This window comes from Actibacterium sp. D185-2, assembly GCF_054954595.1.
On sequence record NZ_JBPWNX010000015.1, the window covers coordinates 1 to 55,935 of the forward strand.

Below are 55,935 nucleotides of genomic sequence, written 5' to 3' on the forward strand. Positions count from 1 at the left end.
AAACACCTCGGCATAGGCAGATCAACAGCTTACAAGGCGATCAGAAATGCCACGCTGTAAGCCATGTTCAGGCTTCGTTCTTCCTTAGCGTGGTTCTACGAAGAAACCTTCCGATGGGGCCAGGATCGAAACCTTCCGGTCGGAAAGCCGAGGTTCGGTAAGATCGTCGCTTGACATCCGGGAGCTCCTAACTGAACGTTCGTTTGGATAGCTAGGGATGGCATGCGCCCCTGTCAAGTCAGCAAGCGGTTCGGCCCGCGAACACGAGTGGGCAAGAGAGCGGGGGGACAAGAGAAACCGCGCGATGTGTCGGCCGATTTGCGCCGCAGGGTCAAATTGCCGTTCCGCAGGATGCATGCCATGGGAAATGAGGAAGCAGTCTTCGTGAAAATCGCCATCTTCACCAATACGTTCAGCCCCCATGTCGGCGGCGTGGCGCGCAGCGTCAATAGCCTTGCGGATGGGTTGCGCGCGCGCGGGCATCAGGTCTTGGTGGTGGCGCCGAAGTTCCCGGATCATGAAGAATCGACCGACGACACCGTTCGTATTCCCGCCTATCAGCAATTTGCCGGCACCGATTTTTCGGTGCCCAGCCCCGTCAGCCTGTCACTGACGAGGCGGCTCGATGCGTTCGCGCCCGATATCGTTCATTCGCACCACCCGTTTCTTCTGGGCGGCACTGCGCTGCGCGTCGCCTCGGCACGCAATATCCCGATCGTCTACACCTATCACACGCGCTATGACCTTTATGGCCATTACGTGATCCAAGACTCAGATATCACCCGGCGCCTCGCGCTGGGTCTTTCGATCGGCTACTGCAACCTGTGCGACGCAGTGATCGCCCCGAGTAAAAGCATCGCCACCTTCGCTGCGCAGAACGGAGTGAAGACGATGACGGTGGTCATCCCCACCGGGGTGAATACCGTGCCGCTGGACGAAACCGACACCGCCGGACTGCGCGCGCGCTACGCGATCCCAGCCGATGCGTTTGTCGTTGGCCACGTCGGGCGGCTGGCGCAGGAAAAGAACCTCGGCTACCTGACAGATGCTCTGATCCGGTTTCTCCATGCCGCGCCCGACGCGCATGCGCTCATCACCGGCCATGGCGAGATGAGTGCGCCGATGGCCGCTGACTTTGCCGAGGCGGGCGTGGCGCGCCGGGTTCACATGACCGGGGTCCTCACCGGGGTCGACCTGTCCCGGGCTTACGCGAGCATGGACGTGTTCGCGTTCTCGTCGGTCTCGGAGACACAAGGGCTGGTGCTGATCGAGGCAATGGCCACCGGCGCGCCGGTGCTGGCGCTCGATGCGCCCGGCGCGCGCGACGTGGTCTTAGACCGCGAAAACGGCCGACTGCTGGCGGGCGATGCCTCGACCGAGACCTTCGCCGAAACACTGGGCTGGTTCGCCGCCCGCTCGCCGGACGAGGTCGGCGACATGCGGGTCCGGGCGAAAAGGACTGCGGCTGAATTCTCGCAGGAGGCCACGATCCAGAAAACCCTCGATCTCTACGCGGCACTGATCGAACGTCAGCCGATCCGCCCGTCGATCGAAGACAGCGCCTGGAACGCCGCCAAGCGCCGGCTTGCGGAACAATGGCGCACCGTCGGGCACATGGCATATGCGCTCACCGACGCGGTTCTGATGCCGGAGCGGCCAATCGATGAATAGGTGCCCCCCCGACTGCCGAAATCCTGCCGAAATCGCCGGGTCACGAAACCGGGTTCCGGGGCCGTCATGCCCTTGATCGCAAGTATCAACGCAATCCTGGCGCGTTTCTCGGGCAATGCCATTGCTTTTGTCTATCATCGCTGGAGCGCCTCGTGGTCGGTGGACAAGGCCGAAATCTCCCGACTGGAAGAGTTGTCGTCTGCGGGCGAAGGCGTGATCCTGGTGTTCTGGCACGGCAAATTCCTGCCGCTGTTCGCGTTGCTCGAAGGCCAGCACGCGGTTGTCTTCACCAGCGACGGGTTTCGCGGTGCTGTCATCGCCCAGATCTGCCAAAGGTTCGGGCATGTGCCCTCGATCCTCCCGCCGGGCGGGCAGGGTGCCGCCTACCGGCACATGATCCGGGAAACGCGGCACGGCAAGACTATCGCCTTTGCCACAGACGGACCGCTCGGACCGCATCGCCAGGCCAAGCCCGGCGCGGTTCGGATGGCGTCGCAACTTGGGTTCCTGATCTTGCCGGTTTCGGCCGAGAGCCAGCCCGCGCGCGTGATGGAAAAGCGCTGGGACAAGCGCGTATGGCCGCATTGGGGCGCTACCGTCACGCTTCGGACTGGAGACCCCATTCGCATACCCGCCGGTCTGAAAGGGGACGCGGTTCGCAAGTGGACGGCAATCGTGACACAAGCCATTGACGCAAATGAGCACCGCAAGTGACTGCCCGTGTTCAGAGGAAACGGCCGCTCCTGGAAGTTGCGCCCAGAGTATCCGTGTTGATCAAGCGGTGTTTTGGTGTCCATTTTCGATCTGCTTTGACCAGTGCATTTGCGGTTTCGATGAGTTTTCTCATGACGGCGACTATTGCAGATATCTAAACCGCCGTCAGCACAGCGAAAATAAATCGAGGTGCGCTTGCATTTGTCTGTTTCCTTTGAGAACGAAAGAGCCGACGGATTGATTTATCCGTCAGCTCACCACCTTGTTTTCCATCCAGACTGACTATCGAACTTCATCAGGAAGGGTCGAATTCGGTCTTTGCTTTTTCCCAAGCCTCGGTGAATGCAGAAAACGAGTTGGAAAAACCCGTTTTCACATCATCCCGCCCCAGTCGTTGCGAATTCTGACTTCAAGCTGACCAATGTCCGTGTCGATTTTTTCAAGAGATGCCTTGGAATATGCAACGAGTTCATCGCGTTTGTCGAAAGCATAGTCCTTGGTGACCTGAACCAGCGCTTTCGCTTCTGCCTTGACGGCTTCAAAACTGGTCTCGGCAAAAGCCGGAGCTGTGAATATTGCGACGGCGAGACTTGCAAGCAGCAGTGCACTTTTTGGATTGAACTTGATGGTCATTTTGTGTGCCTTTTTATTGGTCGAAGCGTGAATCAGCAGACGTCAAAGCCTGCCGATTTCATTCGTGCCTAAGCTTCTCACACGGCTCTGAAAGCTTTCTGCATTTCATCGATCGCCTTATCGTAAGCCTTGCGGGATTGTGAAAGCGCTTCCCGCATTGCGGACCAGGAAGTATGGCTGGCCACTTTGACGTTGCGAAGTTTTTGCTCTGCTTCGTGGAGATCGCGCTCAAGCTTCGCAGCAGCGGCTTCGACGTCTTTCGTCCGCTCGCCTAGAAACTCTTTTGCGGCTGCATTGTTCTTCTGAATCGTTTCGTCCCAGGCCTTGCGCTGCGCATCAATCCGGGCGCTAAACGCGGACTGGTATTCACCCACTCGTTCGGAAACCGTGTCAAAATAGTCATCGACACCATTTTCGAATTTGTTCCATTCACTTTCCATCTCCGCCTTGGCCGCAGACCATTCCTGTTCTGTCATCGCCAGGGCTCCCTCGGCCCGTGCCTGAAATGCATCACGCCGCTTTTTCATGTCTGCGATGATGTCCATGGCCTTCCGGCTTGCTGCATCTTTTTGGTGTTCGATTTTGGACTCGAACAGCGCAAGCGACGCATCCATTTCATTAAGGTGGCTTTTGGCCCACTCCACATAGGGGTGAATATGGCTCTGGTTTGTCATCGCAATCTCCTTTGATGAGCGTGTTTAAACCGACATTTCCCAAGTGGCCTGCCGTTTGACAGCAAGATCGCCAGAGTCTGCCCGCTGGACAAGCGCTTTTCGCGCCCGAGCGGCGTCGGCGGTCGCGCAGACGGCTGGAACTGGGTGGATCGGCCCGCGAATCCGCCGAATCCTTGCCTGGCGTCGGCGTCTTTTCGCGCAGCGGACAGACCTGCCCTGCCGCTTTCGTACAGTTTGGGCCTGGATCGCGGTCACGCGCATAGCGGCGGCGCTCGAAGGCGGTGGATGGCGGCAAGGAAGGCCAGTTCCGGGTCTTGTAGGCGGGGGGTGGGTCTGCTCATACCGCCCAGCTACCACACTGGATTCACGAGATGAATCCCTTACGGGATTTGTGCAACAGAGCCTTGCAGATATCTAAACCGCCGTCAGCACAGCGAAAATAAATCGAGGTGCCCGAAAGCTTGAACGAAGATCAAAAAGCTGCGTAACATTTGAACACAAACCACTCCAGTAGACTTGGGGCGATTCAATCCGGCCCAAAACAGTAATCGAGCACAACATGACGAACACCAGACCCATTCTCATGGCCGCGATTGTTATCGCTGGTGCTGTGTTCGGCTTCTTCTTCTGGCAGAGCAACCGTACGGATGTGGTTGCGGAAGGTTTCGCGCGCGGCAACGGGCGGATCGAAGCGGTCGAAATTGATGTGGCGTCTAGGCTTCCCGGGCGGATCGAGGCGATCCTGGTGCGCGAGGGCGCGCTGGTCGAGGCAGGACAGCCGCTGGTCACGCTTGACACACGTCAGCTGAAGGCCAACCGGCACCAGGCAGAGGCGGAACTGCGCCGTGCCGAGATCGCGGTCGAAAACGCCCGCCTGATGATCCGGCAGCGTCAGGCCGAAGTGCGCGCGGCCGAGGCGGTTCTGGCGCAGCGGCAATCGGCGCTGGATGCCGCGCAGCGCCAGTTTGCGCGGTCCGAGGCGCTGGCGGGAAGCAGTGTCGCGTCCGAACGGCAACTCGATATCGACCGGTCCAGCGCGCTTGGCGCCGAGGCTGCGGTCGCCTCGGCCGAGGCGATGCTTGCGGCGGCGCGGATCGGGGTGTCCGCAGCCGAAGCGGCGGTGATCGGGGCCGAGGCGGCGGTGGCGGCGGCAACGGCGGCGATCGAGGTGATCGACGTGCAGATCGAGGACAGCACGCTGACGGCGCCCCGGTCCGGGCGGGTGCAGTATATCGTTGCCCAGGCGGGCGAGGTCGTGGGTGCCGGCGGGCGCGTCGTCAACATGATTGATCTCAACGACGTGTACATGACCTTCTTCCTCCGGACCGCCGCGGCGGGGCGCGCCGGACTGGGAACCGAGGTGCGCCTGATCCTGGATGCCGCGCCGGACATGATCATTCCCGCCGAGGTCTCTTTCGTGTCGGACGTGGCGCAATTCACCCCGAAAACGGTCGAGACCGAGATCGAGCGCGAGAAGTTGATGTTCCGGGTCCGCGCCCGGATCGCGCCGGACCTGTTGGCGAAATACCTCGACTACATCAAGACCGGTCTGCCCGGCGTCGCCTGGGTGCGGCTGGATCCCGCGCTGCCATGGCCGGAGGCCGCTGAAGGCAAGGTGCTGGAATGACGGCTTCCGGACCTGTGGTGCGGGCAGAGGGGCTTTCGCTGCTCTACGGCAAGGTCCGGGCACTGGACGCGGTTTCGATCGACCTGCCTGCAGGCTGCATTGTTGGCCTGATCGGGCCGGATGGCGTGGGCAAGTCGAGCCTCCTGGCGCTTGTCGCGGGGGCGAGGAAGATGCAGGCGGGGCGGCTTGAAGTGCTGGGCGGCGACATGCGCCGCGCCGGGCACCGGGCCCGGATCTGCCCGTGGATCGCCTATATGCCGCAGGGTCTGGGGCGCAATCTTTATCCCACGCTTTCGGTACGGGAGAATGTTGACTTCTTCGGCAGGCTGTTCGGCGAAAGCCGGGACGAGCGCGACAGGCGCATCGCCGAGCTGCTGGAGGCCACCGATCTTGCGCCCTTTGCCGACCGCCCGGCGGCCAAGCTCTCGGGCGGTATGAAACAGAAGCTGGGCCTGTGCTGCGCGCTGATCCACGACCCTGACCTGCTGATCCTCGACGAGCCAACCACCGGCGTCGATCCGCTGTCGCGGCGCGAGTTCTGGGCCCTGATTGCGCGTATCCGGGCCGCGCGTCCGGGCATGAGCCTGATCGTCGCCAGCGCCTATATGGAGGAGGCGGCGGGTTTCGATCACCTGGTGGCGATGGACGACGGCCGGGTGCTTGCCACCGGCACCCCGGCCGAAATCCTGAGCCACACCGGTGCCGCAAACCTTGACGAGGCCTTCATCGCACTTCTCCCCGAAGACAGGCGCGCCCGGCACCACGCACTGATCGTCCCGCCGCGTGACCCCGCAGGTCACGATGGCTACGTCGTCGAGGCCGAGAACCTGACGGTCCGGTTCGGCGATTTTGCGGCGGTCAAGGACGTGAGCTTTCGCATCGGGAAAGGCGAGATATTCGGCTTTCTCGGGTCCAACGGCTGCGGCAAGACGACGACGATGAAGGCGCTGACCGGGCTGGTGGAACCTGCCGAGGGCACCACCCGGATCAACGGCCGAACGGTGGACGCGCGCGACATGGCCACGCGCAAGCGCATCGGCTACATGACGCAGTCCTTCTCGCTCTATTCCGAACTGACGGTGCGGCAGAACCTCGATCTTCACGCGCGGCTTTTCGACATGGCACCCGCCGAGATCGCGCCACGGATCGCCGAGCTTGCGCAACGGTTCGATCTTGAGGACGTGCTGGACAGCCTGCCGCTGCGACTGCCGCTTGGCATCCGTCAGCGGCTGTCGCTGGCGGTGGCGCTGATCCACCGCCCGGAGGTGCTGATCCTCGACGAGCCGACCTCGGGCGTCGATCCGGTGGCGCGCGACATCTTCTGGCAGGCGCTCGTGGACCTGTCACGAAAAGACGGTGTGACGATCTTCATCTCGACCCACTACATGTCCGAGGCCACGCGTTGCGACCGGATTTCGTTGATGCACGAGGGCCGCGTGCTGGTCAGCGACACGCCCGAAGCCATCCGAGAAGCCGCAGGCGCGGCGACGCTGGACGATGCCTTCATCCATCATCTGGAACGCGCGCAACGCGATGGCGGCAAGCCCGCGGCCCCGCATCGGGCGGTTCTCGGCGCCGGGGTTTCGGCCGCGCCACGGCGACGGCGCGGATGGTTCAGCCTTGCGCGGCTGCTGAGCTTTTCCTGGCGCGAGGCGCTGGAACTGCGCCGCGATCCGATCCGCCTGACGCTTGCCAGCGTCGGCAGCGTGATCCTGATGATCGTGCTGGGATACGGCATTTCGATGGATGTAGAGGACCTCAGTTTCGCGGTGCTCGACTTCGACCAGACCATCGCCAGCCAGTCCTATGTCAACGACCTTGCCGGGTCGCGCTATTTCGTCGAACAACCGCCGCTCATCGACCATGCCGACCTCGACCGGCGGATGCGCGGGGGCGAGATCAGCCTGGCGCTGGAGATCCCGCCGGGTTTTGCGGCAGATGTCGAACGCGGCCGCCCGGTGGAAGTCGGTGCCTGGTTCGATGGCACCATGCCGATGCGTGCGGATACGGTGCGCGGCTATGTCCAGGGAATGCACGTTCACTGGCTGACCGGACAACTGCGCCAGGTCTATGGCGAAGACGCCGTGGCCGGCAGCTACAGCCTGGAAATACGCTACCGCTACAACCCCGACGTGGAAAGCCTGGCGGCCATCGTGCCTGCGGTGATCCCGCTGTTGCTGATGCTGATCCCGGCGATGCTCGCCGTCCTCTCCGTCGCGCGCGAGAAAGAGACAGGCTCCATCGTGAACCTTTATGTCACTCCGGCACGGCGGCTGGAATTCCTGCTGGGCAAGCAGGTGCCCTATGTCGTGCTGGGCTTTCTCAACTTTCTTCTGCTGCTGGCGCTGGCGGTGTTCGTCTTCGGGGTGCCGGTCAAGGGCAGCCTGCTGACGCTTTCGGCGGGGGCGCTGGTCTATGTCACCCTCGCCACCGGGCTGGGGCTGCTGATCTCGGCCTTCACCCGCAGCCAGGTCACGGCGCTGTTCTTTACCGCGCTGGCGACGCTGATCCCTGCCGTGCAGTATGGCGGCATCATTGACCCGGTCTCCTCGATGGAAGGCATGGGCCGGATGATCGGCGAGGTGTTCCCGACCAGCCACTTCGTCACCATCTCGCGCGGGGTCTTTGCCAAAGCGCTGGATTTCGGCGATCTGGCCGGGTCGTTCCTACCGATGCTTCTGCTGGTGCCGGTGCTCGTGGCACTCGGGGCGGTCTTCGTGCGCAAGCAGGAGGCCTGAGCGATGCGCCCGAAGCATATTCTGCACCTTGCGGTGAAAGAGCTTCGCGGGCTCATGCGTGATCCGCTGCTGTTGCTGCTGGTCGCCTATGCCTTCACGCTGGACATCTATGTCAGCGCGACCGCGATACCCGAGACGCTGAACCGCGCCACGATCGGCATCGTGGACGAGGATGCCTCGCCCCTGTCGCGGCGGGTGGCGGATGCGTTCCTGCCGCCCTATTTCGTGACGCCCGACCAGATCGACATGGCCGAGATGGATGCGCGCATGGATGCCGGGATCGACACGTTCTCGCTGGTTTTCCCGTCGGATTTCCAGAGCGAACTGGTGGCGGGCGCTCGGCCCGAATTGCAGCTCAACGTCGATGCGACACGGGTCAGTCAGGCTTTTGCCGGCGCGGGCTACATCCAGGCGATCGTCAATCAGGAAATCACCGGCTGGGCCGGGCGTGACGCCGTGGTGCCGGTCGGTCTTACGCTGCGTGCCCGCTTCAACCCGGCGCTCGACCCACGCTGGTTTGGCGCGCTGACAGCGGTGATCAGCGCCGTGACCATGCTGTCGATCATCCTGTCGGGGGCAGCCCTGATCCGCGAGCGCGAGCATGGCACCGTCGAGCACCTGCTGGTGATGCCGGTCAGCGCCGCCGAGATCATGACCAGCAAGGTACTCAGCATGGGCGGCGTGGTGCTGGTGGCGACGGGGCTGTCGCTCACCTTCATGGTGCAGGGGGTTCTGGGGGTGCCGGTGGCCGGGTCGGTGACGCTGTTCCTTGCGGGCGCGGCGCTGCACCTCTTCGCCACCACCTCGCTGGGCATCCTTCTGGCGACGATCTCGGGCTCTATGCCGCAATTTGCCATGCTGCTGCTTCTGGTGCTGCTGCCGCTGGAAATCCTGTCGGGTGGGATAACCCCGCGCGAATCGATGCCCGAGGTGGTGCAATACGTCATGCTGGCCGCACCCAACACGCATTTCATCGCACTGGCCCAGGCGGTGTTGTTCCGTGGCGCGGGGCTTTCGGTGGTCTGGCCGCAACTGCTGGCGCTGGCGGTGATCGGATCGGCGATGTTCGCCTTCGCTCTGCGGCAGTTCCGCACCTTTCTGCGCTAAAACTGCGGCGGCGTATCAGCCTGCCAGCCGCGGTTGTTCAGGTGTCGCGGAAAAGCTCTGAATCTTCGACGACCTTTTGCGACAGAAGAAGGCTGCATCCCAGCACGTCTCCCAGCGCCGCAGCGACCGAGCGGCTCATCCAACGGGTCCAGAAGCCTTGCTTGTGATGCCCGACTACCACCAAATCAGCCGCGATTTCGGTCGCGACCTGCGTGATTGTCGCGACCGGCTCTCCAAACTCCATACGCACCTTGGGCGCGAGCCCCATGGCAGTAAGTCTCTGAAGGCCTTCGTCCAGGATAGCTTTGAAATCAGCTTGCTGATGCACAATCGTGCCAGCATCTGCGCCTGCGGCGAAAGCATAGCCGGCAGTTGTTTCGACCACTGCCAGCAGGGTCACACTGGCACCTGAAATCTGGGCGAGCCGCGCCCCCTCGCGCAGCGCCAAGCGCCCCTCACGGGAGCCATCGTAACATAGCAGGATGTTGGCATACATTCGGATGGGCTCCATGGCTGGAATGATACTTGCAATATAATTGCTCTTACACTAATTAGCTTTACAACCATTCGCAAGCTGATAAAAGCCCCGTCATGAAGAACGCCAATCCCAAGATCGACCCTATGGAGCCTTTCGCGCGCGCGCTGGCGACTGCGTCACGCAACTGGAAGCGGTATCTCGACCTTCAATTTCAGGATCTCGGCCTGTCTCAAGCAAGATGGAGTGTGTTGTTCGAGCTATCGCGCCATGAACACGCGACACAGATCGAACTGGCGCGCGTTCTGGCGATAGAGCCTGCGACGCTGGTCCGCCTGCTGGACGGGCTGGAAAAGGCAAAGCTGATCGAACGTCGGCCCTCGGCCGAGGACAGGCGGGCGAAGACCCTGCATCTGACAGAAGTCGCGTGGCCGCTCATCAGCCGAATGAAGGAAGTTTCAGCCGCCAGCCGAATGGTAATTCTCGAGGGAATTTCGCAGCAGGATCTGCTGATCGCGACACAAGTCCTGAGCCACATCGTGGCCAGATTGGAGATATTGAGCCATGGTCAAAATGGATGAGATAACGGCAGCAGCGGCCATTGGGACGGAAGCTGCCCCCGACAAGCAGGTGCCCCCCCCTCTGCCCAAGCGCAGCCGTACAAGATGGACCAGGCTGCTCGTGATCGGTGGTCTTCTAGTGGTTGCTGTCGGGTTGGCGGCTCCATGGCTGTCAGCACGTTTTACGCAAGTGCACATCAATGACGCCCGGATTGCCGCAAGGGTCGTCACTGTGTCCAGTGAGGTCGCCGGAAGGATCACCGGGTTTCCTGTGCTCGTCGGAGATACTGTTGGAAAAGGCGATCTGATCGGCTCGATCGAGCGCGAATCATCACAGCCGCAGCTTGATGCCGTCATATCGAAGCTTGCCGCAACCGACGCGCAGCTTTCCGAGCTTCAGGCGCGCAAGGTGTTGCTGGAAAAGCAGCTTTCGGCGCGGCGCGACGCGGCCCAAGCCGGCATCGCTGCGGCTGAAGCAAACCAAGAAGTGTCTCTTTCCGTTCTGAAAAATGCCCAAATTCACTACGAGAGGGCGGTCAAACTAGCCGAACAAAACGTCACGTCAAAGCAAACCCTCGACGATGCAAAGGTGGCACTGGACTCTGCGACACAGCAGGAACGCGCGGCCTTCGCAGCGACCGAGCGCGCGCGGGCAGACCTTGCCATCGTCGAGGCCGACCGGGAGCATATGAACGTACTCGAGTCGCAAATCGTGTCCCTCATGGCCGGACGGGCAGGAACAGAGGCCGACCGCAGCCTGAAGGAAATCGATCTCGCGCGCCGTACGATCACGGCCCAGTTCGACGGCATCATTGACGCAACTTTTGTCGATGTTGGCGAGTATGTCACGCCAGGGACGCGCATTGTGATGTATCACGCGCCGGACGACATCTGGATCGACGCCAATGTCAAAGAGACCGACTTTGGCCGAATTCGTGTCGGGTCGCAGGCGAGCATCACCGTCGATGCCTTTCCCGGTCGCACCTTCGAGGGAGAAGTGGTCGGGATGGGCGGTGCGGCGACCAGCCAGCTTGCGCTTCTGCCCAGCCCCAACCCTTCGGGCAATTTCACGAAAGTTACCCAGCGCCTGCCGGTCCGCGTGTCGATCGACGCCAGCGACATCGAACTGAGGCCCGGCATGATGGTCGAGGTGTATGTCGATGTCGCAGATTGACCAATACTTCGAGCGTCACGGCCCTGCCTACAAGTGGTGGGCGACCGGCACGATTATGGTTGCTACTATTTCGGTTGTGTTGTCCACAACGATCGTGAATGTCGCCATCCCGGCGGTCATGGGCGCTTTCGGCATCAGCGCAGTGCAGGCACAATGGATCTCGACCGGCTTTTTGGCGGCCATGACCGCCACGATGCTTCTGGCCGATTGGGCCGACCGCGCCTTCGGGATGCGGCTTACGATGAATGCAGCGATGGGCGTGTTCCTTGCCGGTTCGGTCCTTGGGGGCCTCGCGCCGAACGAGACCGTGCTGACGCTGGCCCGCGTGGTGCAGGGGGCGGCGGCGGGCATCGTCCAGCCGCTGGCCATGATCATGCTGTTCAAGGTCTTTCCGCCCGACAAACGCGGCGCGGCCATGGGGATCTACGGCGTCGGCGTCGTGCTGGCTCCGGCTCTGGGTCCCTGGATCGGCGGTGTCTTGATGGATGCCTTCGACTGGCGCTTCGTTTTCTACCTTGGTCTGCCCTTCGCCGGCGTCGCCATCCTGCTGTCGAACCTGTTTCTGCCCGGCCGTGAAGAAAGCGGGCCGATTCCGGCCTTCGACTTTGCAGGGGTGGCGATTTTGTCGATCTTTCTTGCCGTCCTGCTCAGCACGCTGTCGAACGCGCAGCGGATGGGATGGGATTCCAACATGATCCTGGCGGGGTTCGCGATTTCCGTTGCTTCTGCCATCGCCTTCATCGCCTGGGAAATGCACACCGACAAGCCCATGCTCGACATGCGGCTATTCGCGAATTTCGCCTTTTCCTCCGCCGCGCTGGTTTCCTTCATCATGGGGGCGGGGTTGTTCGGCTCCACCTACCTGCTTCCGGTCTTCGTTCAGCAGATCCAGGGGATGACGCCCACGCAGGCGGGTCTTCTTCTGATGCCTTCAGGCATCGTGATGCTGTTGGTGTTTCCAATCGCGGGGCGACTGTCCGACAAGATGCCTGCAGCGATCCTGATCGGAATGGGCATGGCGATCTTTGCCTGGTCCTCGTGGTTGACGACAAATGCAAATGTCAACACGGCCTTTTGGACTCTGGCCTGGTGGACGGTCCTGTCTCGGGTGGGGCTGGGTCTGGTGTTTCCCGCCATCTCGTCGGGATCGCTTAAGGTTCTCCCTCGACACCTTCTTGGTCAGGGTTCTGGAGCGTCAAACTTCATCCGTCAGCTTGGCGGTGCCTTCGGAGTGAACCTTCTGAGCGTGTTCATCGAGCGGCGCACGATCATGCACGCAGATGCCTTTGCCGCGACCCAGACCAGTGACAACTCCACGACGATGGAACTCTTGGGAGAGGTCGCTGGGCTCATGCACACCTCGGGGCTGCCTGATACTCAGATTATGCCCGCTGCGGCATCGTTCTTGGGGCAGGCCGTGGTGATCCAGGCCTCGAACGCAGCCTTCCAGGACGCTTTCCTTATCGTATGCGGCATATTCCTGATCGCATTGATCCCAACCTGGTTCATGTGGCGCGCCCCTGCATCTGGCACATGAAAGGGGACTAAAGAAGGCACCGTCCGACCAGGTTCCATGACCATGATCCAGTGTCTGCCTGTCACTGGCGTGTGTTGAGTATCCGCAAGACGATCGAGGTTGGCGGGCCGCTCATCCTAGCAGCCTCGATTGTGGTCATGGCGCGGACCAATGTTTCAGTCCCGACGCAGGGCCGGTCCTTACGCGCGATCCCCATCTGCCGTTCAATCCGCCGATGCCAGACCGCAGGCTCGCCAATATCCTACGTATCGCCCGACATGACAGCCGGGTTACTTTACTGCGACGGCTTCCGTCAGGAAGCGTGACGCGCGCCTGTGCTGGGCCGGACCCGGTCAGGCCAGCCCCGTGGCGCGCGAAGGGCAGGTCACGCACGGGTTTTCCGGTGGCCCGGCGCACGGCAATGGCCAGGGCGGGGCCGATTGGCGGGGTGCCGGGCTCGCCGATTCCGGTCGGGGCCTCGGTCGAGCGGACGATATGCACATCGACCTGAGGCATGTCGGTGATGCGCAGCGGGGTGTAGTCGTAGTAGTTCGACTGATCCACCTCGCCGTCGGTCATGGTGATCTCCTCGCGCAGGATCGCCGACAGGCCATAGCCAAGACCGCCCTGGACCTGGGCCTCGATGTTGGAGGGGTTGATCGGCACGCCGCAATCGACGCCACAGGTCACGCGTTCGACCTTGACGGTGCCATCCTCGCGCATCCGCACATCCGCCACCTCGGACACATAGGTGCCAAAGCTCTTGTGGACCGCGATGCCCCGCGTCAGCCCTTCGGGCACGGCACTGGCCTTCTCGACCGCCAGTTCCAACACTCCGCGCGCGCGGGTCGGTCAGGTGGCGCAGGTGGAACTCCACCGGATCGGCGCCGGCGGCCTCGGCCAGTTCGTCCATCATCGTCTCGACCACATAGGCGGTATGGGTATGCCCGACCGAGCGCCACCACAGCACCGGCACACCCACGCGCGGGTGATGCACATCGACCGTCCAGCCCGGAATGGCATAGGGAGAGCTCACGCCCAGACCCTCGACCGACGAGGAAGCGATGCCGTTCTTCACCATGAACTGCTCGAAAGCGGTGCCGATGGCAATGCCCTGACCGACGACGCGCTGCTGCCAGAAGGCGATGTTGCCCTCCGCATCCAACCCGGCGCGAACCCGGTGCATGTGCATAGGCCGATAGTAGCCGCCGCGCAGGTCGTCCTCGCGCGTCCAGACCAGCTTGATCGGGAGCGTCTGGCCATGCGCCGCCAGCCAGGCCTTCGCCACCATGGCGGCCTCGGCCACATAGTGGCTGTCATAGATCGCGCGCCGGCCGAAGGAGCCGCCGCCCCACAGGGTGTTGATCGTCACCATGGTCAGGTCGATCCCCAGCACCTGCGCACCGATCATCTGATCCAGCGTCTGGATCTGCGAGCTGGTCCAGAAACGCGCCGCCGCGCCGTCAAACAGCACGGTCACGTCGATCGGCTCCATCGGGGCATGGGCGAGACAGGGGAAGAAATAATCCGCCTCGATCACCTTTGCAGCCTCCGCGCCCGGGGCTTCAGCGCTGTGAAGCACGATCCCCGGCTGATCCAGCAGCGCGGTGTATTCGGCGCGCAGCGCCTCGGTGCCGCGATTCTCTGCCTTGGAGAAATCCCACTCCGCCGACAGCGCTTCGCGGGCCTGGATCGCCTGCCAAGTGGACGCGGCGATCACGGTGGCGCGGTCGGGCATGCGGATGATGTCGATCACGCCGGGCATCGCGAGGGCCGCGGCATCATCAAGCCCGGACAGCGTGCCGCCGAAACGCGGGCTGCGCAGGCTAACGGCGTAGGCCATGTCCTTCAGCCGCACATCCATGCCATACATGCCGACAGCACCTTCGGTCTTGCGCAGCACATCGACGCGCGGGAAAGATTTGCCGATATGCACCCATTGGTCCGGCGTCTTGAGTGTCACGCTGTCTGGCACCGCCTGGGCGGCGGCGGCCGCAGTCATTTCGCCGAAGCTGGCGCTGGGTTCACCGGCGCTGATCCGTCCTCCCGCGATGCTGACCGCGGCCGGATCGACGCCCCAGGTCTCGGTCGCGGCGGCGACCAGCATGGCCCGAGCGGTGGCCCCGGCCTCGCGATACTGCTGCCACGAGTTCGCCATGGCTGTGGAACCGCCGGTGCCCTGCAGGCCCATCAGCGTGTTGGCATAAAGCGCGGTATTGGCGGGCGCGAACTCTGTCTGCGTCACCTGCGCGGCATCGGCGTCGAGTTCCTCGGCCACAAGCTTGGCAAGGCCGGTGGCCGTGCCCTGTTGCGCGACAACTTCGTCCGCCGCGCGATCTCCCGAATGGACAGATGCTCACGCAATGCCCAACGCCGAATAATACTCAAAAATGCCATGCCGATCACTCCAATGTCCCCTGCTGCCAGCAGCCATGGGGAAGGTGTCACATGGGTCAGTTCTCGATGAAAATTACGCCACTACCCGGGTCACTTCTGGGTGGAAATCAACAATCCTGTAGATGAGACCCCAAAAAAGGCGGTCTGACGGTTTTCCTGGACGGCGCCCACATTCGCTGTCGGCCGGAGTATCAGCAGACCCACCTTGGCACGCAGATGCCGTCGGGGGGCGGTCACATCATCAACCGCCAGGCTACCGCCATCATCCCGATCCGCAAGAACGGGCGCCCATGGAAAGAGGATTGCCCGGCGGCGATTGCCAGAAGCGAAACCCTGCGCACCACCCGGCACTACGGCCGGGCCTTCTGGAAACGCTGGGCCGGATATCACGTCCGAAGCCGGATCGAGACGAAGATGCCCTCGCCGGTTCACTCGAACCGGTGGCGCTTCACCGGCTCGACCTGAAAGCCTTCGGCGAGCGCATCGCTGCGAGGCACCCCGATAGTCAAACCGCCGAAATCCAGATCCACGTCGCACTCATGAACCGCTTTTCGGCCCTCGGCACGGCCGAGATCGTTCGCGTGGGCTGATGATGAAGGGAAAATGGGCTATATTTACTCAATGGTGACTTATGCAGCAACATCGCCCGTTTCAAACGCCCCTTCGTATTGCCACCGTTGCGCAATTTCACCTAAGGAATCGAGCACTTGGCGAAGATCGTCACCTCGCTTAGCCAGACCATAGGTAACCGCGGGTGGGATCGTTTGGGTCTGATCGCGCCAGATCACTCCGGCCGCCTGCAACATTCGCAGCCGTTCCGTCAGCACCCGGGTTGAGATTCCCGGCACTGCCCGCTTCAGCGCCCCGAAACGTTGCGGCCCGCCGTCGCTAAGGACCCAGAGAATATAGGTTGTCCACGGACCCATCAGCAGGCGCAGAATGGAGTCCATGGGACATGCGGGCGGTGTTTTCTGTTTCATTGTGAGGTCCTCCAAATGTAGTTACTTTTCCGTGCCTACTTTTTCTTTTAAACCAAAGCGCTTAAAGATACTAGAGTGAAAGGCAAAACCTGGCAAGGGTGAGCCATACGAGGGATGCCCGGACAATTTTTACAGACAGGGGACGTCTAACTGGGCAGGCAATCTGTGAAAATCGGCTGATGGGCGGCAACCTTCGTCCGTAGTCAAACGAAAGGATACTGTACATGACCCGGATGCCGACGATGTTCATTCCGCACGGTGGAGGCCCATGTTTCTTCATGGACTGGAACCCGCCAGAAACCTGGAACCGGCAGCGCGAGTTCCTTGCGGATTTACCGGCATCACTGCCGGAAACCCCCAAGGCATTGCTGGTGATTTCGGGCCATTGGGAAGAGCCGCAGTTCACCGTGCAGAGAAACCCGGGCCCACCGCTGTTGTTCGATTATAACGGGTTTCCACCCCACACCTACGAACTGACCTGGCCCGCGCCCGGCGCTCCGGCGCTATCCGACAGGGTGCAGGCGCTGCTCGAGGCGGCCGGGTTTCCCTGCCCCGTTGATGAGGCGCGCGGTTACGATCACGGCGTGTTCATTCCGCTTAAGGTGGCCTTTCCGCAGGCCGACATTCCCTGTGTACAGTTGAGCCTGCGAAGTGATCTTGACCCGGCTGCGCATATTGCGGTCGGGCGGGCATTGGCACCGTTGCGAGATGAAGGTGTTCTGATCATTGGTTCGGGCAACACCTATCATAACATGCAAAAAATGATGCGCGCGATGCGGGGTGGCGCCGCCGATGTCGTGAACGGGCAGGAATTTGACCGCTGGCTGAGCGATGCGGCCACCCGCACCGATCCGGTAGAGCGTGATCGAATGCTGGCACAATGGGCCGCCGCTCCCGGTGCCCGCGATGCAAACCCGCGCGAGGAACATCTGATTCCGCTGCATGTGGTCGCGGGGGCAGCCCTTGCCGACAAAGGCATGAAAACGTTGGAGGATCACGTGCTAGGCGCAGTCGAAAGCGCGTTTACTTTCGGCTGAGTCCCATCTGACGCTTGAACATCCAGATCCAACCCGAAAAATCAAGGAAAACCCAATGACAACCATTCAAAACGGCCCTTTCATCGTCACCGGTGCATCCGGCCAACTTGGCCGACAGGTCATCGACAATCTGATTGCGGCCGGTGCCGGTCCGATCATCGCCGTTTCGCGTTCGCCGGAAAAGCTGGCCGATCTGGCTGACAAGGGAGTCGAGGCCCGCAAGGGTGATTTCAATGACCCCGCATCGCTGAGCGCGGCTTTTGCCGGTGGCAAGCGTCTGCTGATCATTTCGACCGACGATCTGGAACCAGGCAAGCGACTGGAAGCGCATAAGAACGCCGTCGCAGCCGCGACGAAGGAAGGGATCACACATATCGTCTATACCTCGCTGACGAACCCGGTTGAGGAAAGCCCGATCACGTTCTCAAAGGATCACCGCGACACCGAAGCGCTGATTGCGGAAACCGGTGCCAGCTATACCATCCTGCGCAACAACCTTTACACCGATCTGGTGCTGATGGGTGGTGGCAAAAGCATTGGTATGGGGCAACATTTCGCCGCTGCTGCCGTGGGGAAAACCGGCTATGTCACCCGCACCGATTGCGCCCGCGCCGCCGCAGCGGCCCTGATGCAGGAAACCGGTTCAAGTGTTCTGGACATCACCGGCCCTGCGGCGGTTTCCCAAGGTGACATCGCGGCCATCCTGTCGGAAATCTCGGGCAAGGATATCCCCTATATCCCGATCTCAACCGACGATCTGGTTCAGGCCATGATCGGCGCTGGCTTGCCAGAGTTCATGGCAAAGGTTTTTGCGTCCTTCGACGAGGCTATGGCCAAGGACTATCTGAATGTTGCAACGGGTGATCTGGAAAAACTGACCGGACAGGCCGGCCAGTCGGCGCGTGACTTCTTGATTGCCAACAAGGCGGCTCTGTTGACCCCACCGGCGCATTAAGGAAACCATCATGAAGCTTTACAGCGCAAATTTCTCGCCAAACGCCCTTCGGGTGCGGGCGGTTGCCCTGGAACTGGGGATCGACCTTGAGATCATCGAGGTCAACATACGTGGCGGCGACAACCGCAGCGATGAATTCCTGGCACTGAACCCCAACGCCAAGGTCCCAGTGCTGGTGGACGGCGATTTTGTGGTCTGGGAATCGCGCGCCATCAATTCGTATCTGGCAAGCAAGAAACCCGAGCGCGGTCTTTATCCCGACGACCCAAAGGCCCGCGCAACGGTGGATCAGTGGCTTTACTGGCAGACGATACACCTTGGCCCGGCGATGCAGAAGCTGTCGTTCGAGCGGTTCCTGAAGGGGAAGTTCGGCATGGGAGAGCCGGATCAAAGCGTTATCGACAGCGAGTTGAAAAACGTCGATCAGTTTCTGGCCGTGCTGGAAATCGGCCTCGAGGGCAAGGACTGGATCGCGGGCGATCTGAGCGTCGCGGATTTCGCGCTGGCCTCGACATTCATGTATCGTGTGCAGTCTGAGATCTCGCTTGACGATCTTCCGAATGTCGCGGCCTGGATCGAACGACTTGAGGCGCGCGCCTCGTGGAAGGATGCGTTTGCACCGGTTCTGGCCCTGTTTGGCGGCTAGACATCACAAATGTATCTGTGGGGGCGAGCCAATCGCCCCCGCCCTAAAGAAGGCCACATCGTGCAAATTGGAATATACACATTCGCTGAATCGGGCGCTGAATCGGGCGCAGGGTCCGGAGCAGATCAGGATCGCGGCATCAGCCCTTCGCAAAGGCTGCGCAATCTGGTTGAGGAAATCGTGCTGGCCGATCAGGTCGGGTTGGATTGGTTCGGCGTCGGCGAACATCACCGCCCCGATTATGCGGTTTCAAATCCCGCGATGTCGCTGGCAGCGGCGGCTATACAAACCAAAAATATCCGCCTTTCCAGCGCCGTTACCGTGCTGAGTTCCGATGATCCGATCCGCGTCTTTCAACAGTTTTCGATGCTGGACAACCTGACCCAGGGGCGCGCCGAGATCATGGTCGGGCGCGGTGCCTTTGTTGAATCCTTTCCGCTGTTTGGACATGTGTTGGATGATTACGACGGCCTTTTTGCCGAAAAACTCCAGCTATTGATGGCGGTGAACGATGCCGAACACATAAGTTGGCCCCGCACAAAACATTTGCCTGCGGTCGATCATCAGGGCGTCTATCCACGTCCTTATCGGGGCAAGCTGCCGATCTGGCTGGGCGTGGGAGGCACCCCGCAATCTGCGGTGCGGGCCGGAAAACTTGGCCTGCCCCTCGCGCTTGGCATAATAGGTGGGGAACCAGTACGGTTTGCGCCTTTGTTCGATCTTTACCGTGCTGCCGCCAGCAAGGCAGGGCACGACCCGGCCAGCCTTGAAACCTCACTGAATGTGCATGGGTTTGTGGCCGAAACCAGTCAAGCCGCCCGCGATATTTACAGTGGCCCGCATAACGAGGTCATGACCCGACTTGGCGCAGAACGTGGATGGCCCCCGGCAACCCGTGAACAGTTTGATACCATGTGCGGCCCCAGCGGCGCGTTGTTCGTGGGCGGACCCGCAGAGCTGACCGACAAGATCCTCGCCCATCATGAAATTTTCGGCTTTACCCGGATTACCATTCAGATGGCGATCGGGCGGCTCGACCACAAATCCTTGATGAACGCGATCGAGATTCTGGGAACTCGCGTCGCTCCGGATGTCCGCAAGGCTCTGGGGTCCTAACCATATAAGCCAGAAAGGGGGAGGGGGCAAAACATGGTGGTCAAGCGGCCCGCTTTGAGACGCCTAGCCTTCCGTCAAGCACGGCGGCCCGAATGACGGCAACCCGATGCGCGCCCGCATGATGCCACTTTAAGGGAGCACCCCAAACGTTGAATTTCTGGCGATCATGCAGGTCATACGATGAAAATGCAAAATTGCCTTAAGCGGGATAATTCTTGCTTCCGCAACATCCCCCAATCCTTGGCGTTGTCGCTATTCGTCCGAGTTCTTGCCTAGCAAAGAGCGGAACGGCGCAAGACACCTGTACCATCGAAAAGGACAGGTTTGCACCGAGAACGCTGCAGAACCGATTTAAGGGCAACGCGACACCCGGGTCTTGCCATCATTGCCGATGGTCGCCGCCATCTCGGTCAGTTCCGCGATCATCAGCGCCGACAGGACATTGCGCTTTTCGGGCGTGTTCAGCGTGACCGCGACAACGCCGCGCGCGTCTGTTCGCAGGTCAAGGGTTTTCCAGCTCATTGCGCGCTCCTCAGGCTTTGGGCAAATCGAGACATTTCGGCCAAAGCGTCGGCATCAATGTCAGTCACAAAGCCACAATCATGAAGCAGGGCAACCACCGCCTCGGTTGCGACATTGCCCTTGGCACCCGGCGCGTAAGGGCAACCCCCAAGGCCGCCAACCGAGGCGTCGAATATGCGCAGACCATGATCGAGACAGAGTGCGATGTTGCTCAGCGCCTGCCCTTTGGTGTCATGGAAATGCCCGGCCAAGCGGGATGCCGGCACATGCGCGAGGACCGCCTCCAGCATCTTTCCGGTCGAGGCGGGCGTGGCCGAGCCCAGCGTGTCGCCGAGGCCTATCTGGTAGCAGCCAAGGTCGACAAGAGCTTTGGCGACGCGCGCCACGGCTTCCGGCGCCACCGGCCCGTCACAGGGGCAGTCCGTCACGCAGGAAACATAGCCCCGCACCGGCAGTTTGGCAGCCTGCGCGGCCATCAGCAGCGGCCGGAAACGCTCAATGCTTTCGGCGATCGAGCAGTTGATATTCTTCTGCGAAAACCCTTCCGAGGCCGAGGCGAAGACCGCCACTTCGCTGGCTCGGGCCGCAACTGCCCGCTCGAAACCTTGCAAATTCGGCGTCAGTGCCGCATAGGAAACCCCCGGCCTGCGGTGGATGCCCGCCAGCACTTCCGACGCATCGGCCATTTGCGGCACCCATTTCGGGCTGACGAAGCTTGCCACCTCGATATGGCTGAAGCCGCAGGCCGACAACCCGTCGATCAGGCGACATGTGCGAGGACATCGGCCCCAACCGGGCGTGGCGCTTGGCTCGTCTGGCTGGCATAAGGGCCCAGATTGGTTACAAAAAACGGCCCGGCTCTTATGGTGGCAGTCCGGCTGTCGTTGCGAACAATACCCTGAACCGGGAGTTTGATGTGGATGCCCCGGATCAGTTCTGGGTCACCGACATCACCTACATTCGGACCCATGAGGGATTCCTGTATCTGGCGGTCGTGATCGATCTGTTTTCCCGCCGAGTCATCGGTTGGTCCATGCAAGGGCGCACCTACACCGATTTGCCGCTGCAAGCACTGTTGATGGCCGTCTGGCGGCGCAAACCAAAGGCCAAGGTCCATGTCCATTCCGACCAAGGCTCACAGTTCACCGGCTATGAGTGGCAGGAGTTTCTCGAGCAGCACAATCTGGTCCCCAGCATGAGCCACCGCGGCAACTGCTGGGACAATGCGGTCGTCGAGAGCTTCTTCAACCTGCTCAAACGTGAACGCATCCGGCGAAAGAAATACAAAACCCGCGAAGAAGCCCGGCGCGACGTGTTCGATTACATCGAGTTCTTCTGTAAGCGGTGCCCCGATCACACCTTGGCGGTATAATTCCATGGCAGCAGGTCGTCGATTTGGCTTTGTTTATGCCCGTTGACGATGGCCTGGAGAGTTTGCGTCAGATAGGCGTGCGGCTCGACTGCGTTGAGTTTGCAGGTCTCGACCAGTGACGCGATGGTTGCCCAGTTTGCGGCACCGGCGTCATGGCCTGCGAAGAGGGCATTCTTTCGGTTCAGGGCCATCGCCCGTTCATTCTGCCCATGTCGGGGAGGAGCTGGAGGTTCAATACCGCTGGCACCCTTACTTTGGCCAGAAGGTTTGCGTTCGCCGCGTTGAGCGGCGGGCGACGGGCCAGTTCCTCCAGGTATCGGGTCCAACGGACGTCGTCGTGACGATCGCCGGTTGGATGGTTGATCCGGTGTTTTGTGCTGGCATGACCATAGGGTCGCCGCAGGTCGATCTGGCGGCACTGGTCGATTTGAGCGAACTGGTCACGCCTGCCACCAGGTCCTCACACTCCCAAAGCGAACAGGGAATCGCTCGGGTGGAGGAAGGCAATGAGGCATCGCGGCATGTCGGCACTGGTTCACGGCCGGCAATTGAACATGGAGTTCGAATCCCACCGGCTGGAGGGTCTGGACGACACAGAGCGGCGCAAGGCGGTGTCGACGCTGGCGCAAATTCTGATGCAAGCCGCAGGGCTCATGGTGGAGGAGCTCAGTGATGACCGGCACTGAGCTGATCCCGGCAACGCTCCTCAAGCGCAAGGCCGTCGTCTATGTGCGCCAGTCGACGCAATCGCAGGTCATGACGAACCTGGAGAGCCAGCGACGGCAGTATGATCTGGTCGATGTCGCACGCCAGCGCGGGTTCATCGACATCGAGGTCATCGACGACGACCTTGGTCGATCGGCGAGCGGAACCGTGGCGCGCCCGGGCTTTGATCGCCTGGTTGCCGGGTTGTGTGCGGGCAAGGTCGGCGCCGTCCTGTGCCAGGACGCGTCGCGGCTCGCGCGCAATGGTAGGGACTGGCACCATCTGCTGGAGCTGTGCGGACTTGTCGAAGCCCGGGTCATCGACCACGACGGCATCTACAATCCTTGCCTGCCCAATGATCGGCTGCTCCTGGGCATGAAGGGCAGCATCAGCGAGTTCGAGTTGGGCGTGCTCAGAACGCGGATGCTTGATGCCGCCAGGTCGAAGGCACGCCGGGGCGAACTGCGCCTGTCGGTGCCATTTGGTTATATCTGGCATCGCGAAGCGGGTCTGGGGTTCGACCCTGATCTACGGTTGCAGCAAGTGATCCGGCTCATCTTTGCCCGCTTCCGCGAACTTGGCAGCGCCCGCCAGGTGCTGCTATCGATGAAGGGGGATCAGATCCACTTCCCGCGACCTTCGGATGAGGGCCGCATGACCAGCTTCACCTGGCTGCCGATCCGCTACCGCAACGTCATCGCAGTCCTCAAGAATCCTTTCTACGCAGGCGTTTACGTCTATGGGAAGAGTGAGAAGCGCACCTCCATCGTTGATGGGCGCGCACGTCGGAGTTACGGGCACGGCAAGCCGGCAGGGACCTGGGAGGTCTTCATCAAGGATCACCACGAGGGCTACATCAGCTGGGAGGACTACGAGCGCAACCAGAAGCAGTTGGCCCTCAACAACCATGGCCGCGCCGGCGGCACAAAGTCAGGCCGGGGTGGCAAGGCACTGCTCTCGGGGGTCATGACGTGCGGGCGGTGCGGGCGGCGACTGAGCGTCGCCTACACAGGCAATCCGCAAAGTCGGCCCGTCTATCGCTGCGACAAGCCCAACCTGATGATGGGCCTGCCCCGGTGCATGACCTTTGGAGGCCCAAGGGTCGATGCGGCGGTTGCAGGCGAGTTGCTGCGCGCGGTAGAACCGCTGGCGATCGAGGCCGCTTTCGAGGCAGAGCGGATGCACCGGGAACGGCAAGAAGATCAACGTCAGATACTCGATCTGGAACTGCGGCAGGCCCGCTACGAGGCCACTCTTGCCGAACGCCGCTACGCTGCCTGTGATCCCGACAATCGTCTGATCGCGGCACAGTTGGAGATGAACTGGGAGACAGCGCTGCGCCGCGTGCGAGACCTGGAAGCGCGCCAGTCTGGCGAAGGTCCATCGACCATTGAGGCCGACCCGCGCAACTTCGCCAATCTGGCGGACAATCTGTCAGCGGCCTGGAATGCGCCCGATGTGACGATGCGAGCGCGTCAGCAACTGCTCCGCACGCTGATTGCCGATATAGTGGTCGATGTCGATGATGCCGTGCGCGAGGTTGTCCTCACGATTCATTGGCGGGGCGGCCACCATTCGGAACTGAGAGTGCGCAAGCCCCGAACCGGCGAACATGGTTGTGCGACGACCGAGGACGCGTTGGCGGTGATGCGGAGCATGGCAGGACGCTGGTCGGACGAACATATCGCTGCGTCGCTCAATCGGATGGGCATGCCCACCGGACAAGGCAAGACCTGGACAGCGCACCGTGTTGCTTCGGTCAGGCGTGTGCGCGGCATCCACGCCTACCGGTCCGCAGAGAAGGATGGTGCCTGGCTGACCATGACTGAAGCTGCGAAGGCCTTGGGCGTTACAAACCACTTGATACGCCGCCTCATCAAAACGGGTGTGCTGCCTGCCGAGCAGGTTGTTCGTGGCGCGCCCTACCAAATCCGTGCCGACGACCTCAGCTCGACGGAGGTTCAATCTGCGATAGCCCGAACCAGTCGCCCGCGTCGCCTCACCGAGACGGACACACTTCCAATGTTTACAGACACTTGATGAAGGAGTGCACAATGACTCGGCCGTCGTGATCGCCCGGTATGCCAAGCGCGACCTTTTGCGTTTCTTTCGGGCCGATGCCGCCTATGCCAACCCCGCGATCTATCAGCGTCTGGAGGAAGCGGGTTACTTCTACGCCATCCGATTGCCCGCCAACACTGTCCTGCGCGAGAAGATCGCGCATCGGCTGACGTGGCCCGTAGGGCGGCCTTCGCTGACCAAGGTCAAACGCTTCTACGAGGACGTCCAGTATCAGGCGGCCTCCTGGGACAAGCCACGCCGCGTGATCGCCAAGATCGAATGGCATCCGGGCGAACTGTTCCCCAAGGCCGGCTTCATCGTCACCAACCTGCCGATGGAGCCGGATTGGGTGGTGCGGTTCTACAACCAGCGCGGCACCGCCGAGCAGCACATCAAGGAAGGCAAGTATGCCTTCAACTGGACGCGGCTGTCATGCAGGCGGTTCCGCGATAACGAGGTACGGCTGCAACTGCACGCGCTGGCCTACAACCTGGCCACCTTCCTGCGCTGCGTCGAGTTGCCCGAGGCCATGGCCGATTGGTCACTGACCAGCCTGCAACTGAAGCTGATCAAGATAGGGGCGCGCGTCGTGCGTCACGCCCGCGCCATCACCTTCCAGCTGGCCGAGGTGGCCGTCACCGGCCCGATGGTGCGCGCCATCCTCGCCGCCATCCGCCGTCTTCGAGCGTCACCGTCATGCGCGTGACCACAATCCTTTCCCAAACGCCACGAAAAAGGCTCGACGGGTCCGTACCCCACGCTGAAAAACGCCGCCGCCAGGCAAGGACGCTGCGGATTCGCGGCCCGATCCGCCCAGTTCCAGCCGTCTGCGCGACCGCAGACGCCGCTCGGGGCGAAGAACGCTTGTCCAGCGGGCAGTTTCAGGCGATTGTGACGTTAGAGGGCAACCCACTTGGGGAATGTCGGTGAAAATGCGGTGCGGGGACTTCTGCAATCGCAGGGTTATTCAGGGTTGCCACTACTCTTCGAGCGCCCTGCCGATACACTGCGTTGGTACCTTTGGCACGGGAAAGTGATGACCGCCGCGACAATCCTCAACGTTCTTCAGATCGATTGCGATCGTCTGCACGCCGAAACCCGAGAATTACGAGAAGCGGCCAAGCGCGTCAGAGCTCGGTGCCAGGACCTCTATTCCTACCTTGCGAACAACTTCGACGCGCTCGTCGACTACGGCCATCGACACCGGAATGGCCTCGCAGTTTCGTCGTCCCGGGCAGAAGGCTGTGTTGATGACATCGGCAACACCCGCATGGGCAAGCGACGGCGCATGAGATGGTCACCGCGGGGCGCGCATCGGGTTGCCGTCACTCGGGGCGCCGTGCTTGACGGAAGGCTAGGCGTCTCAAAGCGGGCCGCTTGACCTCCAGCTTTTGCCCACTCCCAAAGACAGCAACTATTGACTCTTTCCCGAGCCATTTGAATCGCACTCACGGCTTGAATTTGGTCCGCATCTTCGCTAATAATCTAACAGGTGTTAGATTATTAGCGAAGAGATCATATGACCTCCCCACTTCATCAGCTGAAAATCATCGAGCTCGGTCATGTTATTGCTGGACCACTCTCGACCGCGCTGCTTTCTGATTTTGGGGCAGACGTCATAAAGATTGAGGCACCCAACCGAACGGACATGATGCGCGACCTCGGGCCCAAGGCCGAGGACGGGGTGGGCGTCTGGTGGAAGACGCTGGGCCGCAACAAGAAGATTCTGAGCCTCGACTGGAAGTCGGGCGAAGGCCGGGACATCCTGCGCAGACTGGTTGAAAGCGCCGACGTACTTGTTGAAAATTTCCGGCCAGGCGTGCTTGAACGTGCGGGTGTCGGGCCTGAAACCCTGCATGAGTGGAACCCGGATTTAGTTATTCTGCGTGTTTCGGGTTACGGTCAGGACGGTCCGATGCGGGACGTGCCCGCTTTCGGGCGCGCGGCAGAGGCGATGAGTGGTCTCGCCCATCTGACTGGTTTTGCGGACGGGCCACCGATGCACCCCGGATTTCCAACGGCCGACAGCACGACAGGGTTGATGGGTGCTTTGGGGATCATGATCGCGCTGTTTGCCCGGGAAAAAGGGATTGCGCGTGGTCAGGTCGTCGATCTTGCAGTGTTCGAGGCGCTGCTTCGACTGATGGACTATCCCGTGCCCGCATTGACGGGCGCGAACCTCTCGCCGCGGCGCAACGGGCTGCGCCAGCCGATGGATTTTGCTCCGGGGGGCATGTTCCGAACCTCTGATGGGGTGTGGGTGACCGTTTCGGCGGGCAGCGCAGAAACAGCGCAACGCCTGTTGCGGGCGGTCGGCGGAGATGCGCTGGCCGATGATCCGCGGTTCGCTACACTCGGCGAGATGTCGCACCATATGGCCGTGGTCTTCGACGCCATAAACGATTTCGTCACGCAACACACGCTTGCGGAAGTCGAGGCGGAGTTTACCCGCCATGATGCGGTTGCCTCTCGTGTGCTGAGCGTCGAGGAGATCATGACGAATGAGCAGATACGTCATCGCGGCGACATCGTATCGGTTGAGGGCGAGCAAACGCAGGTGATCGGACCTATCCCGCATCTCAGCGCCACCCCTGGTGAGTTGCGCTGGCTAGGGCGGCCGCCGGGCGCGGACAGCCGAAGCATTCTGCGCAATCTTGGATATGACGATGACCGGATCACTACCCTGTGTGAGGCAGGGTTTGTAGGTGTGGATGAGAGCGAGACACAATGACATTTCGAATGACGGATGAACAAAGGGAAATTCGAGATCAGATCCTGCGGATATGTGCGCAGTTCGATGACGACTACTGGCTGGACCGGGATCGGAACGGGGGTTTCCCGCATGATTTGCACAGGGCGATGGCAGATGGTGGCTGGCTTGGTATTGCCATGCCGGAAGACGTCGGCGGTGCTGGTCTGGGGATCACCGAAGCGACCATCATGATGCAGGCGATTGCCGAATCGGGGGCTGGCGCCAGCGGGGCCTCGGCCATCCACATGAACATTTTCGGGCTCAACCCGGTGGTGAAGTTCGGAACCGATGAACAGCGCGCGCGCATGCTGCCCCCCCTGATCGCCGGTGATCAAAAAGCTTGTTTCGCCGTGACCGAGCCGACGACCGGGCTGGATACCACCAAGCTGAAAACCATGGCGGTGCGGCAGGGAGACAGGTATGTCGTGCACGGGCAGAAGGTCTGGATTTCGACCGCGCAGGTGGCGGACAAAATGCTGCTTTTGGCCAGGACAACGCGGCTTGAGGATGTGATCAACCCGACCGAAGGGCTGAGCCTGTTCTATACCGATCTCAACCGCGATTTCGTTGATGTGCGAGAGATCGAAAAGATGGGGCGCAAGGCGGTCGATTCGAACGAGGTTTTCATAGACGGGCTGCCTATACCGGCTGAAGACCTGATCGGAGAAGAGGGCAAGGGTTTCCGGCAAATCCTGCATGGGCTGAACCCGGAACGCATCCTAGTGGCCGGCGAATGTATCGGCATCGCCCGCAATGCTCTGGCACGCGCAGCGCAATATGCCAAAGAGCGGGTGGTTTTTGACCGGCCGATCGGTCAGAATCAGGGCGTTCAGCATCCGCTGGCTCAGGCTTGGGCGCGGGTGGAATCGGCCAATCTCATGGTGATGCACGCCGCTGCCCTTTACGATGCGGGAGAGCCTTGCGGCATCGAAGCGAACGCAGCCAAGCTTTTGGCCGCCGACGCCGCGGTCGAGGCAACCGAGGCCGCACAGATCACCTTTGGCGGATTCGGATACGCCAAGGAATATCACGTGGAGCGGCTGGTCCGGGAGGCACTGTTGTTCCGTATCGTACCGGTGACGCCACAGATGCTTTTGTCGTTCATAGCGGAAAAAGCGCTTGGACTTCCAAAGTCTTACTGACCGCGAGTCACGTTCTGGGACAGCGCACATTCTCTGCTTGATTTTTTTCTAACGGCCGTTAGAATATTTAAAAATAACCCAAACGGGGAAACGGCGATAAAGGGAGGAGGCGTCATGAGTGAGACGCAGTTCGGGTCTTCGCGAGAAGACCTGACAAGGCGCACGACCGTTTACGCACATGATTTGTTCGTGGGCAAAAACGTCGTTGTAACCGGCGCAGGTGGCGGATTGGGGCTGGCAATTGCGGTTCTGTTCGCCAAGCTGGGCGCCAATCTGGCGATCAATGGACGCAACGAGGAAAAGCTGGCCTCGGCCAAAGAGTACCTCGAGAGCTTTGGCGGCAGGGTTTTCGCCAAGGCCATGACCATCCGTGACCCTGAACAGGTCGAGGATTTTGTCGCCAGGACAAATCAGGAATTCGGCTCCATAGACGTTTTGGTGAACAATGCAGGGGGCCAGTTTCCGCAGCCCGCGCTGGATTTTACCCCGAAAGGTTGGAACGCCGTTATAGACACCAACCTCAACGGAACCTGGTGGATGATGCAATGCACCGCGCGCCACTGGGTTGCGAGCAAGAAGCCGGGTTCCATCGTGAACATCGTGGCCGATATCTGGCGCGGCATGCCCGGCATCGCGCATACCTGTGCCGCGCGGGCAGGGGTGATATACTTGTCAAAATCGGTCGCGGTAGAGTGGGCGCCGCATGGGATTCGCGTGAATTGCGTGGCGCCGGGTTGCTGTGAAAGCAACGGTTTCGGGAATTATCCTGCAGAGGGGGCCGCAACCTTTCAGGACTCCAATCCGATGCGGCACGCCGGGGACGAATGGGATGTCGCTGAAGGCGTTGTCTATATGGCAGCCAATTCCGGTAAATTTGTAACCGGCGAAGTTCTGAACATCGACGGTGGGCAACAATTGTGGGGAGATCCATGGCCAACGGGGCGACCGGACTACTTCCGGATTTCCTGATGAAAGCCATGAACCTTAGTGGGGACAATAGGATCTACATGACGACGAAAAACAAAATTTCAGCTGGCGCCGATGACGGGGCGATACTCGAGTGCAGCGGGATCGAACGCCGGTTTGGCGGCATCGTCGCTGTTACGGGGGTGGATCTCGTTATTCAACGGGGAGAAATTTTTGGGCTTGTCGGTCCGAATGGGAGTGGCAAGACAACACTGACGAACGCTATCACCGGGTTTTACCCGCCAAATGTGGGGACTGTACGGCTCGCCGGGAGAGACATCACGGGCATGGCTCCTCACAAGGTGGCCAAGCTCGGGGTTGCCCGAACGTTCCAGAACCTTGCCCTGTTCAACGGGATGAGTGTTCTCGACAACATCTTGCTCGGGCGGCACATCCACATGAAACCGGGCGTCCTGCGCACGGCGCTCTATTGGTGGGCCGCACGACATGAAGAAATCGAGAACCGCAAGATCGTCGAGGAGGTGATCGAGTTTCTGCAGCTTGAAGGCATCCGGCATGAATTGGTCGACGGTCTTCCGATCGGGCTGAAAAAGCGGGTCGAGCTTGCACGGGCACTTGTGGCAGAGCCGCAGATGTTGATCCTTGATGAGCCGATGGCGGGCATGAATCAGGAAGAGAAGGGGTATATGTCCCGCTTCATTCTGGATGCCCGTGCCGAACGTGGCGTCAGCGTTCTCCTGATCGAGCACCATATGGATGTCATAACCGGCATTTGTGATCGAATGTTGGCGTTGAATTATGGCGAAATGATCGCCAGCGGCATTCCGAAGGACGTTGTAAAAGACCCGCGGGTCGTCAAGGCATATATCGGAGGGTCGCATGACTGATTTGACGAAGGAAAAGTCTTCGGGCGGCGACACGATTGGTGCACTTCTGGCGCGGAACGCGTCGCGCCACGGAAAGGATATCGCGCTTCGCGAAAAGAAACGCGGGATCTGGGAAGAAACCACTTGGGCGGAATACGCCGAAGAGGTGCTTGCCTGCGCGGCCGGACTTGAAAAGATCGGCGTAGGGCCGGGCAAGGCTGTACTTATCCTGGGCGACAACCGTGCACGGCTATATGGCGGCATGCTGGCTGTTTCGTTGCTTGGTGCCTATGCAATGCCGGCTTATCCCGGCGCGACACTCGAAGAACTTCGGCACTTTCTTGGCGAAGTCGAAATTGTCGCGGCCATCGCCGAAGATCAGGAGCAGGTAGACAAGATCCTGGAACTGAAGGGCGCGGGCGCCGAGGGTATCGACCACATCATTTATGATGAAGCGCGCGGCCTCGGATTCTATGAGGTTGAAGGGCTGATGTCCTGGGATCACCTGATCGAAGTCGGTCAGCACGATCTTAATGAAACCCCGGGCCTGCGCGAAGATCTCTTTGGTCGGGCAAAGCCCGGCGATCCGGCCATTTTCATGCATTCGTCAGGGACCACGGGAAAGCCGAAAGGTATCGTTCTGAGTCAAAAGAACGTTCTTGCTGCGGCCAGGAATGGGCATGCAGCGGGTGTATTCGAGGAAAACGAGGAAATCCTCGCCTATCTGCCGATGGCCTGGGTGGGCGACTTCGCCATTACCGTCGCGGCGGCGCTGCTCTGTCGGTTCACCGTGAACGTGCCTGAACGTCAGGAAACCGTCGTTCGCGACATGCGCGAAATCGCTCCGACATTTTATCTGGCGGCACCGAGAAGCTGGGATCAAATGCTGACGACTATCCAGGTGGGCATGGAGAACTCGACCCCGGTCAAGAAATGGCTTTACCATTTCTTCATGGACCGGGCGATCGCCGCCGAGACACGCAAGCTGAATGGTAAAAGCGGCGGTCTACTAGAGCCTTTGGGCCGACTTTTGGGTGAGGTGATGGTTTTTGGTCCGATCAAGGATCAATTTGGCATGAGCCGCCTGAGGAGTGCGTTTACCGGTGGCGAGGCGATTGGCGAAGATACCTTCGTGTTCTACCGCGCCCTCGGGATCAAGCTGCGCCAGTTTTACGGCCAGACCGAGAACAGCGCGATCACCGCGATGCAAGCCCCCAACGAAGTGCGCCTGCATACCGTCGGCAAGCCCGTGCCGGGTGTCGAGGCGAAGATTGACGAGAGCGGTGAAATCCTCTTGCGCGCGGAAAGCGTGTTTGAAGGGTACTTCAACAAACCCGAAGCGACCGCCGAAGCCCTGACGGACGGGTGGCTGCGTACTGGCGATGCCGGTTACCTGGAGAAAGATGGCCAACTGGTTGTTCTGGGACGTGTCTCCGAGGTCATGCATACGGCCGGAGGCGAGCGCTATGTGCCAAACTACATCGAGAACCGGTTGAAGTTCAGCCCCTATATCAAGGATGCAGCTGTTATCGGCGCCGGTCTGGACGAATTGACGGCCATGGTCTGCATGGATTTCGAGGCAGTGGGACACTGGGCCGAAGTGAACGGAGTTCCTTATGTGTCCTATTCCGATCTGTCTCAACGCGACGAGGTCGCCGCGCTGCTGCGCCCTGCTTTCGAAAGGGTAAACAAGGTCGTCACCGAGCCGCTTCGCCTGAAGCGCTTTGTCAGCCTTCCAAAGGAATTCGACCCGGACGATGGTGAGATAACGCGGACCCGAAAACTGCGACGCAAGGTCGTGCAGGAGCGCTATGCCGACGTAATCGCGGCGCTCTACGACGGTACAAAAGAGGTCCATGTAAGCGCGCAGGTGACTTACGAGACCGGGGAAGTAGGGAAGGTCGAAAGAAGCCTTCCCGTCAGGGAGGTATAAATGGATTGGGTCTTTCTATCCGAGCTTGCGATCAACGGAGCCCTGACGGGTCTGTTGTATTCGCTGTTCGCCATCGGCCTCGTGCTGATCTACAAGGCGTCCTCTGTGCCCAATCTGGCGCAGGGCGGGCTGACGATGGTGGGAGCCTATGTGGTTCTTGCCTTGTCGCACGATGCGGGTTTGCCATTGTGGCTGGCCATTCCGCTTGCCGCAGTTATCATGTTCGGCTTGGGTTTTGGCATCGAGCGGGTGGCGCTTCGGCGTCTCGCCGGCCGACCGGTCATCATGATCCTGATGTTGACACTTGGCCTCGACATCTTTCTGCGGGGCACAACGCTTGCGATCTGGGGTGGGACATCGCGTTCGATGGAACTGGGTGTCAGCTATGAACCGTTGTTCCTGGGTGACCTCTTCATCAGCCGCATCCATCTGGTCGGAGCCGGCGTTGCGCTTGCCCTCTTTGTCGCTTTCATGTTGTTCTTTCGAACCCGGACCGGGATCAAATTGCGTGCGATCGCGGATGATTACATGGCATCATGGTCTGTCGGAATTTCGGTCGAGCGCGGTGTCGGGCTGTCCTGGGCCCTTGCGTCTGTGGTGGCCGTGGCGACAGGTGTCATCTGGGGCGAGATTCAGGGTGTCGATCAGGCACTGTCGCTTCTGCTTCTCAAAGGTTTGACTGTCGCAGTTCTGGGCGGTCTCGACAGCATTCTGGGCGCGATCGTTGCTGGCATCATTCTGGGCGTGATCGAAAATGTCGGCGCGGAATTTCTTGATCCGCTTGTCGGAGGCGGCAGCCGCGAACTCATCGTCGCCGCCGTGCTCATTCTGACGGTCATGATCCGTCCGCATGGACTGTTTGGCCGTCACGACATCGAAAGGGTGTAAGAGATGCTTTATAGACTTTCCGGAGTCCACCATGCGAACTATGTTTCGGATAGCCGTATCTTCAAGGTACCTGCTGACCGTAACCTGACCGCATTTATTTTTCTGTTGGGTCTTGCTGCGCCGTTCATCATACCGTCGCTCTACCTGAACAGTTACATGTTGCCTTGGCTGATCTGGACGGCCGCCGCGCTTGGGCTGAACCTGGTGACAGGTTGGGCTGGCCAGCTTCACCTGGGCTATGCTGCCGTAATGGCGGTCGGAGCGTATTCGGCGATTCACGCCGCGCGCTTCGGGGTGCCATGGGAATTCGCCCTGATAATCGGCGGGTTGACGTCATCTGTGATCGGCAGCCTGTTCGCCTTTGCCGCATTGCGGGTCAAGGGTCTCTATCTCGCACTCACGACTCTTGCGATGCAATTCGTGATGGACTGGGTTCTGACCCACTCGCCGATGATTTCAGGTGGCTCGCACGCGTCGCTTCAAGCGCCCACGCTGGCGCTGCTCGGGCAGGAGATTACTTCTGATACCGGGTATTACTATGTCGTCTTCGGATGGTGTGTGCTGGTGACGATCTTCATGCTCAACCTCAAGCGCACCGCGCTTGGCCGTGCCTTGGTCGCCGTGCGGGAAAAAGACTTTGCCGCAGCGATCTTGGGTGTGAACAGTTTCTATTACAAGATCCTGGCCTTCGCGACCTCGTCTTTCATTGCGGGTGTCAGTGGTGCCTTGCTTGTCGCCACCTTCTACTTTCTTGCAGCGCCAGAGCAGTTCTCAGTCTCCGTTTCAATCCAGGTTCTTGCTATGGTGATCGTTGGCGGTCTTGGCAGTATTATCGGATCCTATTTCGGTGTTGCCTTGATCCTTCTTGTTCCCGGTCTGGTGAACGGTCTCGTCGTCGCGATGAGCAACGGGCTTGGAATGCAGGTCAACGTGGAAACCCTCGCTCACATCCCAAATGCGGTCTATGGCGCGCTGATCGTCATAATCCTTCTGATCGAACCGCTTGGTTTGGGAAAACTCTACGGCAACATCAGAGACTACCTGATGGTCTGGCCCTTCGATCAGTTTAAGAAATAGGGAAATGCCGATGCAAGAAAAAGTTGAAGCCGCGCCCATTCTGTCAATGAACAGTGTCGAGGTACTGTACGACAATGTAATGCTGGCGATCAAAGGCGTTTCGATCCAGGTGCCGACGGGCGAGATGATCGCGCTCCTGGGCTCGAACGGAGCGGGAAAAAGCACAACGCTAAAAGCGATCAGCGGTCTTTTGAAGGCAGAGCGCGGACGCATCAGCCGAGGTGAAATAGCGTTCCAGGGAACAGACATAACCGAAGTGCTTGCGCAAAACCGCGTCGGGATGGGTATCTGTCACGTCATCGAAGGACGGCGCGTTTTCGAACACTTGACCCCCGACGAAAACCTGACCGCCGCTGCGCCGCGCGGAATGTCCCGATCGGCGCTGAATGCAGAAAAAGAAAAGATCTACGACTATTTCCCGCGGCTTGCAGAACGCCGTAATTCGCAGGCGGGGTATCTGTCGGGCGGCGAACAGCAAATGCTTGCCATTGGCCGAGCTCTTGTGACCCAGCCGAGTCTGCTGATGCTCGACGAGCCGAGTCTTGGGCTTGCCCCGTTCCTCGTCGAGGAGATCTTCGGCATCCTGCAAAAGATCAATCGGGAAGAGGGCATGTCGGTCCTGCTGGTGGAGCAGAACGCACTGGCCGCTCTGGAGATTGTTTCGCAAGGGTACCTTATCGAGAACGGCCGCGTTGTCATGCACGGGACAGCCGAGGCGCTCAAATCCAACTCCGACATTCAGGAATTCTATCTGGGCGGCGGTGAAGGTACCAACTTTCACAATGTCAAGCATTACAGCCGCCGCAAGCGCTGGCTGAGTTAAGTCTCTAGACGCAGATTGTTCAGAGAGGACAAGATGAAGAAACTAACCAAGGCATTGACTGTATTTTCCATGTTGGGGAGTTGGATGGCCGGAACCCAGGCTCTGGCGGAGCCATTCAAGGTCGGGGTTTGCTATGATCTCAGCAAGGCCTATACCTTCGCCACGCCGCAGGTGTCGCAGGCGGCGTTGGATTTGGCGAAGCTGATCAACATGCAGGGCGGGATCGGTGGCGAGCCGGTCGAAGTTATCGTTCGCGACCACGGAAACGAGCCGCAGCGCGGCATTGAGTGTTATTCAAAGCTGAGCCGCGAAGGCGTCTTCGTCTTTGACACGCTTTCCACGCCTGTGTCTCTGGCAGTCCTGCCACGGGCCATGGAAGATGAGAACATTCTGATGCAGTCACTTGTCGGTCGCGGCGATGCCGTAGACGGCACGGTCTTTGACTGGGTCTATCCGATCGGGCCGACTTATTGGGGACAGGCAGCCAACGACGTCGCCTATATCAAGCAATTGCATGACGGCGACATGTCGGATGTGAAGGTGGGCTTTGTCTATTTCGATTACCCGTTCGGGCAGGAGCCGATCGAGATTCTGAAAACCTTGGCCGAGAAGGAGGGTTTCGAGCTCCAACTCTACCCTGTGCCGCTGCCGGGCAGCGATCAGGCCAGTGTGTGGTCCAATGTACGCCGTGAAAACCCCGACCATGTGATCGTCTGGATGCTCGGAGGCGCGCATGTCGTCGCCTCAAAAGAGATGAAGCGAAATGGCATCCCGATGGAGAAGTACATTTCGGTCAACTGGCTGAACGAAGTGGATATTGCCAATATCGGCAACGAAGCAGCTATCGGTATCAAGCGCGGCACCAATGTCGTGGGTGGACAGGACGTTGCCTTGCGCCAAGAAATCATGACCGAGCTCTACGACAAGGGGCAAGGCTCCGGCCCGCTAGAGAAGACACAGGACGTTTTCTATAACACCGGACTGGCCATGTACTCCATCGTGTTTGAGGCCGCGCGCAAAGCGGTCGAAAGCGAAGGTCTTCCGATCACCGCAAAGTCCTACAAGGCGGGACTGGAGTCGCTTGAAGGCTACGACGCGAACGGATTGATGGCACCTATTACCGTGACTGCCAAGGATCATGGCGGCGGTGGCAAGACACGCATCGAGATGTGGGACGGTAAGGCCTGGGTGCCGCAAACCGACTGGATATCTGAATATACTGATGTCGTATGGGAAGTGGTGAAGAAAAGCTCTTCGACATACCAACAGTAAGAAACGACCAGGAGTTGGGGAAAAAAACCGTTTACGGCTGCGGCTCGCCCCAAAGACTGATCAAGCCGTTCGACTATCAACCATGGGAGGAATACACCGTGAAACTTACGAAACAACTCAAGACTGTGGCGCTCGCCGCAGCTTTGGCGGCAGGCGGGACAGTCGCGTCCGCGCAAGACAAGGAACCGATCCGGTTCGGACTCTGTTTCGACCTCAGTAAATCTTACACTTTCGTCTCTCCGCAAGTGGCCCAGGCCGCGCAGGACCTTGCGATGTATACCAACGACAACGGTGGAATCGACGGGCATCCGGTCGAGATCATCATTAGCGACCATGGCAACGAACCGCAGCGCGGCGTGGAATGCTATGAGCAGCTCAAGCGCGAGGGTGTCTTCAACTTCTACTTCCTGTCCACGCCGGTCACCAACGCGGTTCTGCCGCGTGCCATGAAAGACGGCAACATCCTGATGCAATCCGCCGTCGGCCGTGGTGACGCGGTGGACGGAGAGGTGTTCGACTGGGTGTTCCCGGTTGGTCCGACCTACTGGCAGCAGGCGGCGAACGATGTGGCCTTCATCAAGTCGCAGATGGGCGGCGACCTGAGCAAGGCGAAGATCGGGTTCATCTATCTGGACTATCCCTTCGGGCAGGAACCGATCGAGATTCTCAAGACCCTTGCCGAGAAGGAAGGCTTCCAATTGGAACTCTATCCCGTCGCACTGCCCGGTTCGGACCAGTCCGGCGCATGGAGCAAGATCCGCCGCGACAAGCCTGACTATGTGATCAGCTGGCTTCTGTCCGGCGGCCATGTGCTCGCGTCCAAGGAGATGCGCCGCAACCGCTTTCCGATCGACCGCTACCTGACGGTCAACTGGCTGAACGAGGTCGATATCGCCAACATCGGCCCGCAAGAGGCGAAAGGCATCCTGCGCGGGACCAACGTTGCCGGTGGGCAGGAACTGCCGCTGGTCAAGACGATGCTGGACACCTACTACGCCAACGGCAAGGGCAGCGGCCCGGAATCCCTTGCGCGCGACGTGTACTACAACCTCGGCATCGCCATCTACTCGGTGACGTTCGAGGCTGCCCGGCAGGCGGTCAAGAAGGACGGCTGGCCGCTGACGCCCGAATCCATGAAAGCGGGCTATGAGTCGCTCGAAAACTTCGATGCAGATGGCCTGATGGCCCCCGTGAGCGTGACATCCGCGGATCACGGCGGCAGCGGCAAGACGCGCGTCGAACAGTGGGACGGGTCAAACTGGGTTCCGTTGACCGACTGGAGCGCCGACTATCTTGACGTTGTCTGGGAAGTCATCAAGGAAAGCTCCGCGACGTTCACTGCCGAATAAGTCGGTCGAACAAGCATGAACTTCCCCGCGGCAAACCTGTCGCGGGGAAGCTTCGCCCCAGGATTATCCAATGAGAACGAAGCAGGTATCATGAGCCCCATTGATGTGAAAATCGAAGACGGCATCGCGACCGTCTCAATCAACCGGCCCGAGCGAAAGAATGCGCTTTCCGTGGCCGCGACAAACGGGCTGACCGATGCCTGGGAACAGGTCGAGACGGATGAAAGCGTTCGTGTGACCATTCTGACTTCGGCCGATTGCGGTGTGTTCTGCGCCGGGCTGGATTTGAAGGAAGCCACGCAGATTGCGCGCGATGAAGGGGTCGATATCCTGACCAAGATGCGCGATCCGTTTCACGAAACCATGCGCGCCTGCAAGAAGCCGATCATCGCGGCGATGACGGGGTCGCTGATGGCGGGCGGCATGATGCTGACGCTGAATTGCGATTTGCGGGTCGGACTCAAGGGAACCAAGGTTGGCATTACCGAGGTGAAGATCGGTCGCGGATCGCCTTGGGCTTCGCCGGCACTGACCATGCTACCGCAGCCCATCCTTATGGAAATCCTGCTGACCGGAGACCTGATGCCGATCGAGCGGCTCCACGAATACGGGTTCACCAACTATATCGAGGACACCCCCGATGCCGTTCGCGCACGGGCATTCGACCTTGCCAAACGCATAGCCAGCGGGGCCCCGCTTTCGGTGATCGCCGCCAAGGGCGGCGTTCGCGCGACCATGGACCTGGGCTGTGCGGGTGGCCTCGAAAAAGGCAAGCGCCTGCACCAGGTTGTATATGCCAGCAACGACGCGATTGAGGGCCCCAGGGCATTCGCCGAAAAACGAGCGCCGGTCTGGACGGGTACATGATGGAGATTGGAATGACTGACCTTATTCATCTTGACCGGGAAGGGCCTGTCGGCATCCTGCGTTTTCTCCAGCCAACAAAGCGCAACCCCTACAGCTTGGCATTCGTCGAGCAACTGGTGACGCTCTTGCGCGAGGCCGACCAGGATGATGCAATCCGCGTCGTCGTCATGACCGGCGGCGATCATTTCAGCAGCGGCGGCGATCTCGTCGGGTTTCAGGCTGAGATCGCCAAAGGAGCCAGGGCGACATCCGAAATGATCGACCGCGTTCATGATGGCGGGCGCGCGGCCTATCTTTTTCGCAAGCCTCTGATTTCTGCTGTATGCGGAGTAGCATTTGGTGCCGGCCTCAGCCTGGCCCTGTCGGCGGATATCGTCGTAGCGGCCGAAGATGCCCGGCTGTGCGAGGTTTTTGCCCGCATCGGCGGTTGTCCCGACACCGGGTCGAGCTGGCTGCTTCAGCAACGTGCCGGCGCGGGCGTGGCGCGGATGCTTGTTCTCACAGGTCGTGAAATAGACGGGCGCACCGCCAAGGAACTGCGCGTCGTGGAAGAATGCGTACCCGCCGACCAGGTCGAGCAACGCGCTCTGGAAATTGCCCGCGAGATCGCCCCACACCCGATGTTCGGTGTCCAGACAACCAAGCGCGTGATGCGCGCCACGGCGGAGTGCAGCTATCTGGAGGCTCTGGACATCGAACGTGATTGCCAAAGTGTTCTGCTGTGCGCGCATGACTTTCCCGAGGCCATGAAGGCGTTTTCGGAGAAACGCAAACCCCAATTCACGGACCGATAGGTCGGTGGAAACCATATCGAAAAACCAAAGGAGACCGTAGATGAAGGTGCTTGTGCCTGTAAAACGCGTGATCGACTACAACGTGAAGGTCCGCGTCAAGGCGGATGGAAGCGGTGTCGATCTCGCCAATGTCAAAATGTCGATGAACCCGTTCGACGAAATCGCGGTCGAAGAGGCGATCCGCCTCAAAGAGGCCGGCAAGGTCGAAGAAGTCGTCGTCGTGTCGATCGGCGTCAAGCAGGCGCAGGAAACCCTGCGCACCGCCTTGGCCATGGGCGCCGACCGTGCCATTCTGGTTAACGCCGCTGATGACGTCCACACCGACATCGAACCGCTGGCCGTCGCCAAGATCCTCAAGGCCGTCATCGCCGAGGAGAACCCCGGTCTGGTGATCGCGGGCAAACAGGCCATCGACAACGACATGAACGCCACCGGCCAGATGCTTTCCGCGCTGCTGGGTTGGTCTCAGGCGGCTTTTGCCTCCAAGCTGGAGATCGAAGGCGATCATGCGCTCGTCACCCGCGAGGTGGACGGCGGTCTGCAGACGATCAAGGTGAAACTTCCCACCATCGTCACCGCCGACCTGCGCCTGAACGAGCCGCGCTATGCGTCCTTGCCCAACATCATGAAGGCAAAGAAAAAACCGCTCGAGGAAAAGACTGCCGCCGATTACGGCGTCGATGTCACCCCGCGTCTGACTGTGGTCAAGACCACTGAACCCGCACCGCGCGCGACAGGCATCAAGGTGGCCTCGGTGGACGAGCTTGTAGCAAAACTCAAAGAAGCAGGGGCTGTGTAATGGCTGTTCTTCTGATTGCTGAAGTGACCGATGGCGCGCTGGCGCTGGACGCCACCGCCAAGGCAGTGACCGCGGCCAAACAACTGGGCGATGTGATCGTGCTCTGCACCGGCGCTTCGGCCAAAGCGGCGGCGGATGAGGCCGCCAAGATCGGGGGCGTGTCGAAGGTGCTGGTCGCCGAGGATGCGCTTTACGGCCACCGCCTTGCCGAACCCGTGGCCGCCCTGATCGTCAGCCTCGCCTCGGGCTATTCGCATATCGTGGCACCGTCCACGACCGATGCGAAAAACATCATGCCGCGCGTAGCGGCCTTGCTGGATGTGATGATCCTATCCGACGTGGTTGGCGTGGTCGATGCCGACACGTTCGAACGTCCGATCTATGCGGGCAACGCGATCCAAACGGTGAAATCCACCGACAGCGTCAAGGTCATGACCATCCGGACCTCGACCTTTGACCTTGCGCCCACGGGTGGTTCGGCCCCGGTCGAAGTTATCGCCACCGGCGACGACCCCGGCCTGTCCGAATGGGTCGAAGATAGGGTGGCCGCCTCTGACCGCCCCGAACTGACCAGCGCAGGCGTGGTCGTGTCGGGCGGGCGCGGCGTTGGTTCGGAAACCGACTTCGCCCTGATCGAGAAACTGGCCGACAAGCTGGGCGCCGCCGTCGGCGCATCCCGCGCGGCTGTGGACTCGGGCTTTGCGCCGAACGATTGGCAGGTGGGCCAGACTGGCAAGGTCGTCGCCCCGGATCTGTACATCGCCATTGGCATCTCGGGCGCCATCCAACACCTAGCTGGCATGAAGGACAGCAAGATCATCGTCGCGATCAACAAGGACGAAGAAGCACCGATCTTCCAAGTTGCTGACTTCGGCCTGGTCGCCGACCTGTTCGTGGCCGTCCCGGCCCTGATTGACGCGCTGTAAATCGCGGCACATCGAATGCGAGAAAGCCCGTCATCCGGCGGGCTTTTTTTGTATGCACATCTTGTTCCTAAGTAGGCCTGCGGTGAGGTAAGCGTCCGGTCTGACCGCACTGCCGCGGGTTGAGAGTGTGGGATAGTGTCCATGATCGATAGTGGGCACTTTGGTGATGGCGTGGCGCGGCGGACGAAGCGGCTTTGGACGGATGAAGAGAAGCGGTCGATCTGTTTCCAGACGACGGCACCGGGTGTTTCGGTTGCCCAGGTTGCGCAGCGCTATGCGGTGAATGCCAATCTGATCTTCACTTGGTTGCGTGACGGGCGCTAGGTCGCATCGATCATCACCGTCTTCAGAACGGCGGCCTCGGAGGCCAGCCCTTCCATCATCCGAGCAAAGATGCCCTTGTCCCCCCACCGCTTCCATCGGTTGTAGAGCGTCTTCGGCGAGCCATACTCCTTGGGCGCATCGCACCACCGCAAGCCATTGCGATTGATGAAGATAATGCCACTCAACACGCGGCGGTCATCTACGCGCGGCACACCATGGCTCTTCGGAAAAAACGGCCGAAGCCGGGCCATCTGTGCTTCCGTCAGCCAGAAAAGATTGCTCATTGATCGGTCTCCTTGCGGAGCCTGAATCATGCCGCGCGCGCAAGATCAATGGGTCCTGACCCTAGCAACGTAACGCAGCGTTCGCCTTGAGACTGGGCCATTGCCGAAAAAGTAACAGATGTTAGATTTATGGCAATACCAACCTTAAGGATGGACTCCAATTTGTCTCTGATCACGAATAGTTCGGCCTGGGCTTCGGAAGAACACAAGATGTTCGCGAATAGCACACGCAAGCTTTTTGATGCCGAAATGGCTCCAAACATTGAAAAATGGGCGGAGCAGGGCATTGTCGACCGAGACTTCTGGAAAACAGTCGGTCAACAGGGTGTCATGGGCGGCTCGATTTCCGAAGAATATGGCGGGTTCGGTGGCGGCATCGGGTTCGATGCGATTACCGTTTATGAGCAGGGACGCACCGGTGATACGGGTTGGGGCTATGGCATCCAGTCCATCGTAATCCACTATATCTACGCCTATGGCAGCGAAGAACAAAAGAAAAAGTGGTTGCCGAAGCTAGTCAGCGGCGACAGTGTCGCGGCCATCGCGATGACCGAGCCGGGAACGGGCTCTGACCTCCAGAACGTCCAGACCCATGCGGAAAAGGATGGCAACCATTACAAGATCAACGGCTCGAAGATCTTTATCACCAACGGACATACAGCCGATCTGGTAGTCGTCGTGGCAAAGACCGACCGCAGCGCTGGCGCCAAGGGCGTTTCGCTGATCGTTCTGGAAACCGAGGACGCCGTAGGGTTTCGTAGGGGACGGAACCTGAAGAAGTTGGGCATGAAGGGATCGGATACGGCCGAGCTGTTCTTCGAGGATGTGCGCGTGCCGACGGCGAACCTGCTTGGCCCAGAAGAGGGGCAGGGTTTCTACCAGTTGATGAAGCAGCTGCCATGGGAGCGGCTGATGATCGGCGTTACCGCGCTTGGGTTCATTGACTTTGCCATCGCTGAAACTGTGAAATATGTTCAGGACCGCAAAGCATTCGGCAAGCGGATCATGGATTTCCAGAACACACGCTTCAAATTGGCGGAATGCAAGACCAAGGCCGAATTGCTGCGCTCCTTCGTCAATGACGGGCTCGCGCGCCTCGAAACCGGCGAACTTGATGCGGCCACGGCCTCGATGGCGAAATGGTGGGGCAGCCAGATGCAAAACGAGGTCATGCATGAATGCCTTCAACTACACGGCGGTTATGGCTTCATGATGGAATACCCGATCGCGCGCCTTTATGCCGACAGCCGGGTCCAGATGATCTATGGCGGCACCAACGAAATAATGAAGGAACTGATCGCACGTTCGCTGGATGTTTGATCCGTCCGGTGCAGGGGGTTATTTTTCACCCGGCCCGAATATCTCTTCGTCGTGCTCCCCCAGCCGTGGGGCAGGGCGGTGGTCATGTCGCGCCGGTGTCGCCGAGAACCGGATCGGCGGGCGTGTCGTCCAGATGGCACCTTCGCTCGGGTGATCCATCTGCTGAAAAAACCCGGTCGCAACAAGGTGGGGGTCGTTCGGCAAATCCCACAGGTTATTCACCGGCATGGCGGGGATGTCAGCGTCCTCCATTAGGGCAAGCCAGTCATCCGTTGTCCGGGTCAACGCAATCTGCGCCACCATGTCGTAGACCGCGCCGATGTTGCGGCTGCGCGCATCCATGTCAGTGACCCAAACGTGGTCGATCATCTCATCGAGTCCGACCGCCTTGAAGAACCGCGCCCACTGCACGTTGGTGTAGGGCAGAATTGTGAGATAGCCGTCCGCCGTCCGAACCGGGCGCCTGTGCGGAACCAGCATCCTTGCATAGCCGAAATCCTTCGGGCTTTCTTCGAAGGTGGCGCCATCCAAATGTTCGACCATTAGAAACGATGCCAGGGTCTCGAACATCGGGACTTCGACATGCTGGGCTTCACCCGTGTGCTCGCGGTGGAACAGGGCCGCCATGACGGCATAGGCGGCTGTCACGCCACCAAGCTTGTCGGCGAGGATCGTCGGAGCATAAGCAGGCGGAGCCTTGGGGTCGCGCAATGTTGCCAAGCTGGCCAGGCCCGAAACCGACTGGACGGAATCGTCAAACGCGGGCTTGGCGGCATAGGGCCCGTCCTGCCCGAACCCAGTGACAGATACCGTGATCAGGTTTGGGTTTTCGTGGCGCAGGGTTTGGGGATCAAGCGACAGGCGCGCAAGCGCCGCGGGCCGAATGCTTGAAATCATTACATCGGCATCGGAGAGCAGTTTGCGCAGCCGGTCGCGGCCGGATTGCGTTTTCAGGTCGAGCACAACGCTGCGCTTGTTGCGGTTGGTCCCCAGAAAGGCGGCCCCCATCAGCTTGTTGCGGGACGGCTGGACCTGGCGCAAAAGATCTCCCTCGGGGCCTTCCACCTTGATCACATCGGCCCCCAGATCGCCCAGCATTTGCGTGGCCAAAGGACCGAAGACCACAGAAGTAAGATCGACAATCTTCACGCCATCAAGGATCGCGGGTTTCTGCGCAGCGGTCATTTATGCGCGTATCCTGTTCTATGACGAGGGTCGAACTCGGCGCGGATGGCTTTGCCGTCCGCGTCAAAAGCAGGGCAAGGGCCAAGTGTCGTCTCTCCGGCGCTGCGCCGGATCGGGGGCGCAGGGACGTTGATTTCGCCAGAGGGCGTGCTGATGACGGACCGGTCGAGCTGGGGGTGGTCGGACAGGGAGGCCACATCGTTGACTGCCCCGAATGCAATGCCCGCAGCATCGAGCCGCTTCAGCATCTCGACGCGGTCATGCGAGGCGAACACGGCCTTGATGAGCGCTTCGAGCGCGGGCTTGTTGTCAATTCGCGCCGTGTTGTCATGAAACCGGGGGTTGGTTGCCAGAGTCGCATCGCCCAGTATGTGTTCACAGAACCGTTGCCATTCGCCGCTGTGCTGCACGGTAATGACGACAAGCTGACCGTCCCGGCACTCATAGGCGCCGTAGGGGCATATCACCGTGTGGTTCAGACCGACGCGGGGCGTCGGTTTGCCAAGATAGTCGTGATAGAGCAGCGGAACCGACATCCAGTCGGCCATCACGTCGAACATGGCCACCGAAACGCCGCTGCCTTTGCCGGTGCGCTCACGCCCGATCAGCGCTTCGCAGATCCCGGCATGGGCTGTCATGCCCGTGGCGATGTCGCAGACCGACACGCCAACCCGCCCCGGCCCGTCCGGCGTGCCGGTCACCGATGCCAGGCCGCTTTCGCATTGCACCAGAAGGTCATAGGCCTTGGCGTTGCGCATCGGGCCGTCTTCGCCGTATCCGGTGATGTCGCAAGTCACGAGACGCGGGAACATCTCTCGCAGACTCGCGGAATCCAGACCCAGCTTTGCCAGGGCGCCCGGCAAAAGATTTTGAATGAACACATCCGCGTTTTCCAGCATTTTCAGCAGGATATCGCGATCTTCTGCTGCTTTGATATCCAGTGCGACCGATTCCTTGCCCCGGTTCAGCCATATAAAATAGGCGCTTTCGCCGTTGGCGACAGTATCATAGGCGCGCGCGAAATCGCCCACACCCTTGCGTTCGACCTTGATCACCCGCGCACCGGCATCGGCAAGCCGCGAAGAGCAAAAGGGCGCCGCCACCGCCTGTTCGAGCGCGATGACGAGCTTGCCGGAAAGGGGGGCTGAATTTGAACTTGACATGGCTTTCTCTCAAGTGATCCTAAGAGCTTGACAAATTCTAACAGATGTTAGAAATATTATCAATACGATTAACCAGGAATGGACCATTTGAGGAGAATGCCGGTGCCGGACGCCACAGGACCAGACCAGATATTCCAACGCGCGCTGACAAACGGAGAGATTGTGCTGCCCAGATGCGATGATTGCGGAGCCTATCATTTCTTTCCAAGGGTTCTGTGTCCGCACTGCCATGGGACCGCGATCTCTTGGCATCCCGCCAGCGGCAAGGGCCGGGTCCACACCACCACTGTCGTGCGCCAGAAGCCCGAGCGCGGCGGCGACTATAACGTGTGCGTGGTGGAACTGGAGGAAGGCGTTCGGATGATGAGCCGGGTCGAGGGCATTGCCCCCGGTGACATTGTCATCGACATGGCCGTGACAGCCTTCGTGGGCGAGGCCGAGGGCCAACCGGCTGTGCTTTTCAAGCCAGTGGAGGTATAACTCATGACCACTAAACTTCGGGGAAAATCCGCCATTGTGGGAACCGGGCACGCGGGTTTCGGCGAGGCGCATGGGCTGACGGCCTATGATGTCATGGCGCAATCCGCACTTGCGGCACTTGGCGATGCGGGGCTGAAGCTGTCCGATGTGGACGGTCTGTTCTGCACCATGATGGAAGACAGCATGCCTGCCCTTATGGCGGCCGAATATCTGGGCATTCAGCCCAGGTTCATCGACGGCACCATGACGGGCGGGTCGTCCTTCGTGAATTACCTGACCTCCGCCACGATGGCGCTGGAGGCTGGCCTGTGTGATGTGGCGTTGATCGTTTATGGCTCCAACCAGCGCACCGCGTCGGGCAGGCTGGTGACGGCCTCGCGCCCGCCCGCCTATGAGGCGCCCTATAATCCGCGATATCCGATTTCCGCCTATGCGATGGCGGCGGCACGGCACATGCATGAATTTGGCACCACCCGCGAACAGCTGGCCGATGTGGCCGTGGCCGCGCGGGCCTGGGCGCAGCACAACCCCGAGGCATTCGAGCGCGGCCCGCTCAGCCGCGAGGATGTTTTGGGCGCGCGTATGGTGGGCGATCCGTTGACTGTGCGCGATTGTTGTCTTGTCACCGATGGCGGCGGGGCGATCGTGATGGTTCGCGCCGACCGTGCCAGGGACTTCCCTAAGGCCCCGGTTTACGTTTTGGGCAGCGCGGCGGAAAGCTCGCACCGGCAAATATCGCAGATGAAGGATTTCACCGTGACCGCCGCCCGCGAGTCGGGCGCACGCGCCTTTGCCGCGGCGGGCGTGTCGCCTTCGGACATTCAGGCGGTCGAGCTTTACGATGCGTTCACCATCAATACGATCCTGTTTCTGGAAGATCTCGGCTTTTGTGCCAAGGGCGAGGGCGGTGCCTTTGTCGAGGGCGGGCGCATCGCGCCGGGCGGGGTCTTGCCGGTGAATACCAATGGTGGGGGTTTGTCCTGTGTGCATCCCGGCATGTATGGCATTTTCACCGTGATCGAGGCGGCGCGGCAGATCCGTGGTGATGCACCCGGCATTCAGTTGAAGGATGTCGACCTGGCGCTGGCGCATGGGAACGGCGGTGTGCTATCCAGTCAGGTCACGGCAATCTTGGGTTCGCAAAACACGCTCTGACAGCGATCAAGGGAGGAAAGATCATGCCATTGGATTTCGACGCGCTATCGAACTGGGACTTCGAAGAGATCGAGCAGACACTGACCGAGCGGGATACGATCCTTTATGCGCTCGGCCTCGGGTTCGGCGAGGATCCGACCGACAGGAAAGAGCTGGCCTTCGTCTATGAAGACGGGCTGAGGGCCGTTCCCTCGATGGCGGTCACGATGGGGTATCCGGGCTTCTGGCTGCGCAACCCCAAGACCGGCGTGAACTGGCAAAAGGTGCTGCATGGTGAACAATGGCTGGATATCTACAAGCCGCTGCCGGTGAAGGGCAACATCATCGGCCGCAGCCGGATCGACTTTATTTCCGACAAGGGCGAGGGCAAGGGTGCCGTCATCTACCAGAGCCGCGATATCATTGACGCGGACACCGGCGACAAGCTGGCTCGCGTGGCGATGTCGGCCTTCTGCCGCGGCGATGGCGGGTTCGGTGGCGAAAACAGGCCCGGCCCGGCCCCGGCGGCTTTGCCCGACCGCGCGCCCGATCATGTCTGCGATATCGAAACACTGCCGCGCCAGGCGCTGGTTTACCGCCTTAGCGGTGACATGAACCCGCTTCATGCCGACCCGGATGTGGCGCGTTCGGTCGGGTTCGACCGCCCGATCCTGCACGGCCTTGCGACCTATGGTCTGGCGGCGCGGGCGATCCTCAAATCGCTGCTCGATTATGACGCCGCCCGGCTTGTAGGGCTGGACGTGCGGTTTTCCGCCCCGGTCTATCCCGGCGAGACCGTGCGGTTTGAGATCTGGGAAGAGGGTGGCGAGGCCCGGTTCCGCGCTTCGATCCCGGCCCGCGACGTGGTGGTTCTAAACAACGGGGCTGCGCGTTTCGCGTGAGGGAGGGACGATGACACAGCCGCTCAAGGATATCCTGGTGCTGGATTTCAGTACCCTTCTTCCCGGCCCGATGGCCACGCTCATGTTATCCGAAGCCGGGGCCGAGGTTATCAAGTTCGAGCGTCCGGGCACGGGCGAGGATGCGCGCCTGACCGCGCCGAAAATAGACGGGGAAAGCATTGGCTTCGCTGTTTTGAATCACGGTAAGCGGTCGGTGGCAATCGACCTCAAGTCAAAGGGCGCAATGATTGTTCTGCGCCCTTTGCTTGAAAAGGCCGATGTTCTGGTAGAGCAATTTCGCCCCGGAGTGATGGACCGGCTCGGTCTGGGATACGAGGCCGTGCGCGGGATCAATCCCGGTCTCATCTATTGTTCGATCACCGGCTATGGACAGACCGGCCCGAAGGCTTCGACTGCCGGGCATGATCTCAATTATGTGGGCGATTCGGGGATTCTGTCACTGAGCCGTGGTCCGGATGCCCAGCCAACCATACCCTTCGGGCTGGTCGCTGATATCGGGGGCGGAACCTATCCGGCGGTGGTGAATATCCTGCTGGCCCTGATTGCGCGGCAGGCAAGTGGTCAGGGGACGCATCTGGATATCGCCATGTCCGAGGGGGCGTTTGCCTTTGCCTACTGGGCCCATGCCGAAGCTGTGATCGCCGGGCAGAACATCGAGAGCGGCCACGGCCGCCTGACAGGCGGTCTGGCTCGGTATCGGCTGTATACGGCTGCGGATGGACGTCAGATTGCCGTTGGCGCGTTGGAAGAAAAGTTCTGGCAGTCGTTCTGCGATGTCATCGGCCTGCCGCAGGAGCTTCGTGATGACTGGTCCGACCCCAATGCCAGTGTTGCGGAAGTGACGCGCCGTCTGGGCGACCAGCCCTCGACCCATTGGGAGTCTTTGCTGGCCGCGGCGGACTGTTGTTGTTCCGTCGTGAAAACGCCCGCCGAAGCTGCGGCCGATCCGCATTTCATCGCACGCGGCGTATTCGAGCGAAAGCTGAACATTTCCGGTCGGGAGGTACCGGCGCTGCCGCTGCCAATTGCACCGGAATTCCGTTCTGCGGCAAGTTCGGCCGGACGTGCTGCGGCCTTGGGGGAAGACAATACCCGCTTTGGCCAGGACTTGCGAAAAACAGAATAAATCTCATTGACCCGCAGGTTTCCAGATTGTAATCTAACAATTGTTAGAAAAAGATGGAGAGGTCCAATGGCCCAACCCCACGACGACCTGCCGACGGAAGCCGAGCGCTATGTCATGCCATCGCACTTTGTCGAAAGCGACAGCCTCGAAGTGCAGGGTTTCGTCACATCGGCTTTGCGAAATCTTCCTGTGGGCGCGACCAAACGAGACAAGGCGATCCGCCTGTTCGAGGCGGTTCGCGACGACATCCGCTACGACCCGTATTGTTTTGCGCTGGATGAAGATTCCTACCGTGCCAGCCGGATCGCCGGGGTGAAGGCAGCGTACTGCGTCCCCAAGGCAATCCTGCTTGCGGCCTGTCTGCGCGCCGTCGGTATCCCCGCCGCTTTGGGGTTCGCAGATGTGCGCAACCACCTGAATACACCCAAGCTGCAGGAGCTGATGGGGACCGATCTCTTTATCTATCACGGCTACGTTCAACTGTGGCTGGGTGGTGAACCTTACAAGGTAACACCCGCTTTCAACATAGAGATGTGTGAAAGATTCGGGGTCAAGCCTCTGGTCTTTGACGGCTATCACGATGCTCTTTTCCACGAGTTCGACGAACAGGACCAGCGCCACATGGAGTATGTGAACGACCGGGGTCTTTATGTCGATGCGCCGATAGGTGAGTTCCTGAAGGCCTTCACGGAAACTTATCCGAAACTGGAGGAGTTCAACCGCGTTCGGATTTCCAGAGATTCAAGCGGGTATGATTCCGCTTTTGCAGCGGAGCCGGCGACGTGAAGTATTTGGAAGATTTTGAACCTGGCCAGGTGTTTCACTTTCGCAGCGCCCCGATGAGCGCACAGTCCATAAAGGCCTTTGCCCAGGAGTGGGACCCGCAACGGCTGCACACCGACGAAGACTATGCGACCGCGATACATGGCAGCCTGATCGCCTCGGGATTTCAGACCGTGCTTGAGGTGTTCAAACCTGTCGTGACGGATTTGATGACCGGCATGGCGAACATAGGCGGCATGGGCTTTGACAATCTGCGCTGGCTGCTGCCTGTCCGCCCGGATGAACCCCTCGATATCGAAATGACGATCAACTCGGTCACGCCGTCCAAAAGCAAGCCCGACCGAGGTGTTTTGCACTATACGCTCAGCGCCAGGAACCCCAAGGGCGAGGTCGTTCTTTCGGCTGACGCCCCATTGATGATGAAGCGAAAACGAAATGACACAGACTGATATGCTTTCCAGCGACCAGGAAGACCTTCGCCTGCTGCGCGAGAGCGCACGCACCCTGTTTGAACGGGCTGGCGGAAGTGGAAGGGCCAGAAAACTGCGTGACGCCAGTAGCGGCTGGGATTCGGACATGATCGGTGAACTGGCTGGGGCCGGCGTTTTCGGCGTGACGGTGCCCGAAGCAAATGGCGGGCTTGGCATGGGCCTGGCCGCCGGTGGCGTCATCGCCGAGGAAGTCGGCCGCGTGATCGCCCCAGAACCGGTGGTGTTGACGATCGGGCTGAGCCTCGGCCTTCTGCGTCGCCTTCGCCCGGATCATCCGAAGATGGAGCAGCTCATCAACGGCGAAACCACCTTGGCGGTGGCCTGGCAGGAACGCGGCCCGGGCGGAGCGCCCGCTGATGCGACATGCCGCTACGCAGACGGAAAACTGACCGGCAGCAAGGCTTGGGTTGTAGGCGCGGCCGGGTCGCATGGATTCCTTGTTGTAGCCGGGGGGCAAAATGGTCCGGTTCTCGTCCTGACCGAGGCCACCGCAGACGGACTTTCCGTCGACAAGCGCGTGCAGGCCGACGGCAGTTCGCTGGGCGAGCTTTCGTTTTCCGGAACTCCGGCAGAGCAACTGGCTGAGGGTTCCGCGGTCCAGGATGCGCTCGCCGAGGCGATCAGCGATGCAACGGCCTTGGCCGCGGCCGAGCTTGTCGGCCTGAGTGATCGCGCATTTGAGATTACTCTGGACTACATCAAAACCCGCGAGCAATTCGACAAGCCCATCGGCTCCTTCCAGGTTATTCAGCACCGCGCCGTGGATCTGCATGTCATGCGCGAGGTCGCGCAGGCGGGTGTGCGCGAGGCGCTCGCCCAGATGGACGGCGAAACGGTTCCGAAGATCCGCGCGCGGCTGGCAAGCCGTGCCAAGGCGCGCGCTGTCATGGCCGCAAAGAAGATCACGCGCGACGCGATTCAGCTGCACGGGGCGGTCGGCTATACTGACGAGTTTGACATCGGGCTTTATCTGAACCGGGCGCTGGTGCTGTCGGCCTGGTTGGGCGACGACGTATATCACAGGCGGATTTGGCTCGACGCGCGCGAAGAAGAGGGAGCCGCACAATGACCGACTGGAACGCTATGAGCGATGCAGAGTTCCGAAAAGAGGTGCACCAGTTCTTCGAGACGGAATACCCCGAAGAACTGCGCCATCTGCCACACCGCCCGAAATTCGCCGAGATCGAACATTGGCATCGCAAGCTGCACACCAAGGGATGGGTTGCGCCGGCCTGGCCCGCGGAATACGGCGGCATGGGGCTGAACGCCGCCAAGCTGCTGATCTTCTACGAAGAGCAGCAGCGCGGGGGTGTCAACCGTGGCCGAGACATGGGTGTGCAGATGGTCGGCCCCCTGATCATCAAGTTTGGCACTCAGAAACAAAAAGACTATTGGCTGCCACGTATTTTGAGCTGCGAAGACATCTGGTGCCAGGGCTACTCCGAGCCCGGCGCCGGGTCCGATCTGGCCAACCTGCGCACGCGCGCCGAGTTTGACGGAGACGATTTCGTCATCAATGGCCAGAAGATCTGGACCACGATGGCGCATGATGCCACGCACATCTTCATGCTGGTTCGGACCGATCCGAACGCGCCGAAGAAGCAGCAGGGCATCAGCTTCCTGCTCGCTCCGATGGATCAGCCCGGTGTCGACGTGCGCACGATCACAACCCTGTCGGGTGAGACGGAGTTTTGCGAAGTCTTCTTCGACAATGCCCGTACCCCCCGCGAGAACCTCGTGGGCGAGTTGAACAAGGGTTGGAGCATGGCCAAGGCGCTCCTGAGCTTCGAGCGCATCTTCATCGGCTCGCCCGGCCTGGCCCAGAACGCGTTGGGGCAGCTTGAGAGCTTCGCCCGTGGCCGTGGCGCTTTTGACGATCCGGTGTTCCGCGACCGTTTTGCCCAGGCCGCGCTCGATGTCGAAGACCACGCGGCGCTTTATGCCCGTTTTGCGGATCAGCTCAGGCGTGGCGAGACGCTGGGCGCCGATGTCTCGATGCTCAAGATCTGGGTGACCGAGTGCTTTCAGCGCATCACCGAACTGATGATCGAGGCCGCCGGCCCCGATGGCGGCACCGTCGGCCCGCTTCAGGTCGGCAATGTAAGTGTCGATGTCCTTGCGAGCTTCTACAAGGCCAGACCGACGACGATTTACGGCGGATCGAACGAAATCCAACGAAACATCCTGTCCAAGGCCGTCCTCGGATTGCCTGACTGAACCAATACCCTAAGGAGGAAAAGAACCATGTCCGATCGTTACGCAAAATATCACAAGATGAAATTCGACTACCCGGCTGATCGCGTCCTGCGTATCACGTTCGACCGCCCTGAGTCCTTCAACTCCATAGACGCTGAAACCCACACCCAGATGACCGACATGTGGATCGATATCGACCGCGACCCCGACATCAACGCGGTCATCGTGACCGGTGCGGGCAAGGCGTTTTCCGCCGGCGGCGATTTCAGCCTGATCGAAAGCATGATCGGCAATTCGCACGAGATCATGAAGACGTGGAAAGAGGCCAAGGGTCTCGTCTACAACATCATCAACTGCAACAAACCCATCATTTCGGCCATCAACGGCCCCGCGGCCGGTGCCGGACTTGTGGTTGCCCTCCTGGCCGACATCTCGATCGCCGGGAAAAAGGCCAAGATCGTTGACGGTCACCCGCGTCTGGGCGTTGCCGCAGGCGACGTCGCCGCGATCATCTGGCCGCTGCTGACCTCGATGGCCAAGGCAAAATACTATCTGATGACTTGCAAGCCGGTTTCGGGCGAAGAAGCCGAGCGCATCGGCCTTGTGTCAATGTGCGTCGAAGATGACGAGTTGCAGCAGATCGCTTTGGACACGGCCGTCGATCTGGCCAACGGCTCGCAAAGCGCGATCCGTTGGACAAAGTATTCGCTGAACAACTGGCTGCGCCAGGCTGGCCCGATCTTCGATGCCTCGACTGCGCTTGAAATGCTCGGGTTCATGGGCGAAGACGTCAAGGAAGGGGTACTGTCGCATCGCGAGAAGCGCGCGCCGAACTTCCGCAAGGACTGCCCGCTTTAAGCCACGACTGAACAGGGAGGCATGGTCATGTCTGAAGACATCTACAAGGACATAGCTCAGGCCTATGCCGCCGCCGCCGAAAGGGCCCCTGGGCTGAAATCACGATTTGCGGCTGCCGGATTCGATCCGGCGACCGTCAGGTCTCTGGCAGATCTGTCACGGCTGCCGGTGATGAAGAAGGAAGAACTTCTCAAGCTCCAGCGCGCCAACCCACCCTTCGGCGGGTTTCTCGCTGCCGATCTAAGGGATGTCGGCCGGATCTACGTGTCGCCCGGCCCGATCTTCGAGCCGTCGCTTTCGGGCGGCGGTGGACACGGCTTGGACCTGCTGTTCAGATCGGCCGACGTGGGCGCGGGCGACATCATCCTGAACACCTGGATGTATCACCTCGTGCCGGCGGGGCTTTTGTTCGACGAAGCGGCACAGGCCGCCGGGGCCACCGTAATTCCCGGCGGCGTCGGCAATACCGAGCTTCAGGCGCAGATCATCGTCGAAACCGGCGTCACTTCGATCTGCGCATCCACCGCGTTTTTCCTGACGCTGGCGGACAAGGTGATCGAAACCTATGGCCGCGACGCCTGGAAGGTGAAAACGGCCTTCCTCGGTGGTGAGATGGGCGACTGGATGGCCAAGCGCCGCCGGATCGAGGCAGACTATGGCGTGTCGACCTGGGCTGCCTATGCCACTGCGGATCTGGGCCTTGTCGGCTATGAGGATGGCGGCGACGGCTATGTGGTTCATCCCGACCGCGTGGTGCAAATCTGCGATCCGGTCAGTGGAGAACAGGTCGCTCACGGGGAACCGGGTGAGGTTGTTGTGACCGCGCGCGATGCCACCTGGCCGATGATTCGGTTTGGCACCGGAGACAGCGCCTTTGCGCTGGAGAGCAACGCGGATGGCACCGTCAGCCGGATTTCCGCACTGCAGGGCCGAGTCGGCGCAGCGGTCAAAGTGCGTGAGATTTTCGTTTATCCGCGCGTGATCGAAGAAGTTGTCATCGGTACGCCGGGTGCAAAGGCCGCGCAGGCCGTGGTAACGCGCGAGAACGATCGCGACATGATCCGCCTCTCGCTTGTGCTGGAAGACGGTGCCGATGCTTCTGCAGCGGAAACAGCCGCAGCAGAGACCTTCAAACTGCATGCACGAATCCGCGCCGACGAGGTGAGCATTGTTTCGGAACTGCCTGAGAATGCAGAACTGATCATCAACCAAAAGGACGGCTGAGATCGCTTCCCGATCGTCTGCGACAACCGCAGAAACGGAGTAAGCATCCGGCGAGAGCCGCGGCTACGCGGCCTTGATAGCTTCAACTTCAGCACCCCCAAGCATGGAAGGTGGGCAAGCACATCCGCCATCCATGCTTGGGGGTGCTGAAGTAGTCGATGGCTTTGGCGACGCCGTTGTGTTTCGACCGCTTGCCGCGCTCTGCGATCAACCAGCTGCGCAGACCTTTGACCGTATCCGTCCGGTCTGACTGCCCTGCCTGCGTGATGGAGTGGGTGATAGTGTCCACCAAAGAAGTGGACATCTTGAGGTAGGTGATGGCGGGGAAGAAGGGTTTCAAGAAGCGGGTCTGGTCGGATGACGAGAAGCGCACGATTTGCGCGCAGACGTTGACGCCAAACGTTTCGGTTGCACAGGTTGCCCGCCGCTATTCGATGAACGCGAACCTGATTTTCAAGTGGCTGAAGGATCCCCGGTTTGCGCCGGTGGAGAGCGGACCGTCGCCAGAGGAGAGTATCTCTCTTGAAGGCGTTTTCCTTCCTGTCGAGATTGAAGCGTCCGCCCTGGAAGGCCCCACCGCTCGGGCGCGAATGAATGACGTGGCGGCTGATCCTGGACCTGCTGTTTTGGCGCAGCGCGTGGACATCGCACTGTCGGACGGGCGGCGCATTCTGGTGGAAGGCCCGACGTCGCTGGCATCTGTCGTGGGCTTGGTGCGTGGGCTGACGACATGATCCCGGTGCCGAGCAACACGCGGGTTTGGCTGGCGGCTGGCGTCACGGATATGCGGCGCGGCTTCAACACGCTGGCCGCACAAACGGAGAAGCTGCTGGCCGAGGACCCGTATTCGGGCCACCTGTTCGTGTTCCGTGGCCGCCGAGGTGACCTTTTGAAGATCATCTGGTGGGATACACAGGGCGCATGCCTGTTCATGAAACGCCTCGAGAAAGGGCGGTTTGTCTGGCCTGCGGCCAAGGACGGAAAAATCTGTGTCACGGCGGCGCAATTGTCGATGCTTCTGGAGGGTATTGACTGGCGGACGCCGCAACGGACATGGCGGCCGTTGCAGGCCGGATAAGTCAATAAAACATGGGTTTGCGCGCATTTTGCGTTCCGTTCAGGAAGCTGTTCGGATATTAAATGCGCATGCGCGCGACGTTCAAATCCCTGCCCGAAGACCCCACTGAGCTGCGCGCTGTCAGCGAGTTGATGGCGGCCGAAATCAAGGCGCAGGCCTATCAGATCGAGAAGCTGAAGAAGGAACTGGCGGGGCATCGCAAGGCCCGTTTTGGCAGCAAATCCGAAACCATGGATCAGCTTGCATTCGATCTTCAGGAAGATACCGAAAT

Annotated in this window: 53 protein-coding genes and 7 pseudogenes (1 of these 60 only partly in view); 47 read left to right on the plus strand and 13 right to left on the minus strand. The window is 60.4% G+C overall.

Annotated features, from left to right (window positions below; translation table 11 throughout):
- Positions 1–306 precede the first annotated feature (306 nt).
- Together ACSR1C_RS16995 and ACSR1C_RS17000 are read left to right on the plus strand one after the other, a co-directional pair.
- Positions 307–1,671 carry a glycosyltransferase gene (locus ACSR1C_RS16995; protein ID WP_460260482.1) on the plus strand — a complete coding sequence of 455 codons (1,365 nt, stop codon included), beginning with the start codon at positions 307–309 and terminating at the stop codon, positions 1,669–1,671.
- A 66-nt stretch (positions 1,672–1,737) separates the two neighbouring features.
- The gene (locus tag ACSR1C_RS17000; RefSeq protein ID WP_066813745.1) at positions 1,738–2,385 is read left to right on the plus strand and encodes a lysophospholipid acyltransferase family protein; all 648 of its coding nucleotides are present in this window, start codon (positions 1,738–1,740) and stop codon (positions 2,383–2,385) included.
- Positions 2,386–2,757: 372 nt separating this feature from the next.
- Here ACSR1C_RS17000 and ACSR1C_RS17005 read toward each other — a convergent pair whose 3' ends face one another.
- Positions 2,758–3,018, minus strand: a complete 261-nt coding sequence (locus ACSR1C_RS17005; RefSeq protein WP_066813743.1) for a hypothetical protein — start codon at positions 3,016–3,018, stop codon at positions 2,758–2,760.
- A gap of 77 nt (positions 3,019–3,095) precedes the next feature.
- Positions 3,096–3,692 (minus strand): sll1863 family stress response protein, encoded by a 597-nt coding sequence (locus ACSR1C_RS17010; RefSeq protein WP_460260481.1) that lies wholly within the window; start codon positions 3,690–3,692, stop codon positions 3,096–3,098.
- A 559-nt stretch (positions 3,693–4,251) separates the two neighbouring features.
- Here ACSR1C_RS17010 and ACSR1C_RS17015 point away from each other — a divergent pair.
- The 3 genes from ACSR1C_RS17015 to ACSR1C_RS17025 are packed head-to-tail and all read left to right on the plus strand — an operon-like array spanning position 4,252 to position 9,164.
- On the plus strand, positions 4,252–5,319 hold the full coding sequence (locus ACSR1C_RS17015; protein WP_460260480.1) for an HlyD family secretion protein: 1,068 nt from the start codon (positions 4,252–4,254) through the stop codon (positions 5,317–5,319).
- Positions 5,316–8,057, plus strand: a complete 2,742-nt coding sequence (gene rbbA / locus ACSR1C_RS17020; protein ID WP_460260479.1) for a ribosome-associated ATPase/putative transporter RbbA — start codon at positions 5,316–5,318, stop codon at positions 8,055–8,057. The genes ACSR1C_RS17015 and rbbA overlap by 4 nt, the downstream gene beginning before the upstream one ends.
- 3 nt (positions 8,058–8,060) lie before the next feature.
- On the plus strand, positions 8,061–9,164 hold the full coding sequence (locus tag ACSR1C_RS17025) for an ABC transporter permease (protein WP_460260478.1): 1,104 nt from the start codon (positions 8,061–8,063) through the stop codon (positions 9,162–9,164).
- A gap of 37 nt (positions 9,165–9,201) precedes the next feature.
- On the opposite strand, the gene ACSR1C_RS17030 is transcribed toward ACSR1C_RS17025, so the two are convergent.
- Complete coding sequence (locus ACSR1C_RS17030) at positions 9,202–9,660, minus strand: universal stress protein (RefSeq protein ID WP_460260477.1); 459 nt, start codon at positions 9,658–9,660, stop codon at positions 9,202–9,204.
- A 95-nt stretch (positions 9,661–9,755) separates the two neighbouring features.
- Between ACSR1C_RS17030 and ACSR1C_RS17035 the strand changes: the two genes are divergently transcribed.
- The 3 genes from ACSR1C_RS17035 to ACSR1C_RS17045 are packed head-to-tail and all read left to right on the plus strand — an operon-like array spanning position 9,756 to position 12,910.
- A complete protein-coding gene (locus ACSR1C_RS17035; protein ID WP_460260476.1) occupies positions 9,756–10,220 on the plus strand; it encodes a MarR family transcriptional regulator in 465 nt (154 codons plus the stop codon).
- Positions 10,204–11,373 carry an HlyD family secretion protein gene (locus ACSR1C_RS17040; RefSeq protein ID WP_460260475.1) on the plus strand — a complete coding sequence of 390 codons (1,170 nt, stop codon included), beginning with the start codon at positions 10,204–10,206 and terminating at the stop codon, positions 11,371–11,373. Before ACSR1C_RS17035 ends, ACSR1C_RS17040 begins: the two co-directional genes overlap by 17 nt.
- Complete coding sequence (locus ACSR1C_RS17045) at positions 11,360–12,910, plus strand: DHA2 family efflux MFS transporter permease subunit (RefSeq protein ID WP_460260474.1); 1,551 nt, start codon at positions 11,360–11,362, stop codon at positions 12,908–12,910. The genes ACSR1C_RS17040 and ACSR1C_RS17045 overlap by 14 nt, the downstream gene beginning before the upstream one ends.
- Positions 12,911–13,045: 135 nt before the next feature.
- Here the strand turns inward: ACSR1C_RS17045 and ACSR1C_RS17050 are convergent, their stop codons facing one another.
- Complete coding sequence (locus ACSR1C_RS17050; protein ID WP_460260473.1) at positions 13,046–13,612, minus strand: molybdopterin cofactor-binding domain-containing protein; 567 nt, start codon at positions 13,610–13,612, stop codon at positions 13,046–13,048.
- 196 nt (positions 13,613–13,808) lie between these two features.
- A pseudogene (locus ACSR1C_RS17055) lies at positions 13,809–15,167 on the minus strand (xanthine dehydrogenase family protein molybdopterin-binding subunit); the annotation flags it as partial.
- 356 nt (positions 15,168–15,523) lie between these two features.
- Between ACSR1C_RS17055 and ACSR1C_RS17060 the strand changes: the two are divergent.
- Positions 15,524–15,876, plus strand: a pseudogene (locus ACSR1C_RS17060) (hypothetical protein); the annotation flags it as partial.
- 39 nt (positions 15,877–15,915) lie between these two features.
- On the opposite strand, the gene ACSR1C_RS17065 reads toward ACSR1C_RS17060, so the two are convergent.
- On the minus strand, positions 15,916–16,266 hold the full coding sequence (locus ACSR1C_RS17065) for a winged helix-turn-helix transcriptional regulator (RefSeq protein WP_460260472.1): 351 nt from the start codon (positions 16,264–16,266) through the stop codon (positions 15,916–15,918).
- 224 nt (positions 16,267–16,490) lie between these two features.
- On the opposite strand from ACSR1C_RS17065, the gene ACSR1C_RS17070 reads away from it, so the two are divergent.
- Genes ACSR1C_RS17070 through ACSR1C_RS17085 form a run of 4 tightly spaced genes read left to right on the plus strand, consistent with a single transcriptional unit; the run spans position 16,491 to position 20,020 of the window.
- Entirely contained in the window at positions 16,491–17,303 is an 813-nt protein-coding gene (locus tag ACSR1C_RS17070) for a DODA-type extradiol aromatic ring-opening family dioxygenase (RefSeq protein WP_462563576.1), read from the plus strand.
- Positions 17,304–17,358: 55 nt separating this feature from the next.
- Entirely contained in the window at positions 17,359–18,258 is a 900-nt protein-coding gene (locus ACSR1C_RS17075) for an SDR family oxidoreductase (protein WP_460260470.1), read from the plus strand.
- Positions 18,259–18,268: 10 nt separating this feature from the next.
- Complete coding sequence (locus ACSR1C_RS17080) at positions 18,269–18,904, plus strand: glutathione S-transferase family protein (protein WP_460260469.1); 636 nt, start codon at positions 18,269–18,271, stop codon at positions 18,902–18,904.
- 60 nt (positions 18,905–18,964) lie between these two features.
- A complete protein-coding gene (locus ACSR1C_RS17085; RefSeq protein WP_460260468.1) occupies positions 18,965–20,020 on the plus strand; it encodes an LLM class flavin-dependent oxidoreductase in 1,056 nt (351 codons plus the stop codon).
- A gap of 351 nt (positions 20,021–20,371) precedes the next feature.
- Here ACSR1C_RS17085 and ACSR1C_RS17090 read toward each other — a convergent pair whose 3' ends face one another.
- Both ACSR1C_RS17090 and ACSR1C_RS17095 read right to left on the minus strand, forming a co-directional pair.
- Complete coding sequence (locus tag ACSR1C_RS17090) at positions 20,372–20,542, minus strand: hypothetical protein (protein WP_460260467.1); 171 nt, start codon at positions 20,540–20,542, stop codon at positions 20,372–20,374.
- Positions 20,539–21,294, minus strand: a complete 756-nt coding sequence (locus ACSR1C_RS17095; protein WP_460260466.1) for a hydroxymethylglutaryl-CoA lyase — start codon at positions 21,292–21,294, stop codon at positions 20,539–20,541. The genes ACSR1C_RS17090 and ACSR1C_RS17095 overlap by 4 nt, the downstream gene beginning before the upstream one ends.
- Before the next feature lie 14 nt (positions 21,295–21,308).
- Here ACSR1C_RS17095 and ACSR1C_RS17100 point away from each other — a divergent pair.
- A pseudogene (locus ACSR1C_RS17100) lies at positions 21,309–21,914 on the plus strand (IS3 family transposase); the annotation flags it as partial.
- Here the strand turns inward: ACSR1C_RS17100 and ACSR1C_RS17105 are convergent.
- A pseudogene (locus ACSR1C_RS17105) lies at positions 21,896–22,111 on the minus strand (transposase domain-containing protein); the annotation flags it as partial. The pseudogenes ACSR1C_RS17100 and ACSR1C_RS17105 sit on opposite strands and share 19 nt — an antisense overlap.
- 309 nt (positions 22,112–22,420) lie before the next feature.
- Here ACSR1C_RS17105 and ACSR1C_RS17110 point away from each other — a divergent pair.
- From ACSR1C_RS17110 to ACSR1C_RS17200, 19 genes and pseudogenes are all read left to right on the plus strand, one after another.
- Positions 22,421–22,600, plus strand: coding sequence for a hypothetical protein (locus ACSR1C_RS17110; RefSeq protein ID WP_460260465.1), 180 nt, complete (start codon positions 22,421–22,423; stop codon positions 22,598–22,600).
- Positions 22,587–24,659 (plus strand): recombinase family protein, encoded by a 2,073-nt coding sequence (locus ACSR1C_RS17115; RefSeq protein WP_460260464.1) that lies wholly within the window; start codon positions 22,587–22,589, stop codon positions 24,657–24,659. The genes ACSR1C_RS17110 and ACSR1C_RS17115 overlap by 14 nt, the downstream gene beginning before the upstream one ends.
- 28 nt (positions 24,660–24,687) lie before the next feature.
- Positions 24,688–25,386: pseudogene (locus ACSR1C_RS17120) on the plus strand (IS1380 family transposase); the annotation flags it as partial.
- A gap of 222 nt (positions 25,387–25,608) precedes the next feature.
- A pseudogene (locus ACSR1C_RS17125) lies at positions 25,609–26,061 on the plus strand (ISKra4 family transposase); the annotation flags it as partial.
- 138 nt (positions 26,062–26,199) lie between these two features.
- Positions 26,200–27,411: a CaiB/BaiF CoA transferase family protein gene (locus tag ACSR1C_RS17130; protein ID WP_460260463.1), complete on the plus strand. Its 1,212-nt coding sequence runs from the start codon at positions 26,200–26,202 to the stop codon at positions 27,409–27,411.
- A gap of 8 nt (positions 27,412–27,419) precedes the next feature.
- A complete protein-coding gene (locus tag ACSR1C_RS17135; RefSeq protein ID WP_460260462.1) occupies positions 27,420–28,574 on the plus strand; it encodes an acyl-CoA dehydrogenase family protein in 1,155 nt (384 codons plus the stop codon).
- A gap of 114 nt (positions 28,575–28,688) precedes the next feature.
- Positions 28,689–29,543: an SDR family oxidoreductase gene (locus ACSR1C_RS17140; protein ID WP_460260461.1), complete on the plus strand. Its 855-nt coding sequence runs from the start codon at positions 28,689–28,691 to the stop codon at positions 29,541–29,543.
- On the plus strand, positions 29,504–30,388 hold the full coding sequence (locus ACSR1C_RS17145; RefSeq protein ID WP_460260460.1) for an ABC transporter ATP-binding protein: 885 nt from the start codon (positions 29,504–29,506) through the stop codon (positions 30,386–30,388). Before ACSR1C_RS17140 ends, ACSR1C_RS17145 begins: the two co-directional genes overlap by 40 nt.
- Entirely contained in the window at positions 30,381–32,300 is a 1,920-nt protein-coding gene (locus ACSR1C_RS17150; RefSeq protein WP_460260459.1) for an AMP-dependent synthetase/ligase, read from the plus strand. The genes ACSR1C_RS17145 and ACSR1C_RS17150 overlap by 8 nt, the downstream gene beginning before the upstream one ends.
- A complete protein-coding gene (locus tag ACSR1C_RS17155; protein WP_460260458.1) occupies positions 32,301–33,188 on the plus strand; it encodes a branched-chain amino acid ABC transporter permease in 888 nt (295 codons plus the stop codon).
- Positions 33,189–33,191: 3 nt separating this feature from the next.
- Positions 33,192–34,265, plus strand: coding sequence for a branched-chain amino acid ABC transporter permease (locus ACSR1C_RS17160; protein WP_460260457.1), 1,074 nt, complete (start codon positions 33,192–33,194; stop codon positions 34,263–34,265).
- A gap of 10 nt (positions 34,266–34,275) precedes the next feature.
- On the plus strand, positions 34,276–35,088 hold the full coding sequence (locus ACSR1C_RS17165; RefSeq protein WP_460260484.1) for an ABC transporter ATP-binding protein: 813 nt from the start codon (positions 34,276–34,278) through the stop codon (positions 35,086–35,088).
- A 33-nt stretch (positions 35,089–35,121) separates the two neighbouring features.
- Positions 35,122–36,360: an ABC transporter substrate-binding protein gene (locus tag ACSR1C_RS17170; protein ID WP_460260456.1), complete on the plus strand. Its 1,239-nt coding sequence runs from the start codon at positions 35,122–35,124 to the stop codon at positions 36,358–36,360.
- Entirely contained in the window at positions 36,318–37,709 is a 1,392-nt protein-coding gene (locus tag ACSR1C_RS17175; protein ID WP_460260455.1) for an ABC transporter substrate-binding protein, read from the plus strand. The genes ACSR1C_RS17170 and ACSR1C_RS17175 overlap by 43 nt, the downstream gene beginning before the upstream one ends.
- Before the next feature lie 90 nt (positions 37,710–37,799).
- Positions 37,800–38,576 (plus strand): enoyl-CoA hydratase/isomerase family protein, encoded by a 777-nt coding sequence (locus ACSR1C_RS17180; RefSeq protein ID WP_462596927.1) that lies wholly within the window; start codon positions 37,800–37,802, stop codon positions 38,574–38,576.
- A gap of 11 nt (positions 38,577–38,587) precedes the next feature.
- Positions 38,588–39,370 carry an enoyl-CoA hydratase/isomerase family protein gene (locus ACSR1C_RS17185; protein ID WP_460260453.1) on the plus strand — a complete coding sequence of 261 codons (783 nt, stop codon included), beginning with the start codon at positions 38,588–38,590 and terminating at the stop codon, positions 39,368–39,370.
- A 40-nt stretch (positions 39,371–39,410) separates the two neighbouring features.
- Entirely contained in the window at positions 39,411–40,169 is a 759-nt protein-coding gene (locus ACSR1C_RS17190) for an electron transfer flavoprotein subunit beta/FixA family protein (RefSeq protein ID WP_460260452.1), read from the plus strand.
- A complete protein-coding gene (locus tag ACSR1C_RS17195; RefSeq protein ID WP_460260451.1) occupies positions 40,169–41,095 on the plus strand; it encodes an electron transfer flavoprotein subunit alpha/FixB family protein in 927 nt (308 codons plus the stop codon). Before ACSR1C_RS17190 ends, ACSR1C_RS17195 begins: the two co-directional genes overlap by 1 nt.
- A gap of 141 nt (positions 41,096–41,236) precedes the next feature.
- A complete protein-coding gene (locus ACSR1C_RS17200; RefSeq protein WP_460260450.1) occupies positions 41,237–41,419 on the plus strand; it encodes a transposase in 183 nt (60 codons plus the stop codon).
- Here ACSR1C_RS17200 and ACSR1C_RS17205 read toward each other — a convergent pair.
- Positions 41,419–41,703: pseudogene (locus tag ACSR1C_RS17205) on the minus strand (transposase); the annotation flags it as partial. The gene ACSR1C_RS17200 and the pseudogene ACSR1C_RS17205 overlap by 1 nt on opposite strands.
- 162 nt (positions 41,704–41,865) lie before the next feature.
- On the opposite strand from ACSR1C_RS17205, the gene ACSR1C_RS17210 reads away from it, so the two are divergent.
- Positions 41,866–43,023 carry an acyl-CoA dehydrogenase family protein gene (locus tag ACSR1C_RS17210; RefSeq protein ID WP_082705101.1) on the plus strand — a complete coding sequence of 386 codons (1,158 nt, stop codon included), beginning with the start codon at positions 41,866–41,868 and terminating at the stop codon, positions 43,021–43,023.
- Between the two features lie 18 nt (positions 43,024–43,041).
- On the opposite strand, the gene ACSR1C_RS17215 is transcribed toward ACSR1C_RS17210, so the two are convergent.
- Positions 43,042–44,172 (minus strand): CaiB/BaiF CoA transferase family protein, encoded by a 1,131-nt coding sequence (locus ACSR1C_RS17215; RefSeq protein WP_462596928.1) that lies wholly within the window; start codon positions 44,170–44,172, stop codon positions 43,042–43,044.
- A gap of 32 nt (positions 44,173–44,204) precedes the next feature.
- Entirely contained in the window at positions 44,205–45,371 is a 1,167-nt protein-coding gene (locus ACSR1C_RS17220; RefSeq protein WP_460260449.1) for a CaiB/BaiF CoA transferase family protein, read from the minus strand.
- A 96-nt stretch (positions 45,372–45,467) separates the two neighbouring features.
- Between ACSR1C_RS17220 and ACSR1C_RS17225 the strand changes: the two genes are divergently transcribed.
- From ACSR1C_RS17225 to ACSR1C_RS17270, 10 genes are all read left to right on the plus strand, one after another.
- Positions 45,468–45,851 (plus strand): OB-fold domain-containing protein, encoded by a 384-nt coding sequence (locus ACSR1C_RS17225; protein ID WP_066819196.1) that lies wholly within the window; start codon positions 45,468–45,470, stop codon positions 45,849–45,851.
- A gap of 3 nt (positions 45,852–45,854) precedes the next feature.
- Positions 45,855–47,006, plus strand: coding sequence for a thiolase (locus ACSR1C_RS17230; protein WP_460260448.1), 1,152 nt, complete (start codon positions 45,855–45,857; stop codon positions 47,004–47,006).
- A 23-nt stretch (positions 47,007–47,029) separates the two neighbouring features.
- Positions 47,030–47,887, plus strand: coding sequence for a MaoC/PaaZ C-terminal domain-containing protein (locus ACSR1C_RS17235; protein ID WP_460260447.1), 858 nt, complete (start codon positions 47,030–47,032; stop codon positions 47,885–47,887).
- 10 nt (positions 47,888–47,897) lie between these two features.
- Positions 47,898–49,034, plus strand: a complete 1,137-nt coding sequence (locus ACSR1C_RS17240; protein ID WP_460260446.1) for a CaiB/BaiF CoA transferase family protein — start codon at positions 47,898–47,900, stop codon at positions 49,032–49,034.
- A gap of 66 nt (positions 49,035–49,100) precedes the next feature.
- Positions 49,101–49,820, plus strand: a complete 720-nt coding sequence (locus ACSR1C_RS17245) for a transglutaminase-like domain-containing protein (RefSeq protein WP_460260445.1) — start codon at positions 49,101–49,103, stop codon at positions 49,818–49,820.
- Positions 49,817–50,266 carry a MaoC family dehydratase gene (locus ACSR1C_RS17250; protein WP_460260444.1) on the plus strand — a complete coding sequence of 150 codons (450 nt, stop codon included), beginning with the start codon at positions 49,817–49,819 and terminating at the stop codon, positions 50,264–50,266. The genes ACSR1C_RS17245 and ACSR1C_RS17250 overlap by 4 nt, the downstream gene beginning before the upstream one ends.
- Positions 50,253–51,377 carry an acyl-CoA dehydrogenase family protein gene (locus tag ACSR1C_RS17255; RefSeq protein ID WP_460260443.1) on the plus strand — a complete coding sequence of 375 codons (1,125 nt, stop codon included), beginning with the start codon at positions 50,253–50,255 and terminating at the stop codon, positions 51,375–51,377. Before ACSR1C_RS17250 ends, ACSR1C_RS17255 begins: the two co-directional genes overlap by 14 nt.
- On the plus strand, positions 51,374–52,525 hold the full coding sequence (locus tag ACSR1C_RS17260; RefSeq protein WP_460260442.1) for an acyl-CoA dehydrogenase family protein: 1,152 nt from the start codon (positions 51,374–51,376) through the stop codon (positions 52,523–52,525). The genes ACSR1C_RS17255 and ACSR1C_RS17260 overlap by 4 nt, the downstream gene beginning before the upstream one ends.
- 27 nt (positions 52,526–52,552) lie before the next feature.
- The gene (locus tag ACSR1C_RS17265; protein WP_460260441.1) at positions 52,553–53,362 is read left to right on the plus strand and encodes an enoyl-CoA hydratase/isomerase family protein; all 810 of its coding nucleotides are present in this window, start codon (positions 52,553–52,555) and stop codon (positions 53,360–53,362) included.
- Positions 53,363–53,389: 27 nt separating this feature from the next.
- Positions 53,390–54,586: a phenylacetate--CoA ligase family protein gene (locus ACSR1C_RS17270; RefSeq protein ID WP_460260440.1), complete on the plus strand. Its 1,197-nt coding sequence runs from the start codon at positions 53,390–53,392 to the stop codon at positions 54,584–54,586.
- Positions 54,587–54,674: 88 nt separating this feature from the next.
- Here ACSR1C_RS17270 and ACSR1C_RS17275 read toward each other — a convergent pair whose 3' ends face one another.
- Positions 54,675–54,926, minus strand: a complete 252-nt coding sequence (locus tag ACSR1C_RS17275; RefSeq protein WP_460260439.1) for a hypothetical protein — start codon at positions 54,924–54,926, stop codon at positions 54,675–54,677.
- Here ACSR1C_RS17275 and tnpA point away from each other — a divergent pair.
- The 3 genes from tnpA to tnpC form a co-directional block, all read left to right on the plus strand.
- Positions 54,904–55,320, plus strand: a complete 417-nt coding sequence (gene tnpA / locus ACSR1C_RS17280) for an IS66-like element accessory protein TnpA (RefSeq protein ID WP_460260438.1) — start codon at positions 54,904–54,906, stop codon at positions 55,318–55,320. The two genes, ACSR1C_RS17275 and tnpA, sit on opposite strands and share 23 nt — an antisense overlap.
- A complete protein-coding gene (tnpB, locus tag ACSR1C_RS17285; RefSeq protein ID WP_442041564.1) occupies positions 55,317–55,664 on the plus strand; it encodes an IS66 family insertion sequence element accessory protein TnpB in 348 nt (115 codons plus the stop codon). Before tnpA ends, tnpB begins: the two co-directional genes overlap by 4 nt.
- Before the next feature lie 68 nt (positions 55,665–55,732).
- A protein-coding gene (gene tnpC / locus ACSR1C_RS17290; protein WP_460260483.1) for an IS66 family transposase crosses the window boundary here: on the plus strand, positions 55,733–55,935 show its beginning. It continues 1,309 nt past the right edge of the window; 203 of the gene's 1,512 nt are visible here — the first part of the coding sequence; the start codon lies at positions 55,733–55,735; the stop codon falls past the right edge of the window.

Coding starts and splice junctions, on each gene's coding strand:
- ACSR1C_RS17000 (WP_066813745.1), top strand. CDS start 1,738: ATGCCCTTGATCGCAAGTATCAACGCAATCCTGGCGCGTTTCTCGGGC.
- ACSR1C_RS17005 (WP_066813743.1), bottom strand. CDS start 3,018: ATGACCATCAAGTTCAATCCAAAAAGTGCACTGCTGCTTGCAAGTCTC.
- ACSR1C_RS17010 (WP_460260481.1), bottom strand. CDS start 3,692: ATGACAAACCAGAGCCATATTCACCCCTATGTGGAGTGGGCCAAAAGC.
- ACSR1C_RS17015 (WP_460260480.1), top strand. CDS start 4,252: ATGACGAACACCAGACCCATTCTCATGGCCGCGATTGTTATCGCTGGT.
- rbbA (WP_460260479.1), top strand. CDS start 5,316: ATGACGGCTTCCGGACCTGTGGTGCGGGCAGAGGGGCTTTCGCTGCTC.
- ACSR1C_RS17025 (WP_460260478.1), top strand. CDS start 8,061: ATGCGCCCGAAGCATATTCTGCACCTTGCGGTGAAAGAGCTTCGCGGG.
- ACSR1C_RS17030 (WP_460260477.1), bottom strand. CDS start 9,660: ATGTATGCCAACATCCTGCTATGTTACGATGGCTCCCGTGAGGGGCGC.
- ACSR1C_RS17035 (WP_460260476.1), top strand. CDS start 9,756: ATGAAGAACGCCAATCCCAAGATCGACCCTATGGAGCCTTTCGCGCGC.
- ACSR1C_RS17040 (WP_460260475.1), top strand. CDS start 10,204: ATGGTCAAAATGGATGAGATAACGGCAGCAGCGGCCATTGGGACGGAA.
- ACSR1C_RS17045 (WP_460260474.1), top strand. CDS start 11,360: ATGTCGCAGATTGACCAATACTTCGAGCGTCACGGCCCTGCCTACAAG.
- ACSR1C_RS17050 (WP_460260473.1), bottom strand. CDS start 13,612: ATGCGCGAGGATGGCACCGTCAAGGTCGAACGCGTGACCTGTGGCGTC.
- ACSR1C_RS17065 (WP_460260472.1), bottom strand. CDS start 16,266: ATGAAACAGAAAACACCGCCCGCATGTCCCATGGACTCCATTCTGCGC.
- ACSR1C_RS17070 (WP_462563576.1), top strand. CDS start 16,491: ATGACCCGGATGCCGACGATGTTCATTCCGCACGGTGGAGGCCCATGT.
- ACSR1C_RS17075 (WP_460260470.1), top strand. CDS start 17,359: ATGACAACCATTCAAAACGGCCCTTTCATCGTCACCGGTGCATCCGGC.
- ACSR1C_RS17080 (WP_460260469.1), top strand. CDS start 18,269: ATGAAGCTTTACAGCGCAAATTTCTCGCCAAACGCCCTTCGGGTGCGG.
- ACSR1C_RS17090 (WP_460260467.1), bottom strand. CDS start 20,542: ATGAGCTGGAAAACCCTTGACCTGCGAACAGACGCGCGCGGCGTTGTC.
- ACSR1C_RS17110 (WP_460260465.1), top strand. CDS start 22,421: ATGAGGCATCGCGGCATGTCGGCACTGGTTCACGGCCGGCAATTGAAC.
- ACSR1C_RS17115 (WP_460260464.1), top strand. CDS start 22,587: ATGACCGGCACTGAGCTGATCCCGGCAACGCTCCTCAAGCGCAAGGCC.
- ACSR1C_RS17130 (WP_460260463.1), top strand. CDS start 26,200: ATGACCTCCCCACTTCATCAGCTGAAAATCATCGAGCTCGGTCATGTT.
- ACSR1C_RS17135 (WP_460260462.1), top strand. CDS start 27,420: ATGACGGATGAACAAAGGGAAATTCGAGATCAGATCCTGCGGATATGT.
- ACSR1C_RS17140 (WP_460260461.1), top strand. CDS start 28,689: ATGAGTGAGACGCAGTTCGGGTCTTCGCGAGAAGACCTGACAAGGCGC.
- ACSR1C_RS17145 (WP_460260460.1), top strand. CDS start 29,504: ATGGCCAACGGGGCGACCGGACTACTTCCGGATTTCCTGATGAAAGCC.
- ACSR1C_RS17150 (WP_460260459.1), top strand. CDS start 30,381: ATGACTGATTTGACGAAGGAAAAGTCTTCGGGCGGCGACACGATTGGT.
- ACSR1C_RS17155 (WP_460260458.1), top strand. CDS start 32,301: ATGGATTGGGTCTTTCTATCCGAGCTTGCGATCAACGGAGCCCTGACG.
- ACSR1C_RS17160 (WP_460260457.1), top strand. CDS start 33,192: ATGCTTTATAGACTTTCCGGAGTCCACCATGCGAACTATGTTTCGGAT.
- ACSR1C_RS17165 (WP_460260484.1), top strand. CDS start 34,276: ATGCAAGAAAAAGTTGAAGCCGCGCCCATTCTGTCAATGAACAGTGTC.
- ACSR1C_RS17170 (WP_460260456.1), top strand. CDS start 35,122: ATGAAGAAACTAACCAAGGCATTGACTGTATTTTCCATGTTGGGGAGT.
- ACSR1C_RS17175 (WP_460260455.1), top strand. CDS start 36,318: ATGGGAAGTGGTGAAGAAAAGCTCTTCGACATACCAACAGTAAGAAAC.
- ACSR1C_RS17180 (WP_462596927.1), top strand. CDS start 37,800: ATGAGCCCCATTGATGTGAAAATCGAAGACGGCATCGCGACCGTCTCA.
- ACSR1C_RS17185 (WP_460260453.1), top strand. CDS start 38,588: ATGACTGACCTTATTCATCTTGACCGGGAAGGGCCTGTCGGCATCCTG.
- ACSR1C_RS17190 (WP_460260452.1), top strand. CDS start 39,411: ATGAAGGTGCTTGTGCCTGTAAAACGCGTGATCGACTACAACGTGAAG.
- ACSR1C_RS17195 (WP_460260451.1), top strand. CDS start 40,169: ATGGCTGTTCTTCTGATTGCTGAAGTGACCGATGGCGCGCTGGCGCTG.
- ACSR1C_RS17200 (WP_460260450.1), top strand. CDS start 41,237: ATGATCGATAGTGGGCACTTTGGTGATGGCGTGGCGCGGCGGACGAAG.
- ACSR1C_RS17220 (WP_460260449.1), bottom strand. CDS start 45,371: ATGTCAAGTTCAAATTCAGCCCCCCTTTCCGGCAAGCTCGTCATCGCG.
- ACSR1C_RS17225 (WP_066819196.1), top strand. CDS start 45,468: ATGCCGGTGCCGGACGCCACAGGACCAGACCAGATATTCCAACGCGCG.
- ACSR1C_RS17230 (WP_460260448.1), top strand. CDS start 45,855: ATGACCACTAAACTTCGGGGAAAATCCGCCATTGTGGGAACCGGGCAC.
- ACSR1C_RS17235 (WP_460260447.1), top strand. CDS start 47,030: ATGCCATTGGATTTCGACGCGCTATCGAACTGGGACTTCGAAGAGATC.
- ACSR1C_RS17240 (WP_460260446.1), top strand. CDS start 47,898: ATGACACAGCCGCTCAAGGATATCCTGGTGCTGGATTTCAGTACCCTT.
- ACSR1C_RS17245 (WP_460260445.1), top strand. CDS start 49,101: ATGGCCCAACCCCACGACGACCTGCCGACGGAAGCCGAGCGCTATGTC.
- ACSR1C_RS17255 (WP_460260443.1), top strand. CDS start 50,253: ATGACACAGACTGATATGCTTTCCAGCGACCAGGAAGACCTTCGCCTG.
- ACSR1C_RS17260 (WP_460260442.1), top strand. CDS start 51,374: ATGACCGACTGGAACGCTATGAGCGATGCAGAGTTCCGAAAAGAGGTG.
- ACSR1C_RS17265 (WP_460260441.1), top strand. CDS start 52,553: ATGTCCGATCGTTACGCAAAATATCACAAGATGAAATTCGACTACCCG.
- ACSR1C_RS17270 (WP_460260440.1), top strand. CDS start 53,390: ATGTCTGAAGACATCTACAAGGACATAGCTCAGGCCTATGCCGCCGCC.
- tnpA (WP_460260438.1), top strand. CDS start 54,904: ATGGCGGGGAAGAAGGGTTTCAAGAAGCGGGTCTGGTCGGATGACGAG.
- tnpB (WP_442041564.1), top strand. CDS start 55,317: ATGATCCCGGTGCCGAGCAACACGCGGGTTTGGCTGGCGGCTGGCGTC.